The 56973-nt window shown below is 71.4% G+C and carries 49 protein-coding genes (2 of these 49 running past the window's edge); 23 read left to right on the top strand and 26 right to left on the bottom strand.

Going from position 1 to position 56973, the window contains the following annotated elements; genetic code table 11:
• Positions 1 to 630 carry the beginning of an FAD-dependent oxidoreductase gene (locus BHU15_RS06480; RefSeq protein ID WP_069626304.1) on the bottom strand. It extends 768 nt beyond the left edge of the window, so 630 of the gene's 1398 nt are visible here — the first part of the coding sequence; the start codon lies at positions 628 to 630; its stop codon lies beyond the left edge, outside the window.
• Between the two features lie 214 nt (positions 631 to 844).
• On the opposite strand from BHU15_RS06480, the gene BHU15_RS06475 reads away from it, so the two are divergent.
• Complete coding sequence (locus BHU15_RS06475) at positions 845 to 1582, top strand: DUF6214 family protein (RefSeq protein ID WP_247748665.1); 738 nt, start codon at positions 845 to 847, stop codon at positions 1580 to 1582.
• A gap of 41 nt (positions 1583 to 1623) precedes the next feature.
• Here BHU15_RS06475 and BHU15_RS06470 read toward each other — a convergent pair whose 3' ends face one another.
• Positions 1624 to 2259, bottom strand: coding sequence for a DUF305 domain-containing protein (locus BHU15_RS06470; protein ID WP_255293039.1), 636 nt, complete (start codon positions 2257 to 2259; stop codon positions 1624 to 1626).
• Positions 2260 to 2490: 231 nt separating this feature from the next.
• On the opposite strand from BHU15_RS06470, the gene BHU15_RS06465 reads away from it, so the two are divergent.
• Entirely contained in the window at positions 2491 to 3990 is a 1500-nt protein-coding gene (locus BHU15_RS06465) for an LVIVD repeat-containing protein (protein WP_069626277.1), read from the top strand.
• Between the two features lie 59 nt (positions 3991 to 4049).
• On the opposite strand, the gene BHU15_RS06460 is transcribed toward BHU15_RS06465, so the two are convergent.
• From BHU15_RS06460 to BHU15_RS06425, 8 genes are all read right to left on the bottom strand, one after another.
• Positions 4050 to 4670: a TetR/AcrR family transcriptional regulator gene (locus tag BHU15_RS06460; protein ID WP_069626276.1), complete on the bottom strand. Its 621-nt coding sequence runs from the start codon at positions 4668 to 4670 to the stop codon at positions 4050 to 4052.
• 178 nt (positions 4671 to 4848) lie between these two features.
• Positions 4849 to 5502, bottom strand: a complete 654-nt coding sequence (locus BHU15_RS06455; protein WP_069626275.1) for an allene oxide cyclase barrel-like domain-containing protein — start codon at positions 5500 to 5502, stop codon at positions 4849 to 4851.
• A gap of 150 nt (positions 5503 to 5652) precedes the next feature.
• Positions 5653 to 7515 (bottom strand): ABC transporter ATP-binding protein, encoded by a 1863-nt coding sequence (locus tag BHU15_RS06450; RefSeq protein ID WP_107422796.1) that lies wholly within the window; start codon positions 7513 to 7515, stop codon positions 5653 to 5655.
• Entirely contained in the window at positions 7502 to 8416 is a 915-nt protein-coding gene (locus tag BHU15_RS06445; protein WP_079127948.1) for an ABC transporter permease, read from the bottom strand. The genes BHU15_RS06450 and BHU15_RS06445 overlap by 14 nt, the downstream gene beginning before the upstream one ends.
• Positions 8413 to 9645, bottom strand: a complete 1233-nt coding sequence (locus BHU15_RS06440; protein WP_069626273.1) for an amidohydrolase family protein — start codon at positions 9643 to 9645, stop codon at positions 8413 to 8415. Before BHU15_RS06440 ends, BHU15_RS06445 begins: the two co-directional genes overlap by 4 nt.
• Positions 9642 to 10577: an ABC transporter permease gene (locus tag BHU15_RS06435; protein ID WP_069626272.1), complete on the bottom strand. Its 936-nt coding sequence runs from the start codon at positions 10575 to 10577 to the stop codon at positions 9642 to 9644. The genes BHU15_RS06440 and BHU15_RS06435 overlap by 4 nt, the downstream gene beginning before the upstream one ends.
• Positions 10574 to 11539: an ABC transporter substrate-binding protein gene (locus BHU15_RS06430; protein WP_079127947.1), complete on the bottom strand. Its 966-nt coding sequence runs from the start codon at positions 11537 to 11539 to the stop codon at positions 10574 to 10576. The genes BHU15_RS06435 and BHU15_RS06430 overlap by 4 nt, the downstream gene beginning before the upstream one ends.
• 25 nt (positions 11540 to 11564) lie before the next feature.
• Positions 11565 to 13064: an MFS transporter gene (locus BHU15_RS06425; RefSeq protein WP_023543418.1), complete on the bottom strand. Its 1500-nt coding sequence runs from the start codon at positions 13062 to 13064 to the stop codon at positions 11565 to 11567.
• A 126-nt stretch (positions 13065 to 13190) separates the two neighbouring features.
• Here BHU15_RS06425 and BHU15_RS06420 point away from each other — a divergent pair, with 126 nt between their 5' ends.
• From BHU15_RS06420 to BHU15_RS06405, 4 genes are all read left to right on the top strand, one after another.
• The gene (locus BHU15_RS06420) at positions 13191 to 13778 is read left to right on the top strand and encodes a TetR/AcrR family transcriptional regulator (RefSeq protein ID WP_023543419.1); all 588 of its coding nucleotides are present in this window, start codon (positions 13191 to 13193) and stop codon (positions 13776 to 13778) included.
• A gap of 176 nt (positions 13779 to 13954) precedes the next feature.
• A complete protein-coding gene (locus tag BHU15_RS06415; protein WP_031232430.1) occupies positions 13955 to 14716 on the top strand; it encodes an AfsR/SARP family transcriptional regulator in 762 nt (253 codons plus the stop codon).
• 402 nt (positions 14717 to 15118) lie between these two features.
• Positions 15119 to 17890 (top strand): AAA family ATPase, encoded by a 2772-nt coding sequence (locus BHU15_RS42010; protein ID WP_069626270.1) that lies wholly within the window; start codon positions 15119 to 15121, stop codon positions 17888 to 17890.
• Positions 17891 to 18038: 148 nt separating this feature from the next.
• Positions 18039 to 19166, top strand: a complete 1128-nt coding sequence (locus BHU15_RS06405; RefSeq protein ID WP_069626269.1) for an acyltransferase family protein — start codon at positions 18039 to 18041, stop codon at positions 19164 to 19166.
• An 82-nt stretch (positions 19167 to 19248) separates the two neighbouring features.
• Here BHU15_RS06405 and BHU15_RS06400 read toward each other — a convergent pair whose 3' ends face one another.
• The 6 genes from BHU15_RS06400 to BHU15_RS06375 form a co-directional block, all read right to left on the bottom strand.
• Entirely contained in the window at positions 19249 to 20598 is a 1350-nt protein-coding gene (locus tag BHU15_RS06400; RefSeq protein ID WP_069626268.1) for a M14 family metallopeptidase, read from the bottom strand.
• A 193-nt stretch (positions 20599 to 20791) separates the two neighbouring features.
• Positions 20792 to 21709: an LLM class flavin-dependent oxidoreductase gene (locus tag BHU15_RS06395; protein ID WP_069626267.1), complete on the bottom strand. Its 918-nt coding sequence runs from the start codon at positions 21707 to 21709 to the stop codon at positions 20792 to 20794.
• A gap of 123 nt (positions 21710 to 21832) precedes the next feature.
• On the bottom strand, positions 21833 to 22528 hold the full coding sequence (locus BHU15_RS06390; RefSeq protein WP_023543426.1) for an HAD family hydrolase: 696 nt from the start codon (positions 22526 to 22528) through the stop codon (positions 21833 to 21835).
• Positions 22529 to 22547: 19 nt separating this feature from the next.
• Entirely contained in the window at positions 22548 to 23252 is a 705-nt protein-coding gene (locus BHU15_RS06385) for a phosphatase PAP2 family protein (protein ID WP_079127945.1), read from the bottom strand.
• 52 nt (positions 23253 to 23304) lie between these two features.
• Positions 23305 to 24240 (bottom strand): M56 family metallopeptidase, encoded by a 936-nt coding sequence (locus BHU15_RS06380; RefSeq protein WP_069626266.1) that lies wholly within the window; start codon positions 24238 to 24240, stop codon positions 23305 to 23307.
• A gap of 132 nt (positions 24241 to 24372) precedes the next feature.
• Positions 24373 to 25053, bottom strand: coding sequence for a DUF5134 domain-containing protein (locus BHU15_RS06375; RefSeq protein ID WP_069626265.1), 681 nt, complete (start codon positions 25051 to 25053; stop codon positions 24373 to 24375).
• 380 nt (positions 25054 to 25433) lie between these two features.
• Between BHU15_RS06375 and BHU15_RS06370 the strand changes: the two genes are divergently transcribed.
• Positions 25434 to 26705 carry a glycoside hydrolase family 99 protein gene (locus BHU15_RS06370; protein WP_031232435.1) on the top strand — a complete coding sequence of 424 codons (1272 nt, stop codon included), beginning with the start codon at positions 25434 to 25436 and terminating at the stop codon, positions 26703 to 26705.
• Between the two features lie 97 nt (positions 26706 to 26802).
• On the opposite strand, the gene BHU15_RS38085 is transcribed toward BHU15_RS06370, so the two are convergent.
• From BHU15_RS38085 to BHU15_RS06345, 5 genes are all read right to left on the bottom strand, one after another.
• The gene (locus BHU15_RS38085; RefSeq protein ID WP_079127944.1) at positions 26803 to 29376 is read right to left on the bottom strand and encodes an ROK family protein; all 2574 of its coding nucleotides are present in this window, start codon (positions 29374 to 29376) and stop codon (positions 26803 to 26805) included.
• Complete coding sequence (locus BHU15_RS06360) at positions 29369 to 32575, bottom strand: alpha-mannosidase (protein ID WP_069626264.1); 3207 nt, start codon at positions 32573 to 32575, stop codon at positions 29369 to 29371. The genes BHU15_RS38085 and BHU15_RS06360 overlap by 8 nt, the downstream gene beginning before the upstream one ends.
• Before the next feature lie 256 nt (positions 32576 to 32831).
• Positions 32832 to 33542 carry a Gfo/Idh/MocA family protein gene (locus BHU15_RS39085; protein ID WP_069626263.1) on the bottom strand — a complete coding sequence of 237 codons (711 nt, stop codon included), beginning with the start codon at positions 33540 to 33542 and terminating at the stop codon, positions 32832 to 32834.
• Positions 33539 to 34825, bottom strand: coding sequence for an enolase C-terminal domain-like protein (locus BHU15_RS06350; protein WP_069626262.1), 1287 nt, complete (start codon positions 34823 to 34825; stop codon positions 33539 to 33541). The genes BHU15_RS39085 and BHU15_RS06350 overlap by 4 nt, the downstream gene beginning before the upstream one ends.
• 104 nt (positions 34826 to 34929) lie before the next feature.
• Entirely contained in the window at positions 34930 to 35715 is a 786-nt protein-coding gene (locus tag BHU15_RS06345) for an IclR family transcriptional regulator (RefSeq protein ID WP_069626300.1), read from the bottom strand.
• Between the two features lie 157 nt (positions 35716 to 35872).
• On the opposite strand from BHU15_RS06345, the gene BHU15_RS06340 reads away from it, so the two are divergent.
• The 5 genes from BHU15_RS06340 to BHU15_RS06320 all read left to right on the top strand — a co-directional run bounded on the left by BHU15_RS06340 (position 35873) and on the right by BHU15_RS06320 (position 40735).
• The gene (locus BHU15_RS06340) at positions 35873 to 37255 is read left to right on the top strand and encodes an ABC transporter substrate-binding protein (protein WP_079127941.1); all 1383 of its coding nucleotides are present in this window, start codon (positions 35873 to 35875) and stop codon (positions 37253 to 37255) included.
• On the top strand, positions 37252 to 38274 hold the full coding sequence (locus BHU15_RS06335) for a carbohydrate ABC transporter permease (RefSeq protein WP_023543437.1): 1023 nt from the start codon (positions 37252 to 37254) through the stop codon (positions 38272 to 38274). The genes BHU15_RS06340 and BHU15_RS06335 overlap by 4 nt, the downstream gene beginning before the upstream one ends.
• Positions 38271 to 39131 carry a carbohydrate ABC transporter permease gene (locus BHU15_RS06330; protein ID WP_069626261.1) on the top strand — a complete coding sequence of 287 codons (861 nt, stop codon included), beginning with the start codon at positions 38271 to 38273 and terminating at the stop codon, positions 39129 to 39131. The genes BHU15_RS06335 and BHU15_RS06330 overlap by 4 nt, the downstream gene beginning before the upstream one ends.
• Entirely contained in the window at positions 39131 to 40030 is a 900-nt protein-coding gene (locus BHU15_RS06325) for an NAD-dependent epimerase/dehydratase family protein (protein ID WP_023543439.1), read from the top strand. The genes BHU15_RS06330 and BHU15_RS06325 overlap by 1 nt, the downstream gene beginning before the upstream one ends.
• A 144-nt stretch (positions 40031 to 40174) precedes the next feature.
• Entirely contained in the window at positions 40175 to 40735 is a 561-nt protein-coding gene (locus tag BHU15_RS06320) for a GNAT family N-acetyltransferase (protein WP_069626260.1), read from the top strand.
• Here the strand turns inward: BHU15_RS06320 and BHU15_RS06315 are convergent.
• Positions 40710 to 41636, bottom strand: coding sequence for a helix-turn-helix transcriptional regulator (locus BHU15_RS06315; RefSeq protein ID WP_023543441.1), 927 nt, complete (start codon positions 41634 to 41636; stop codon positions 40710 to 40712). The two genes, BHU15_RS06320 and BHU15_RS06315, sit on opposite strands and share 26 nt — an antisense overlap.
• A 160-nt stretch (positions 41637 to 41796) precedes the next feature.
• Between BHU15_RS06315 and BHU15_RS06310 the strand changes: the two genes are divergently transcribed.
• Positions 41797 to 42717: an oxidoreductase gene (locus BHU15_RS06310; protein ID WP_069626259.1), complete on the top strand. Its 921-nt coding sequence runs from the start codon at positions 41797 to 41799 to the stop codon at positions 42715 to 42717.
• Between the two features lie 150 nt (positions 42718 to 42867).
• On the opposite strand, the gene BHU15_RS06305 is transcribed toward BHU15_RS06310, so the two are convergent.
• Entirely contained in the window at positions 42868 to 43551 is a 684-nt protein-coding gene (locus tag BHU15_RS06305; RefSeq protein WP_079127940.1) for a glycerophosphodiester phosphodiesterase, read from the bottom strand.
• 262 nt (positions 43552 to 43813) lie between these two features.
• On the opposite strand from BHU15_RS06305, the gene BHU15_RS06300 reads away from it, so the two are divergent.
• From BHU15_RS06300 to BHU15_RS06285, 4 genes are all read left to right on the top strand, one after another.
• Positions 43814 to 45211, top strand: coding sequence for a DUF6421 family protein (locus BHU15_RS06300; RefSeq protein WP_069626257.1), 1398 nt, complete (start codon positions 43814 to 43816; stop codon positions 45209 to 45211).
• A gap of 146 nt (positions 45212 to 45357) precedes the next feature.
• Positions 45358 to 46137 (top strand): SDR family NAD(P)-dependent oxidoreductase, encoded by a 780-nt coding sequence (locus tag BHU15_RS06295; protein ID WP_401920189.1) that lies wholly within the window; start codon positions 45358 to 45360, stop codon positions 46135 to 46137.
• On the top strand, positions 46134 to 47204 hold the full coding sequence (locus tag BHU15_RS06290; protein ID WP_069626256.1) for a threonine aldolase family protein: 1071 nt from the start codon (positions 46134 to 46136) through the stop codon (positions 47202 to 47204). The genes BHU15_RS06295 and BHU15_RS06290 overlap by 4 nt, the downstream gene beginning before the upstream one ends.
• An 85-nt stretch (positions 47205 to 47289) precedes the next feature.
• The gene (locus BHU15_RS06285) at positions 47290 to 47982 is read left to right on the top strand and encodes a B3/B4 domain-containing protein (RefSeq protein WP_069626255.1); all 693 of its coding nucleotides are present in this window, start codon (positions 47290 to 47292) and stop codon (positions 47980 to 47982) included.
• A 61-nt stretch (positions 47983 to 48043) separates the two neighbouring features.
• On the opposite strand, the gene BHU15_RS06280 is transcribed toward BHU15_RS06285, so the two are convergent.
• Complete coding sequence (locus BHU15_RS06280) at positions 48044 to 48766, bottom strand: lysophospholipid acyltransferase family protein (protein ID WP_023543448.1); 723 nt, start codon at positions 48764 to 48766, stop codon at positions 48044 to 48046.
• A 176-nt stretch (positions 48767 to 48942) separates the two neighbouring features.
• A complete protein-coding gene (locus tag BHU15_RS06275) occupies positions 48943 to 49359 on the bottom strand; it encodes a DUF4395 domain-containing protein (RefSeq protein ID WP_069626254.1) in 417 nt (138 codons plus the stop codon).
• A 74-nt stretch (positions 49360 to 49433) separates the two neighbouring features.
• Between BHU15_RS06275 and BHU15_RS06270 the strand changes: the two genes are divergently transcribed.
• The 4 genes from BHU15_RS06270 to BHU15_RS06255 all read left to right on the top strand — a co-directional run bounded on the left by BHU15_RS06270 (position 49434) and on the right by BHU15_RS06255 (position 53397).
• The gene (locus BHU15_RS06270; protein ID WP_069626253.1) at positions 49434 to 49874 is read left to right on the top strand and encodes a TlpA family protein disulfide reductase; all 441 of its coding nucleotides are present in this window, start codon (positions 49434 to 49436) and stop codon (positions 49872 to 49874) included.
• 216 nt (positions 49875 to 50090) lie between these two features.
• On the top strand, positions 50091 to 50885 hold the full coding sequence (locus tag BHU15_RS06265; RefSeq protein WP_078494437.1) for an electron transfer flavoprotein subunit beta/FixA family protein: 795 nt from the start codon (positions 50091 to 50093) through the stop codon (positions 50883 to 50885).
• A 73-nt stretch (positions 50886 to 50958) separates the two neighbouring features.
• Complete coding sequence (locus tag BHU15_RS06260) at positions 50959 to 51921, top strand: electron transfer flavoprotein subunit alpha/FixB family protein (RefSeq protein ID WP_023543452.1); 963 nt, start codon at positions 50959 to 50961, stop codon at positions 51919 to 51921.
• A 171-nt stretch (positions 51922 to 52092) separates the two neighbouring features.
• A complete protein-coding gene (locus BHU15_RS06255) occupies positions 52093 to 53397 on the top strand; it encodes a DUF6986 family protein (protein ID WP_069626252.1) in 1305 nt (434 codons plus the stop codon).
• A gap of 40 nt (positions 53398 to 53437) precedes the next feature.
• Here BHU15_RS06255 and BHU15_RS06250 read toward each other — a convergent pair whose 3' ends face one another.
• Positions 53438 to 54481 (bottom strand): LacI family DNA-binding transcriptional regulator, encoded by a 1044-nt coding sequence (locus tag BHU15_RS06250; protein WP_069626251.1) that lies wholly within the window; start codon positions 54479 to 54481, stop codon positions 53438 to 53440.
• 183 nt (positions 54482 to 54664) lie between these two features.
• Here BHU15_RS06250 and BHU15_RS06245 point away from each other — a divergent pair, with 183 nt between their 5' ends.
• On the top strand, positions 54665 to 55648 hold the full coding sequence (locus tag BHU15_RS06245) for an ROK family protein (protein ID WP_069626250.1): 984 nt from the start codon (positions 54665 to 54667) through the stop codon (positions 55646 to 55648).
• A gap of 251 nt (positions 55649 to 55899) precedes the next feature.
• A protein-coding gene (locus BHU15_RS06240; protein ID WP_079127939.1) for an ABC transporter substrate-binding protein crosses the window boundary here: on the top strand, positions 55900 to 56973 show its 5' portion. The gene runs 285 nt beyond the window's last position; 1074 of the gene's 1359 nt are visible here — the first part of the coding sequence; the start codon lies at positions 55900 to 55902; the stop codon falls past the right edge of the window.

Raw genomic sequence — 56973 nt, 5'->3', positions numbered from 1 at the left:
TTCACGCAGCTCCTTGGTGGTGAACTTCGCCTGCGAGGGACCACGCCTGCCGACCATGTGCACGTCCCGGACCGCGCTGCCGGCCAGCGCGCCGAGCGCCGGGTGCGGTACGTCCGTCGGCCGCAGGTCCTCCGCGCCACGCGCCAGGACGCGCGCCACGTCGACGGCGACGTTGCCCACGCCGATCACCACCACCGAGCGCGCGCCGAGCCCGAAGCCGGCGGGCGCGGCGTCGGGGTGCGCGCTGTACCAGGAGACGAAGTCGGTCGCCGAGTGGCTGCCCGCCAGGTCTTCGCCGGGGATGCCGAGCCGGCGGTCCCGGGCGGCGCCGACGCAGTACACGACCGCGTGGTAGAGCCCCAGCAGCCGCTCGGGCGTGAGGCCGTGCGCGCCGATCTCCACGTTGCCGAGGAACCGGACCCGGTCGTGCTCCAGCACCGAACGCAGCGTGTTCTGGAGGGACTTGATCTTCTCGTGGTCGGGCGCGACGCCGTAGCGCACCAGTCCGTACGGGCAGGGGAGCCGGTCCAGGACATCCACCAGGACGCCGGGGACCAGCGGCTGCCCGACGAGCGCCTGGGCGGTGTAGACCCCGCTGGGACCCGATCCGACGACGGCGATGCGCAGCACGGCGTACTCCTTCCGGCAGGAGGCTTCCAGCATCGCACCGGGGCGGGGGGCCGTGGAGTGCGCGACACCGTCGGCTCACGGGAGACGGCGCGGGAGACGGCGCGCGTGGGGGTACGGCAGTGCGCTGACCGAGTGCGATGCGCGGGGATGGCGGGTGTGCCACGGCGGCGGGGAAGAATTGCCTGATTAAGTGGTGAATGTGTCAGAACTTGAGATGACTTCCGCCGCTGAGCCCACGGCACCTGTCTGGCCCCGGTGGGAGGTGCAGGGGTATGGCACGGTCACCTGCGATTCGCCGCCGGGCGGCCGGTGCGAGCTGTCACCGGGGGAGCTGGTGCCGCCCTGGGTGGACATCCGGCTGACGTTCGCCGACGGGGCGCGTGTCGACGTACTCGCCGTGCTGCGGGACGGCGTGATCGCTGTCGAGGACGCGCAGGCCGATCCGCCGCTGCCGCTGGATGACCTGACCGAGCTGGGTGCCTGGATCGAGGCGCCGCTCGCGTACGCCTGCCGGGCGGTGGCGGGACAGCACCACGTGGAGCTGGGGCCGGTCACCGAGGACGACACGGCGGCGCCCGTTCCGCACAGCACGCAGGACGCGCAGGACATGGAGGGTATGGGGGCGGACGTGGCGGTGGCCGTCACGGAGGAGGGCGAGGGGTACGAGTACGAGGGCCGGCCCACCGAGTCGGCCGATGCCGCCGACCCGGCCGCACACCTGCTGGCGGACGAGCCCCCGCCCGCCGGCCGGCACCGCGCCGTCGACCCCGCGTCGTCCGACCACGCGGACCGGCGCGGCGTGGCGGCGACGTACCGCAGGGCGCAGCAGCTGGGCCAGGACCCGGTCCTCGCGGTGATGTGCGCGACGGGGTACGGGCGCCGCAAGTCGCTCGGGCTCATCGCGAGCGCCCGCGACGGGGGCTATCTGACGCCCCGTCACCGCCGCCGCTGAGCCTCCGGGGCCTGCCCTCGTGCAAGAGGCCCCGACGCGCGCTACAGCGAACGCATCCGGTTGATCTCGGACGTCTGCTGCGCGATCACGTCGCTGGCCATCTCTTCGAGTTGGACGTTGTTGCCGCCCGACAGCGCCTCGGTCGCCATCGTGACGGCGCCCTGGTGGTGCGTGACCATGAGGTTGATGAAGAGGTCGTCGAACGCCTTGCCCTTGGCGGCGCGCAGCTTCGCCAGCTGGGCTTCGGTGGCCATGCCAGGCATGTCCATCGAGCCGTGGTCGTGGCCGCCCTCCTTCTTCGCCTTCTCCTCGCCGCCGTTGATCTTCAGCCAGCCCTCCATCGCGCCGATCTCCGGCTTCTGCGACGCGGCGATGCGCTCGGCGAGCCGCTTGATCTGGCTGGACCCGGCGCGGTCGGGGGCGAGTTCGGTCATCACCAGCGCCTGGCTGTGGTGCTGGATCATCATCGTCGCGTAGCCGAAGTCGGAGGAGTTGGGGGTGTTGTCCGGTATCTCCTTCGCCGCCTCCTCCGGGGAGAGCGTCCTGGACTTCTCACCCGGTTTGCCGGGGGCGACGATCTGCCCCGTGGCGCCGCTCCTGGTCTCGCTCTTCTGCTCGTCGTCGCCCGAGTCGCAGGCTCCCAGGGCGAGTAGAGCGGCCAGGGCGGCAGCCGCCACCGCCGGCCGGAGGGCACGTGGACTCCTGGTCCGGATCAACACGGTGACCTCCTGAGGTACTTGACGTGTATCGGGCACGTTGTTAGGCCCTTTCCTAACACGCTTCCGGACACGAGTGATCAAAAACTTTCATTACATCTAGGTTGCCATCTGTTGAGATGTACATGTGAAGGACGATACTGCCGAGGTCCGTAAGCCGTTCAACTGGGAACGGATACAAGGGAGGACGCAGTGACTTCGTTGCACAACACCCGCGTGCGGCGTAGACGTCTGGGCGTGGCAGCAGCCGCTGCCGCCGGGCTCTTCGCCACACTGCTGGCCGCCGGACCGGCGGTCGCCACACCGGACCCCGGTACCAAGCCGGCCAAGGAGGAGACCTCCAAGAGCCAGCAGGCCGAGGCCCGGAAGGCCATCGAGAACAACGAGATACCCGGCATCGACGAGATCATCCACAGCGACAACATGTCGCACGTCGCGAACGTCCCCAAGGAGCACCTGAAGGGGACCAACTCGGACATTGCCTTCCAGGGCAAGTACGCCTTCTCGGGCAACTATGACGGTTTCCGGATCTTCGACATCAGCAAGCCGTCGAAGCCGAAGACCGTCGCGCAGGTCCTGTGCCCCGGCGGTCAGAACGACATATCCGTCTCGGGAGACCTGCTCTTCCTGTCGACGGACGCCTCGCGCAGCGACAACTCCTGCTCCAGCGTCTCGCAGCCGGCGACGGAGAAGTCCTCCTGGGAGGGCATGAAGATCTTCGACATCAGCGACAAGCGCAACCCGGAGTACGTCGCCGCTGTCGAGACCGCGTGCGGTTCGCACACGCACACGCTCGTGCCCGACCGTAAGAACGTGTACGTGTACGTCTCCTCGTACTCGCCCAGCACCGCGTTCCCGGACTGCCAGCCGCCGCACGACGGCATCAGCATCATCAAGGTGCCCCGCAAGGCGCCCGAGCAGTCGAAGATCGTCGACTTCCCGGTGCTGTTCCCGGACGGCGGCAACCCCGGCGCGCCCACCAACCCGGGCGTCTCGGCGACCAGCGGCTGCCACGACATCACGGTGCTGCCCTCCAAGGACGTCGCCGCCGGCGCGTGCATGGGTGACGGCATCCTGTTCGACATCAAGGACCCGGAGGCGCCGAGGATCATCGACCGCGTCCAGGACAACGTCAACTTCGCCTTCTGGCACTCCGCGACCTTCAACCAGAAGGCCAACAAGGTCGTCTTCACCGACGAGCTCGGCGGCGGCGGCGCGGCGACCTGCAACGAGGAGATCGGCCCCAAGCGCGGCGCCGACGGCATCTACGACATCGTCGGCAAGGGCGACAAGCGGAAGCTGGAGTTCAAGAGCTACTTCAAGATCGACCGTCCGCAGGCGGACGCCGAGGTGTGCGTGGCGCACAACGGCTCGCTGATCCCGGTCAAGGGCAAGGACATCATGGTCCAGGCCTGGTACCAGGGCGGCATCTCGGTCTGGGACTTCACCAACTCCTCGAAGCCCAAGGAGATCGGCTACTTCGAGCGTGGCCCGGTCACCCTCGACCAGGTCACCACGGCCGGTCCGTGGTCGGCGTACTACTACAACGGCTACATCTACTCGAACGACATCGCCAAGGGCCTGGACGTCATCAAGCTCGACGACCCCCGGACCAACGAGGCGAAGCGGGTGAAGATGGACGAGCTCAACGTCCAGACGCAGCCGGACTACTTCGAGGACTTCCGCAACTGACGTGCGCGGCCGGTCACTTCGGTGGCCGGCCGGACCGGCAGGAGCGTGAGGGCATCACGTCATGACGCGTTCCGCCGGGCGGGCTCCCCGCCCGGCGGAACGGCGTACGAGGTGTCCAGGCCGAACCGCTGGAACAGCTCGTCCCGCAGGCTCGTCAGCGGCATCCCCGCCCCCGGCAGCAGAATCGCGAACACCGCGCCCATCATCAGCGCGCGCAGCAGCGGATAGTCGCTGTCCACGTCGTCCGACCCGTACCGCACCATCGTCTCGCGCAGCAGCTCGGCGAGCCGCTGCTGCTCGGCGCACTGCACGAAGCCCTCGGCCTGGAGAATGCCCGCCATGTGCGCGCGCATCACCACCGGATGGTCGACCGTGAGACCGAGGACGGCGTCGATCGCGCGCGCGAGCAGCTCCCGCCCGTCGTCGGTACGCGGCTCACGCTCCAGGGCCGCCTGAAGCGTGCGGTGCATCAGCCGGTGCACGGCCGACTGGAACATGGGGCGCTTGCCGGGGAAGTAGTACGAGACCAGTCCGCGTGCCGCGCCCGCCCGGTCGGCGATGTCGGCCAGGGTCGTCCCGTCGAAACCGCGCTCGTCGACCAGGTCCACGGTCGCCTGCAGAAGCCGTTCGCGAGAACGCCGACGAAGTTCTTCATTGACCGATGCGCTTCGGGGGACCATGCTGGACTCCTGCGTTGACTGGCTCCTAGCCAGTATACTCGGCACGTCCCCGCGACCGGCCCCGTCGGGCCTGGTGAGGCGAGGGAGAGGGCTGTCTGTCTTGGGCGACGCGGGGGATCGTCCAAGACAGACAGCACGCTTGTGCCGCCCCCGGGTGAGCCGGTGCGCGGAGCCCGCCTCAGTCGCGGGCGAAGGCCGACCGCGCGGGTGGCTCCAGGTGACCCGAGTCGGTCTCCGGGTTCACGGCGGGGCAGATGAGCGAGCCCAGCAGTGCGAGCAGCCGGTCCAGGGCCTCGGGGGAGTCGACCGCGCCGTCCAGGCGCTTGGTGTCCGTCAGAAGCAGGTTGGAGTCGTAACGGGCGTGCGGCGCTTGCGGTGTGGGCCGGAAGGAGCGGATGCCCAGCCTGCCCGACTGGGCGCCGCCGGTGCCGATCACCGGGAAACGCTGCCACGCCCCGCCGATGATCGCCGTACCGTCCAGCCACCCGGCCGTTTCCGCCGTACCGTCGGGGAAGGTCAGCTTCTCGCGGTAGTACATCATCATGTGCCCGTCCCGGGACCGCTCGTACAGGATGCGGCCGGTGCCGTGCAGCGTCGCGACGTGCTCCCCCTCGGCCGTTTCGATGACGCTCTCGTAGGTGTCCCAGTCGCCGAGGCTGCGGCCGGGCGGGTCCACCTCGCGATAGTCGAGCGAGACGTGCTCGACCAGCCCCTCATGGACGAGGGCGGCGGCGCCCGGATCGTCGGCGGCCAGATTCACCAGGGCGGCGAAGTCGCCGAGGACTTCGGCGAGTTGGGCGGTGTTGTGGGGAAGGTCGAATGTGGTGTGCAACAGCGCTCCCGCGTGCTCGTCGGATCGGTGCGAAGCAGTGCCCTCACCACGGTGGCAGCCGCCGCTAAAGCCGGGCCAACGCCCGGCTGCGGGTGACCGGCCCGCCCCGGCGGCCGGTCACCCGGGAGCATGTCTCGCTTCAGCGGGCACTCACCGGGCGTGCGCACCTCTCGGTGGTGCCGTCCGCGGGCCCTCCGGCTCCGGCTCGGGCAGCCGGGGCAACGCGGAGAGCAGGGAGCGCGTGTACGGATGGGCCGGGCTGCCGAACACGTCGTCCACCCGGCCCGACTCCACCAGCTCACCCTCCCGCATGACCAGCACTCGGTCGGCGACGTGTCCCACCACACCGAGGTCGTGCGAGATGAACAGCAGGGCCACGCCCGTGCGTTGCTGCACGTCGCGGAAGAGGTCGAGGATCTGGCCCTGCACCGAGACGTCCAGCGCCGACACCGGCTCGTCGCAGACCAGGAGTTCGGGGTCGGTCGCCAGGGCGCGGGCGATCGCCACCCGCTGCCGCTGTCCGCCGGACAACTCGCCCGGCCGCCGGGTACGCAGGGCCGGATCCAGCCCCACCGACTCCAACAGCTCCCCGATCCGAGGCAGTTGGCGGCGGACCGTGCCACGGTCGGGGGTGCCGAACGCCTCGGCCACGACTCGCTCCACGGTGTAGCGCGGATCGAAGGAGCTGAGCGGATCCTGCTGCACATGCTGGAGCCGCCGCCGCGCCGCCCGCCTTGTCCGCTCGGGCACCCCCGACCACGGCTCGCCCCGCAGCCGCACCCAGCCCGCGTCCGGCTCCAGCAGGCCCAGCGCGAGCTGCGCCGTGGTCGTCTTGCCCGAGCCGGACTCGCCGACGACGGCGAGTGTCTCCCTGGCGTACAGCGAGAAGGACACGTCCCGCACCACGGTCCGTCGCGAATGCCCCGGCCCCGGAAAGGACTTGGTGAGCCCCTTCGCCTCAAGCAGCGGTGTTCCGGAGCTGACCGGCCGGGTGGGGGCGGCGGCGGTGTCCGCCGGGCGCGGCAGTGGCACCCCGAGCCGGCGGCAGAGCGCGCTGTGCCCGTCCGTCACCTCGTGCCGGGCCGGCTCGGAGGTGCGGCAGCCGTCCTCGACGAGCGGGCAGCGGTGCGCGAAGTCGCATCCGCCGGAGCGCTCAGGCTCCGTGCGTGCCACGGGGAGCGACAGCCGTGCCCCGCGCGGCCGGCGGGAAGGGACGGCGTCGAGCAGCGTACGGGTGTAGGGATGGGCCGGGTCGGTGAGCAGCTGAGCGGCCGGGCCCTCTTCGACGAAGCGGCCCCGGTACATCACCGCGATACGGTCCGCCAGCGAGCCGACGACCGCCAGGTCGTGGCTGATCAGCAGGATCGCCGTACCCGCCGCGCGCTGTGCGGCGAGCAGGTCGAGGATGCGCGCCTGCACCGTCACGTCGAGTGCCGTGGTCGGTTCGTCGGCGAGCAGCACCGGCGGGCCCGACACCAACGCTGCGGCGATCAGGGCACGTTGGCGCAGCCCGCCGGAGAGCTGGTGCGGATACTGCCGAGCCCGGATCCCGGGCTCGGGTACCTGTACGGCACGCAACTGCTCCAGCACCCGTTCGCGTACCGCCCGGCCGGCCGGCAGCAGCCGCCGGGGTCCGGAGTGCCACTGGTTGCGCAGCGGTTCCGCGATCTCCGCCCCCACCGTACGGAGCGGGTCGAGCGAGGTCATCGCGTCCTGGAGGACCATGCCCAGGCTCCGGCCGCGCAAGGCCCTCCAGTCCGGTCGGCCGCCGTTCACCAGGTCCTGTCCGGCCACGCGCAGCCGGTCGGCGGTGACGGTCGCGGTGGGCCCGGCCAGCCCCAGCAGCGCCCGCGCGGTGACGCTCTTGCCCGAGCCCGACTCGCCCACCACTGCGAGGCATTGGCCGGCCGCCAGCCGCAGGTCCACCCCGTCCACCGCGTGCACCGGGCCGTCGGCGCCGGGGAAGACGACGCGCAGCCCGGCCACGTCGAGCAGTGGTTCAGCGGTCTCCATCGCGGCTCCTGCCGTCGAAGCGGCGGCGCAGATCGGCGCCGACCACATTGAGTGTGATCACGCAGCAGGTGAGCGCGAGCCCGGGGAAGACGGTCAGCGCCCAGGCCGAGTCGAGGAAGTCGCGGCCCTCCGCGAGCATCGCGCCCCACTCGGCGGCCGGCGCCTCCGGGCCGAGCCCGAGGAAGCTCAAGGAGGAGCCCGCGATGATCGCCGTACCGATGTTGACCGTTGCCAGAACCAGCACCGGGGGCAGCGAGTTGGGCAGCAGATGGTCCCGGTGGACGGCGCCCGTCGGCCGCCCCAGCACCACAGCGGCCTGGACGAATCCCGATTCCCGCACCGCGAGCGCCTCGCCGCGCACGAGCCGGGCGAACCCCGGTGCGGTCGACAGTCCGATGGCGATCAGCGCGTTGCCGGTACCCGGGCCCAGGATCGCCACCACCAGCAGCGCCAGCAGCATGCCGGGGAAGGCGAGCAGCACATCCGTGACCCGCATGACCAGGCTGTCCACGGCCCGGCCGCCCAGGATCGCGAGCGAGCTGACGAAGGTGCCCAGCACCAGCGCCAGGGCGACCGAGCCGACCCCCAGCAGCAGGGTGAGCCGGGTGCCGTGCACCACCCGGCTGTAGATGTCGCGGCCCAACTGGTCGGTGCCGAACCAGTACGTGGCGTCCGGCGACCGCAGCGCGTGCACGACATCGACATGGTCCGGCGGTCGCCGCTCCAGTGCCTCGGGCCAGACGGCGGCCAGCACCAGCAGCGCCAGCACCCCCCAGGCGATGGCCAGTCCGGGCCGCAGCCGGCCGCGCGCGGAGAACCGCCGGGGGGAGAACCGCCGGGGGGAAAACCGCCGGGGGGAAAACCGCCGGGCGACGGTCGTGGGAACGGGGGCGGTCGTCATCGGATCACCCGCCCCGCGGGCAGATGCGGCCGGCCCTGGGCCACGACGAAGCGCGGGCGGCGCAGCACGGAGAGGTCGGTGTACGGATCGCCGTCCACGACCAGCAGATCGGCGTCCAGGCCGGGCGCGATCCGGCCCGTCCGGTCACTGAGGCCGAGCGCCGCCGCCGCGTTGACGGTCGCCGTCTCCAGCACGGCGGCCGTGCTCAGCCCGGCGTGCCCGAACCATTCCAGTCCCTCGCCGAAGCGGTCGAAACGGGAGCCGGGCATGCCCGCGTCGGTGCCCGCGATGAGGGAGACGCCCTGCCGGTGCAGCCGCAGGACGAGTTCGAGCACCCGGTCCACGACCTTCTTCATGGCCGAGCCCTGCCGGGTGTCGTACAGGGCGCCGCTCAGCGTCGGACAGACGGCGGTCCCGGACCGGGCCAGCAGGGGCGCCAGCTCCGCCGCCCGTGGGTCGGTCGCCGCGCCCTCGGAGGTCGCGAACGAACAGTGCTCCAGGGTGTCGACCCCGACGGACAGCGCGTCCTCGACGGCCTGCGTGCCGTGCGCGTGCACGGCGACCCGCCTCCCGAAGCGCCGGGCCTCCGCCACCGCGACCCCCAGCTCGGACCGGCTGAACTGGCTGCTCCAAGGCGGCGGCCCGCCCGGTGTGAAGGTGCCGCCGGACGCCATCACCTTCACCCAGGAGGCACCCGCCGCGAGATTCGCCCGTACCACCCGGCGTATCTCCTGCTCACTGTCCGCCTGCCCGCCCAGATACCAACAGTGCCCGCCGGTCACGGTCAGCGGTGCGCCGGAGGTCAGGAGCCGGGGGCCGGGCACCACCCGGGCCGCCACCGCCTCCCGAAGTACGGCGCCCAACTGGCCCCTGTCGCCCAGGTCCCGGGCCGTGGTGACCCCGGAGTCGAGCAACTGCCCGGCCCGCCCGGCCATCGCGAGCAGCAGCGTACGGTCGTCGGCGGCGTGCAGCGCGGACACCGGGTCCGGACTCGCGTCGAAGACCAGGTGCACATGGGTGTCGATCAGGCCGGGCAGCAGGACGGAGTCGGGGAAGGCGGTGACAAGCACGTCGTCGCCCGCCGCCGCGCACACCTCCCGGGCGGGTCCTGCCGCGGCGATCACACCGTCCCGTACCAACACCGCACCGTCGGGCACCGCCGCCTGGCCGGGCTCGGGCAGCAGCAGCCCGGCGGTGTAGACACGGGCGCCGCTGAGGTCTTCGGTCATGGCAGGGTGCTCCTCAGACGAGGGTCGATGATCCGGTAGACCACGTCGACCAGGATGTTGAGCAGACTGAACGCGGCTGCCGCGATCACGACGACCCCGGTCACCACGGGCAGGTCACGGCTGGTGATGGCGGCGGCGAGCACCCGTCCCAGCCCCGGCCGGGAGAAAACGGTCTCGATCACCACGGTGCCGCTGAGCAGCGCGCCGATCGTCCAGCCGGACAGCGTGGTCAGCGGCAGCAGTCCGTGCCGCAGCACATGCCGTACGCGCAGGGCCAGTTCACCCGTACCGCGCGCCCGCGCACTGAGCACGAACGGCTGATCGAGCGCCCGCTCCATCGCGTCGCGCAGGACCTGCGAGAAGGTGCCGACGATGCTGAGCGCCATCGTCACCGCGGGCAGCACCAGACTGGCCGCGCCCGTGTCACCGGCCGCCGGGAAGAACCGCAGCTGGAACGAGAAGAGCCCCAGCAGCAGCACACCCGTCCAGAAACCCGGCGCGGACACCGTCGTCAGCTCGAAGAGCGAGGCCGCCCTTACGGGCAGCCGCCGCCTGCCCGCCGTACTCACCGCCAGCAGCAGCGCCCCGGCCAGCCCCAGCGTGAACCCGGCCAGCGCCAGCTCCAGGGTGGGCCCCAACTGCTCTGCCAGCACCTGCCCGACGGGCTCCTGAAGCTGGTAGGAGTCCCCCAGGTCGCCGGTGCAGAGCCGGCCGATGAAGCGGGCGTAACGCACCGCGAGGGGCTGGTCGTACCCCAGGTCGGCGCGGACCTCGGCGACCACCTCGGGGGTGGCGGGGCTGGTGCCGAGCAGGGTACGTACCGGGTCGCCCGGGGTCAGCGCCATCCCGGCGAACGCCACCGTCGCCGCCCCCGCCACGACGAGCGCGGCCGACAGCAGGCGCCGGAGCAGCCAGCGCAGCACGCCACTCACGGTGCCTCCCGTTCGGCGCCGTTGAACAGGGGGTAGCCCGCCGCGTCGAAGGCCAGCCCGCGGACCCGGTCCGAGGCGCCGACGAGCGAGGTGGGCACGTACACCGGCATCACCAGTGCCTCGTCGATGACGCGCCGCTGGACGCGCGCGTAGGCATCGGCGCGGCGTCGCGGTGTCTGCTCCGCCGCCGCTCCGTCCAACAGCCGGTCCAGACCCGGGTCGTTCAGGCGGAAGACATTGCCGCCGCCGTTCGCCAGCGTCTCCTGGGAGCCGAGGAAGAAGCGTAGAATGTCCGGTTCGGGGCGGACGAAGCTGGTGCCGTACATGTCCAGCCCGCGCCCGGCCGATGTGCGTTCGATGAAGGTGCCGACGTCCAGCGGATACCAGCGCAGGTGAATACCGGACTTCTTCGCCTCGGCCTGGATGCCCTGCCCGAGAATGTCCGCCTTCGACTGGAGGCCGCTCGCGTACGGCCAGGAGAGGGTGAGCCGTTCGCCGTCCTTGGTGCGATAGCCCTCACCGTCCCGCCCGGTCCACCCGGCCTCGTCCAGCAACTCGGCCGCGCGCGCCCGGTCGACCGGCCAACTGCCCTCGACGGCGGGGGAGTAGTGGGGGGTGGCGGGCGTCAGCATGCCCCACGCCCGCGCGTAGAGCTTGAAGAAGACCACGTCCACGAGTTGGTTCAGATCGACACTGAGCATCAGCGCCTTGCGCAGCCGTACGTCGCGGAGCGGGCCGTTCTCCGTGTTGAACACCACCGAGTACGCCGCGCCCGGCGCCTGCACCTTCCACAGCCGCATGGTGTCGGTCGCCTCCACGGTGGCCGCCCTGGACGGCGGGACACTGCCGATGACATCCACCTGGCCGCTGGTCAGCGCGCCGAGGCGGGCTGCGTCCTCGTCGATGAACTCGATGACCAGCCCGTCGTAGCGGACCGGCCCCCGGGGCGGCGCGGGCCGGATCTCCCGCGCCGCCGCCGGCCCGGGGTCAGCCGGCGGCCGGGGCCGGGCGCTGGGCCCGTACCACGAACACCGCGACGACCAGCCCGATCACGGCGAAGACGGAGCCGAGTTGGAAGGCCCCGTTGATGCCCTCGGCGAGCGCGAACCGTTCGCCGTCGGCCTCGCCCATCCCGGTCGGCAGGTTCTCCTGCGCCGACCGCATCGCCCGGCCGTGCGCGGTGACGAGCAGCGCGAGGCCGAGCGAGCCGCCGACCGTCAGCATGGCCTGGAGCACCCCGGAGGCCGCGCCGGACTCCTCGGGGGCCGCCTCGGACATCACGATGAGGTTGTGGGAGACCAGTGCCAGCCCGGCGCCCAGCCCGAACAGCACCAGCGGGCCGAGCACATCGGTCAGATACTCGCTGTCGACGGAGAGCCGCGTCAGCCACACGGTGGCCACCCCGACGAGCACGACTCCACTGATGGCCACGGGTTTCGTGCCGAACCTGGGCAGGATCCTCGGTACGAACTGCGAGGACGCGAAGACCGCCGCCGCCATCGGCAGGAACGCCAGCCCGGTCACCAGCGGGCCGTAGTCGAGCACGCCCTGGAGGAACTGCACCAGGAAGAACCACATGCTCGTCAGCGTCGCGGCGATGAGCAGCAGATTGATGTACGCGCCCGCCCTCGTACGGCGGGTGAACAGCCGCAGCGGCATGATCGGCTGGTCCGCGCGCTTCTCGACGGCGATGAAGACCGCCATCAGCACCACGCCGACGGCGAACGAGACGAGGGCGAGCGTGTCGCCCCACGAGTGCTCGGAGACCCGGATGAAGCCGTAGACCAGGGCCGTCATACCGGCCGTCGAGGTCAGCGCGCCCGCGATGTCGAAGCGGCCGGGATTGCGCCCGGTCTCGTTGATGAAGCGCGGAGCCAGCGCCACGACGAGCGCACCGAAGGGGATGTTGATGAAGAGCACCCAGCGCCAGGAGAGCCCGGTGGTGAGGACGCCGCCGAGGACGAGGCCGAGCGCGAGACCCGAACCGGCGACCGTCGAGTAGATGGCGAAGGCCCGGTTACGGGCCTTGCCCTCCTCGAAGTTGGTGGCCAGCAGCGCGATTCCGGTGGGCGCCGCCAGTGCGGCACCGATGCCCTGGAGCGCACGGGCCACCACCAGGGTCTCCGCGGTCGGCGCCAGACCGCCCAGCGCGGAGGCGAGGGTGAAGAGCACCGTGCCGGCGATGAACACCTTGCGGTGACCGAGGATGTCGCCCGCCCGGCCGCCGAGCAGCAGCAGACCGCCGAAGGCAAGGAGGAAGGCGTTGATGACCCAGGAGAGACCGGTCCGGCTGAAGCCCAGGTCGTCCTGGACGGTGGGCAGTGCCACGTTCATGATCGTGGTGTCGAGTTGGAGCATGAACTCGCAGGACACGATGAGTGCGAGAGTGATGCCGGGGCTCCGGGTGAGCCGGGTGGGCGCGGGATTCTTTCCGGCGTCCCCCTCGTCCCCGTGGCCCAGGCTCTGCTGCCGTGAGGATTGCGACATGTGCCGTCTGTCTCTCTTCCGGTGGTGGGACAGTTTCGCGGCGCGCGAACGTGAAACGGAGAGAATCTCCGCTTGGGTCGATTACGATAGTGGAGACACTCTCCACTTTCAATGCGAGGAGCCCCGATGAGCCCAGCCACCCCCGCTGACCAGCGTCGGCCGCTGCGCGCCGACGCCCAGCGCAATTACGACCGGCTGCTGGCTGTCGCTCAGGAGGCCTTCCGGGAGCATGGTGCTGACGTACCGCTCGACGACATCGCCAAGCGGGCGGGCGTCGGCCCGGGGACTCTCTACCGGCACTTCCCGCACCGCGACGCGCTGCTCGCCGCCGTCATCCGGGACAGCATCGACTCGCTGCACGCCCGCGCCGAGGAGTTGCTCGTGGCCGCGCATCCGGATGCCGCGCTGCTCGACTGGCTGCGCGCCGCCGTCGCGCACGCCGGGGCGTACAGCGGTCTCGCGGCGTCGATGATGAGCAGCATGTACGACGAGGGCTCGCCGCTGCACTCCTCCTGCGCGCGGATGCATGAGGCCGGGGCCCGGCTGATGGCCCGGGCCCAGCGGGAGGGGAGTGCCCGCGCCGAGTTCGACGCCGCCGACCTCTTCCAGATGATCGCCGCCGTCGCCTGGGTGACCGAGCGGTCGGAGGATCGCGAGGGTGCCGCGGAACGGCTGCTTCCGGTGGTCACCAAGGGACTTCTGGCCGGCGGGTGACCGGCCCGCGGGGTCCTGAAGCCGCGCGAAAGCCGCACCGACGATCCGCTGAGGTGGCGCCAACTACGTAGTTTCTCCGATGCGAAAGAGCGTTCGCCTCTGTGACGATCCAGATGTCTGGCGGGCGCAACGGCGCGCACCGCGCCACCAGCATCCTGTGGGGAGACGGTGTGAGCGTGAGGTTCGAAATCCTGGGACGGTTGCGTGTGGTCGACGGCGACGGCAGCTCCACCCCGAGCGCGCACAAGGTCGGGATCCTGCTGACGGCCCTGCTCATCCGGGCCAACCAAGTCGTGTCCACCTCGCAGTTGATCGGCGAGATCTGGGGGCAGGACCCACCCCGGCGGGCGACGGCCGCATTGCACGTCTATGTGTCGCAACTGCGCAAGTTCCTCAAGCGGCCCGGCGAGGACGGGGTCATCGTGACCCGGCCCCCCGGCTACATGCTTCAGATCCCGTGCGGGGACCTGGATCTGAACACCTTCCGCCGGCTGCTCTATCAGGGCCGGAACCAGATCAGGGAGCAGCGCTACGGGGCGGCCGTCACCTCGCTCCAGACCGCCGCCGAGCTGGTGCGCGACGAGGAGATCGTCGGCAGCGGCCCCATCGTCGGCGGATTCACCAGCTGGCTCGCCGAAGTGCGCCTGGAGTGCGCCGAGATGAGAATCGAATCCAGTCTCGCGCTCGGCAGACACCGGGAGCTGGTCAGCGTGCTCCAGACGCTCATCAGCGAACACCCGCTGCACGAGGCCTTCTACCGGCAGTTGATGCTGGCGCTCTACCGCTCCGACCGGCGCGCCGACGCCCTTCAGGTGTACCAGGGAGTGCGAAGCATGCTCGACGCCGAACTCGCCCTGGAGCCCTGTGCGTCACTGAGGGATCTGCACCGGGCGATTCTGCTGGCCGACGAGCGGCTCCAGTTGAGGGCTGCCGGATAGTCGCCGGATGGCCGCCGGACGGGCGGTGCCGGGTGCGGCCGTAACGGCAGGAGGAGTTCCGTTTCTGTGGATTCCGTGTTCTCCCTCCAACGGACGGCCGCATTGGCACGCTCAACTCCTCCGGTTCTTTTCCGCAGAGTAAATTCGTAATGAAATTATGTCTGTCAATTCTCTGCTTTGTCGGGTGTGGTGGGATTGAGGACACGCGCCGGTCGCTGACTGCCGCGCAGGTGGCGGGGCGGGTGACGGGTAACCGGGCGCACTCGCCTTACGTTCGGATCGGGCAGCTCACTTTGCGCCAATCTATGGGGACGCAATGTGACGACAGCATGCGCCTTGTAGCATCCGAAAGCGCCGAACTTCGGTGTGCGGCAGCACTCGATCCGAGAGGCGCAGCCCGATATGAGCAATCCGAGCCACGAATCCGAGGCGCCGCTCAGGGAGGCGCGGAACGTCCGGTCGAATGAAGCGCGGAGACTGCGGGCCGCCCTGGCGCCCGGCGACGGCACACACATCCTCGAAATCGTCGGCGACCCCGGCGCTGGGAAGACCCATCTGCTGGACGGATTCGCGGAGGACGCCCGCAAGGACGGCTATCGCACCTTACGCGGCTTCGGCAGCGAGGCCGATCAGCGAACCCCTCTGCGCGCCCTCACCCGCGCCGTCGACGACCGGCTCGTACGCGACACCGCGCCCCGGCTGCCGCCCGCGCAGACCGAGACCGTCGAACGGATCTGGGCGGCTGCCGGTGCGGGGGACACCGAGGGGCTGCGAGCCGCCCTCGCACGGCACGACCCCGCCGCCAACCTGCTCGCCCTGCGTGCCCTGCTGGAGCGGCTCGCCCAGGACCGGCCCACCCTCCTGGTGCTGGACGACTTCCACTGGGCCGACCTCGACACGGCGGAGCTGGTCGACCACCTCATACGCCACCCCGTAGGCGCCCGCCTCGTGATCGTCCTGGCGCACCGCAACCGCCAGGCCACCGAATGGCTGCGCGGCACCGGGCTGCGAGCTACCCTCTTCCACGGCGTCCAGCGCGGCACCGTCGAACGCCTCGAACTGGACGCGCTCACCACCGAACAGTCCGCCGCCCTCCTCGGCCGCCCCGCCAACTCCCCAGCCCTGCGCGCCCTGCACCGCGACAGCCACGGCATTCCCCAGTACCTCCTCGCGCTCGCCCACCGCAAGGAGCGGGAGTTCCTGCTGGAATTGGTGCACGGCGAGATCCAGCCGCTCACCCGGGACGAGTTCGCCGTCGCCGAAGCCGGCTCCGTCGTGGGCCTGCGTTTCGACGTGGAAGCCCTCGCCGCCGTCAGCGGGCTCAGCCTCACCCGCGCCTGCACCGCCGCCGGCGGACTGCTGCGCCGCGACCTCTTCCGCCGGGTCGACTCCCTCGCCGTACTGGCCTTCCGGCACCCCCTCGTCGGTGACGCCATCTACGCCGGAGTGGATCCCTGCCAGCGCCGGACCGCTCATCGGCTCGCCCTGGCCCACCAGCCGAAGCTGGGCGGCCCGATGGCCGTACGCGCCCGGCACGTCGCCGCCTCACTGATCGTCCGCGACCCCGGTGACCTCACCATCCTCACGCGCGGCGCGGAGGAGATCCTCAGACAGGACCCCGAGACCGCCGTCGAGTGGCTCCAGGCGGCGCTGCGTTCCACCGAGGACCCGGCCGAGCGCAGCGAGGTACTGCTGCTGACCGCCCGCGCGCAGTGGTCCTGTGGCCGCCCGTACGAGGCCCGTGCGGCGATTCGTGCCGTGGCCGATCTCGGCGAACTGGCCCCCGCCCCGCGCCGCTGGCAGTCGGTGGCCTGGGGCGCTCTCCTCGACTGCCTCGCCGGGCGGACCGGCGAGGCGGTCGTCGCGCTGGAGAACGCCCTGGCCGACCCGGCCGCCGTGCCCGGACCCGAACGGTCCCGGCTGCTGATCTGGCAGAGCCTCGTCCTTCTCGCCGACGGCCAGGTCCCCTCCACCAAGAACCTCGAACACGCTCTGCGTACGGCCCAGTTGGCCGGCTGCGCGCGGGACACCGCCCTCGCCCTGGCCCTGCGTGCCCACCAGGCCGCCGCCGTCGCCGAGGTGGCAGCCGCCCGTGAGGCGCTGGACCGGGTGGCCGACGACAGCTGTCTGGCCGCCGACTGGGCACTGGGCGACGAGATCGTGCTGCTGACGCTCACCGGCAGCGCCGAACTGGACCTCGGCAACTTCTCGGCGGCCGACACCCAGTTCAGCCGCGCCGCCGATCTGGCCTGCGAGCAGAGCTTCACTGTGCTGCTGCCTCCGCTGCTGCTGGGCCGCGCCATGGTGCTCTACAGCACCGGGCGCCTGGAGGACGCGCGCAAGCTGGCCCTGCGGGCGGCCGAGACCGGCGAGCGGATGGAGACGGTGGGACAGGCCGCCCTGGCCCGCCTCCTCGCGCTCTGCTGCGGCATCCGACGGCGCCCGCAGGACGAGCGCGCCACCCACTGGCCGGAGTTGCGGGAGCGAATCGACGCGCTGCGCTTCGGGACCCTCCCGCACCGCGTCGGGACGGTGCTCGCCCTCGGCGCGGCGCTCGGCGACACCGCGGAGGCCAGTGCCCGTGCCGTGGAGGTGGTCGGCGCCGGCGGCGGCAGCAGACTGACCGAATTCCCGCCGCGACTACGGCTGGAGGCGTTCGAGCTGCTGGCCAGAGTCTCCGCCGCCGAACGGCAGCCCGCGCTGCTGCGCTGGGTGCGCGGCGCCGAGAAGGCCGCCCGCACGCTCGGCACCGGCTACGGCCGCGCCCGCGCGCAGTGCGCGCTCGGACACCAGCGGCGCGCCGAGGGCCGCGCCGCTGACGCGGCCCGGCTCTACGAGCACGCGGCCGAACTCTTCGCGGCCGACGGCGCCGCGGGCGCGCGCACCGGCATGACGTTGCTGTCCGCGCACTGTCTCTCCATGCGGGGCGAGCTGAGGGCGGAGGCCGAGGCGGCGACGGCCGAGAGACCGGCCCGCCAGGTGGATCTGCACCTCCTCACCGACCGGGAGCGCGAGGTCGCGGGGATCGCCGGGACGGGCGTACGGACGAAGGACATCGCCACGCGACTGCATCTGAGCCCGCGCACCGTCGACGCCCATCTGAACCGGATCTACCGGAAGTTGGAGGTCCGCTCGCGTACGGAGCTGGCCTGGCTGCTGGCCGACGCGGTCTGAGCGGCGAGGCAGCGGGCGAGGGGAGCGGGCAAGGGGAGCGGCCCGGTCCGGGGGGCCGGGGGAGCGGCTTTAGCGCCTGTACATCGCCGCGTTAGCCGCCCTCGCGAGAATGTCGTGGCCCCCCGGCACAGATCACCAGGAGGATCCCATGGCGACGCCCGCCGCCCGTTTGCCCTCGCTTACCGGCATGCGGTTCATGGCCGCGCTCATGGTGTTCTTCTGCCATGCCTACACCGAGGCCTACCCCAGCGGGGGCAGCCCCGAGATCTTCCGGCTCGCGGTCGGCATGGGCTGGCTGGGCGTCGGCTTCTTCTTCGTCCTCAGCGGCTTCGTGCTCACCTGGTCCGCGCGCGAGGACGATCCGCCGCGCCGCTTCTGGCGGCGGCGGGTCCTGAAGATTCTCCCCAACCACCTTGTCACCTGGGCCGTTTCCCTGGTGATCGTGGTGGCCGTGGCCGGGACGGTCTCCTGGAAGCAGGTCGTGCCCAGTCTCCTCCTCGTCCAGGGCGCGCTGCCCAGCCTGGACTTCCTCGCGGTCAACGTGCCCAGTTGGTCGCTCGGCTGCGAACTCTTCTTCTATCTGTGCTTCCCGTGGCTGCACCGGCAGTTGCGGAAGATCCGCGACGAACTGCTGTGGCGCTGGATCGCCGGGGTCACTCTCGCGATCGTCGCGATCCCCTTCCTGGCCGAAGCGCTGCTGTCGGCAGGACCACGGGCGCCGGGGATGTCCATGTCCACCTGGCAGAACTGGTTCGTCTACCCCTTCCCGCCGGTACGCACCCTGGACTTCGTCCTCGGCATGCTCGTCGCCCGCTTCGTCATGTCCGGCCGACGGCTGCCCCTGGGTCTCCTCGGCGCCGGCGCGCTCTTCGTCGGCTCGATCGGCGTTCAGTTCCTGCTGACCCCGACCGTCTACGGCATGGCCGCGCCGACCGCGCTCCCGCTGGCCCTGCTCATCGCCGCCGCCGCCCGCACCGACGCACTGGGGCTGCCCTCGCCCTGGCGCGGTCGCACTCTCGTCCGGCTCGGTGAGATCTCCTTCGCCTTCTACATGGTCCACTACCTGGTGCTGCACTTCGGCAGGTCGGTCCCGGGCGTGGAGGTCTTCGCCGACAGCGCGGGCGAAGGTGTGCTCGCCGCGCTGTTCTTCGTCGTCTCCCTGCTGCTGGCCTGGCTGCTGTACGCCACGGTGGAGACGCCCGCCATGCGTCGCTGGAGCCGCCCCCGCGCGGCCAGGATCCCGAAACCCGCGCCGGTGCCGGAACCGCGTCCCTGACCCGGGACGCACGGAGACAGCGGACGGCCGTGGCCCGAATCGCGGGCCACGGCCGTCTGTCACTCGGTGCGAGCACGCCGGCTCACGCGCAGTACTGCGACTCCTTGCCGATGGAGCGGTACATGCAGTCGGCGTTCTCCAGCAGTTGGAGGACCGCGTCGCGGTTGCGGTCCGTCTCGCGTTCGATGACCTCGTCGGGAGGATAGAAGCCACCGCCGCCGGCGCTGCCCGGGTACATCTCGAAGGTGTACGCGAAGACCTTCTGGTTACCCCACAGCCAGTCGTCGATCGACCCGTCCGTGATGTAGAGGTCGCTCGCCTGCTCGGCGGTGTAACCGTTGCTCGCGGCCATCTTCCCGCCGACCGCGGCGAAGGCGTTCCGGTCGTCCAGGGTCATGCCGGGAGCCGTGTCGGCCTTCGTGTAGCCGTACGGCCACAGCACCAGCTCGCTGTACGTGTGGAAGTCGATCGCCGCCTTGAGCTGCTGCTTGCCGCCGACGACCCGGCTGCGCGCGAAGTCCGCGACCACCTTGACCTCCGGCGCGGACTCGGCGCGCGGGCCGCGGTACGTCTCCGAGCCGGGGGTGGTGGAGGAGCCGCCGCAGCAGCCCCACTGGAAGGCCCAGTTGCGGTTCAGGTCCGTACCGACCCTCGTGGAGCCGGAGTTGGGCTGGCGGTTCAGTCGCCAGCTGCGGTACGAACCGGTGGCGATGTCGTACTCGCCGCCGTCCGGGTTGACGTCCGGGACGATCCAGATCTCCCGGCTGTTCACGGCGTTGGTGACCCGCGGGTCGGTGCCGTAGTCGTCACCCAGTTCACGGATCAGATACAGCGCCATCTCGACGGTGAGATGCTCCCGGGCGTGCTGGTGGTGCGTGAAGAGCACCTCGGGCTCGGCCTCGTCCGTCGCCACGTTGTCGCTGATCTTGACCGCGATGATGTCGCGGCCCTCGTAGCTCTTGCCGATGACACGCTTGCTGATCAGATTCGGGTGGGCGGCGATCCGCTGGTTGATCTCGGCGTTCATCTCGGCGTAGTTGTGATAGCGCGAGTCGGCCGAGGGGAAGTCGAGCGGCTGGGCGGCTCTGCCGTTGTTCCTGGCGGGCGGCGCGGGCAGGATGTCGAGCTGATGGCCGAGTGCGCGCAGCCGGTTCGCCTGGGAGTCGGTGGCGCTGACGACCGTCGAGTCGGCGTCCGCCTCGTCCACCGAGACGCCGGTGGCGGCGAGCGCGGTACGGGAAACGGCGTCGGCCGCGCCGGGTATCTCGTACTGCCGGATCCGTTCCTCCACGGCGGCTCCGGGCGCGGCCTCCGAGGCCGGGGGCGGGGACGGAGGCGCGGCCTCCGCCGTGAACGGGACGGCCACGGCGAGCGCCAGCATCACCGCGAGTGCGGCGGCCTTCGATCTGTGCTCGCGTATGCGAAGTCGCATGTTGTCTCCTGGATGGGGAGCGGTGTGGGGGGTTCAGCCGCGCCGGGTCAGTGGGCGGCCAGGTCCTGTTCACCGGACAGGACCTGGTTGTTGGCGCACATCGTGACGGGATGGCATGGTCAGGTCAAGTAACCAAGTTCGGCCATCCCGCCGACACCCCCGAGCCCCCGCCGTGGCGCGCCGCCCCGCCGGCTCAGCCGGCCAGCAGCGTGGCCGTCCGCGCCAGCAGCTCATGACCCGTGCGCCACCCCGCCACCGAACCACCGCTCAGCACGATCCGGTCGGCGCCCGCCTCGACGTACGCGGCCAGCCGCTCCGCCGCCTCCTCGGGCGTCCCCACGATCCCCACGTCCGCCGCGTGGCCGGGATCGACCTCGTACGCGTCGACGACCATCCGGACCAGGGCGTCCCGCGCGGCGGCCACCTCCCCGGCGGGAACGTCGAGTTGGATCGGCACGGCCACGGTGACGGGCGGGACGGGGCGGCCCGCCTCGTCCGCGTACCGCCGCAACCGCCGTACCCCGTCGGCGACTTGGGCCGGTGAGATCACGGCGGGGAACCAGCCCGCGCCGAACTCCACCGCCCGCCGAAGCACCGCGTCCTCCAGCCCGCCGGCGACCAGCAGCGGGGGAGCGGCGGCGGTGGGCGCGAGCGTGATCTCGACGCCCCCCGGAGTGAACCGGGTCGGCTCGCCCCCGACCAGCCCGGGCAGCAGCCGCAGCGCCTCCTCCGTACGGGCCTCGGCGTCCGCGCGCCGTACGCCCAGCGCGTCCCACGCGGGCGCGTCGCGCAGCCCGCCGTGCCAGCGCTCCCACGCGCCACGGCCGTCCCCGACGCCCACGAGCAGCCGCCCCCGCGACACGTACTGGAGCGAGGCCACCTCCTTCGCGAGCAGCGGGAGCGGCCGTACGGCGGCGAGCAGTACGCCGTACCCGACGCGCACCCGCTCTGTGACGGCCGCCGCCGTCGCCAGCACCACCTCCGGGGCGAGCGACGCGTACCGCCCCGCGAGGTGGTCCCAGCACCAGACCGATTCGAAGCCCAGGCGCTCGGCGTCGCGCGCGCTGTCCGCGATCTCGTCGGTCCCGAGAAAGATGCCGATGTCAGTCATGTCCGAGGTCCCCGATCCGTAGCCGGCTGTTCTCCCTGCCGACCACGAGGCAACAACGTCAACCTCGCTTGAGGTCAACAGCCGCCGGACCGAGGGACCCTGAACGACAGGACGAGGGCCTGCTCAGCGGGTGAGGGCGAGCACCGGGCGCAGACCCGCCGGGCGTTCCTCCACCGGCAGATGGTCCACGAAGTGGACGGCGCAGCCCAGTTCGGACGCCCCGCCGTCCGCCGTCCGGTCGTCCCCGACCATCAGCACGTCGCGCGGATCCTGTCCGACGGCCTCACACGCCGCGCCGAACAGCCTCGGATCCGGTTTCTGGATGCCGTGCTCGTACGACAGCACATAGGCGTCCACGAACTCGTCCACGCCGTGCGCGCGGAATACCGGGCGCAGATCCCAGCCGATGTTGCTGATCACACCGACGCCGATGCCCTCGCGCTTCAGCGTGCCGAGCACCTCCGCCGTGTCGGCGTACGGCCGCCAGGCGTCCGGGGTGCGATGGCGCTCGTAGAGCGCGTCGTACAGCCGGGGATCGGGGAGCGCCACCTGCCGGGCCAGACCCGTGTACGCGGCCCTGTGCCGCTCCGCGCTCTCGTCGCGCGTGGCCCACAGCCCGGCCAGGTCCGGCGGGAGCTGCTGCGGCGTCGGCCCGCCGGGCAGAGCCCCCGCGACGGCCAGTTGGACCGCGTACCGCCGGACCTCCTCGGGCGGCACGGGCACACTCAACTCGTCGAGCACGGCCCGGAGCCAGGAACCGGCCGATTCGATACGGAACAGGGTCCCTGAGAAGTCGAAAAGCACACCCTTGATCTTCATGACCCCGATCCTTGCCGGGTCACCGCCACCGGGACAAGGCCCGTCCTTCGTACGTGGCGATCGACAGGGCCACAAGACACGCCCCGAACAGCCAGCCGGCCACCACGTCCGAACTCCAGTGCACCCCCAGCCAGAGGCGGGTGAACCCGACACCGATCACCGAGACGACCCCCACCACCAGCAGGACCCGCCACAGCGGGCCGCCCAGTCCGTGCCGGCGCAGCACCCACAGGAGCATGCCGATGGTGACGGTCGCGGTCATCGCGTGGCCCGAGGGGAAAGCGGCGTAGTGCGCCGAGTCGACCGGGTCCGGCCAGCTGGGGCGCTGGCGCCCGACGGCGGACTTCACGCCCTGCGAGATCAGGGCGCCCACCAGGCTCGTCAGGGCGACCCAGCAGGCGAGAAGCCGTGCGCCGCGGAACCACAGGACGAAGAAGGCGACGGCCGTCAGGAGCCGCATCGTCCAGGGGTCCCACACCCAGTCGGTGAGGATCCGGTTCGCGTGGGTCAGACCCCGGTCCGCCACCGCCTGCCGGTGCAGGTCGACGGCGATGCTCCGGTCCAGGGAAAGCAGCGGACCCCACTTGGCGGCGACGAGCGCCAGCAGCACCACGGAGGCCACGCCCAGCACCACACCGACGCGGACCGGCGTCACGCCCCCCGACGGCCCGGACGGCGACGGCGAGACCGGCGATGACGGCGGGGGGACCGCGGGGGATTGCATGCGCTGATCCTTAACGTCGAAGGGGCCACAACTGTCGGAGGGCCCCGCCAAGTTAACCCAGCGTGCGTAGTGCCGGGATGAAGGCCACCACGAGCGGCACGGCGGGCACCAGCGCCGCCGCCGCCGTCAGCCGCAGCCTGCGGCCCGCCGTGAGCCGGGGGAGCGGCGTCAGCAGCCGGTCGACCCGGCGCGGCAGTTCGCCGTCCGGGGCCGGGCAGGGGCCGAACACCCCACGGTCCTCGTTCAGTTCGACCAGGGCGAGCGCGATCGTCAGCCGGCCGAACCGGCGCGAGGCCACATCGTCGGCGGCCAGCTCCACCAGACGGTGCATCTCGGCCTGGAACGCGGCGAAGACCGGCACCTGCGGGAAACCGTTGGCCAACGCCGACGAGCAGTGCAGCAGCCAGTCGTGCCGCGCCCGGGCGTGGCCCTGCTCGTGGGCCAGTACGGCGTCGAGCTGGCGGCCCCCCAGCCGCCGCAGGGCGGCCGTGGTGATGACGAGCTGCGGTGCCGCGCCCGGCAGCCACCAGGCGCCCGGACGCTCGCCCTCCAGGACGACCAGCGGGCCGCCGCCGGACTCCTCGCCGGGCAACAGCGGGGAACGGACGAGCAGTTCCCTGCGGCGCTGCTTGCGGCGCGTGTGGGCCCGGTGGATCTCGCGCGTGAGCATCGCGCCCGTCCACACACCGCCGGCCGCCAGGAGTACGGCCAGCATCGCCGACCACGGACGGTGCGCGCCGAGCGCGTACGCCTCGACGACCCTGCTCGGGGCCGGGGCGAAGACATGTCCCCGTACGGCCACCCAGGCCGCAGCCGCGCTGAAGGTCATGGCGAGGGCGAAGCACAGCAGTACGGCGGCCACCACGCACTGCCACACCCAGAGCGCCACCACGGGCTCGCGCTCGGGCCATTCGGCGCGGGCCAGCAGCCGTGGGGCGGCCACGGCGGCCAGCGCGGCGAGCGTCAGCAGCACGAGGGAGACCATCATGGTCGTCAGTTTATGAGGGCGGGGCCGCTCAGGGGGCCGGGCGCGGGCGCCAAGTGACGCAGGACACGGTCGTCGGTCGTGTCGGCGTCTCTTGTGCGTCCGTCCGCCGGTCTCGTGTGCCGGTCTCCTACGTCAGAGCGTGAGCAGCATCGCCAGCATGGCGATACCCATGGAGAGCCGGCAGGCCAGCGCCATCTCGGGCCTGCCCTCCGGGGCGCCGGCGTCCGGCACCACCACCGGCACCGCTTCCGTCACCGTCCCCGCGGCCGGCCCTGCCGTCCGGCCGGTGTCCGGAGGCACCGTGCCCGCGAGCTCCGGGCCGGTGCGCCCGTGGGACGCGGTCACGGTCACGGTCTGCAACGGGAGCAGCCGCGCGCCCGTCCACAGCACGAACCCCGCGTAGTAGATCAGCAGCACGCCCGTGGCCAGCGGTGTCCCGCCCGCGTCGCCCGTGCCCTGGGTGCCGTGCCCGTCATGCGCGGCGCCGGGGAGCAGGGCCATCGCCACCGACATGTAGACCATGGCGAGCATGCCGACGAGATGGTGCAGATGGTGCGACGACCTGCGGGCCGGGCCCAGGGTGCGCAGCGCGGCGACCCCGAAGACCGCCGCGTACAACAGCCAGACCCAGCGCGGCGGTGTGACCACCGCGGCGGGCACGGCCATCGCCGCCATCCCGAATCCCATCAGGGCCTCGCCGCCCGCCGTGCCGCGTCCCGCGCCCGGGGCGCCGCGCAGCCGCAGCAGACAGTAGGTCCCGGCCGCCGCGCAGAGCGCCACGACCAGCCAGCCGGCAGTTGCCGGTCCGTGCACCGCGCACCTTCCCCTCGCCTTGCTCCATCGATGTCCACACAAACGGTGTCAACGGTGAAATGCCCCAGTCGTTCGAGGCGCATGCGAGCGCAGAGAGACACGGGGGGAGCGCACTGGGGGGACACGGCCCCCGATCGCGCCGCGCGGAAAGTGCGTGCTTTTCGCATTCCGCTGGAAACGGAAAACGTAAATAAAATAGGCTGACACTTTCTCTTGATTGGTCTGGACAAAGCCTTGCGCGGGCCTTGTCGTGGCCGTCCGAAAGCGGTTACTTTTCGATGGTGCGCCACGGAGGCGGGCGGGCTGCCGCCGCCTGTAATTCCCCCCACCCCCGTGGATCCGCGTAATTCAGGCAGATTTCTAGTGGGAGGAAATACTCCGTGAGTATTTCAAGACGCGCCGTGATCGCATCGGCGCTGGCCGGCACAGCAGCCGCCGGTGGTGTCCTCGGCAGTCAGCAGGCGGGCGCCGCCCCCGCCCCGCGAAGCAGGGCCGCCGCGGCACCCGCCGCGAGTCCGCCCGGCGATGTCGTCGGCAAGATCAGCGTCGGATATCAGGGCTGGTTCGCCGCCAAGGGCGACGGCTCCCCGATCGACCGGTGGTGGCACTGGAGCCAGGACTCCGGCCAGCCGCCGTCACTCACCAACAACACCATCAAGTCGTGGCCGGATATGCGGGAGTACACCCGTTCATTCCCCACCGCGTACCCGAATCTGAACAACGGCCAGCCGGCCGCGCTGTTCTCCTCGCACGACCAGCAGACCGTCGACACCCACTTCAGATGGATGCGCGAGAACAACTGCGACACCGCCGCGCTCCAGCGCTTCAACCCCGTCGGCGGCGAAGGCCCGATGCGGGACGCGATGGCGGTCAAGGTACGCCGGTCGGCCGAGGCGAACGGCCGGAAGTTCTACATCATGTACGACGTCACCGACTGGCGCGCCATGCAGTCCGAGATCAAGGCGGACTGGACGAACAAGATGAAGGCGTACACGTCGTCGAGCATGTACGCCAGGCAGAACGGCAAGCCGGTCGTCTGCATCTGGGGCTTCGGCTTCGCCGACGACAAGCGCCCGTTCGCGCCCCCCGAGTGTCTGGACGTCATCAACTGGTTCAAGGGACAGGGCTGTTACGTCATCGGCGGGGTGCCGACCCACTGGCGCAACGGCAACAGCGACTCCAGGCCCGGCTTCTCCGGCGTCTATCACGCGTTCAACATGATCTCGCCGTGGATGGTCGGGCGGATGGGCAACGTCACCCAGGCCGACCAGTTCTACCGGGACGTTAACACCCCCGACAAGGCGGACTGCGACGCCAGTGGCATCGACTACCAGCCCTGTGTGATGCCGGGAGACCTCCAGTCCAGGCATCGCGCGCACGGCGACTTCATGTGGCGGCAGTTCTACAACATGTGCCGGCTGAACGTCGCGGGGATCTACATCTCCATGTTCGACGAGTACAACGAGGGCAATCAGATCGCCAAGACCGCGGAGAACGGCTCGCAGGTGCCGTCCGGTTCCGGCATCTGGGCGCTCGACGAGGACGGCACGGCCTGCTCGTCGGACTACTACCTGCGGCTCACCGGTGACGGCGGGCGGATGCTGAAGAAGCAGATCGGGCTGACCGCGACGCGGCCGACGCCGCCGAGGTGACTCCTCGCCCGATGTGAGGACGTGCGGGCCGTACGGGATCTCCCGGCGGCCCGCACGTCGCGTTCGTCATGTTGGGCGTGGTGTGTGTTCCACGTGGTCAGCCCGTGGGCAGGTGGCGCGCCCGCGTCTCCCGCCCCCGCAGCCTCGGCGTGAACGTCGCATGGAAGATCGTGGACGCGGCCCCCACGGCGGCGGCCCCCGCGCTCAGCACGGACGGCTCCACCTCGACCCGGCGCAGCCGCCGGGCGGTCGGGAACTCGTTGACCGTACGGGCGATCTCGGCCAGGTAGAAGTCCGCGACGTCGTCCGTGAAGAACGGCCCGCCGAGGACGATCAGATCGATGTCCAGCAGGTCGATCAGCCCCAGCGCGCCCCGCCCGACCGCCTGCGCCACCTCGCGCACGGCCGCGGCCGCCGCCCTGTCGCCCGCTGCCGCCGCCCGGCCCACCGCCAGATACGCGGCGGTGCTCCCGCCCGTCGTGGCCACCGGGCGCAGGCCGCCGCGCGCCGCCAGGTCGGGCACCGAGACCGGCGGATTGCACTCGGGCAGGATCTCGGGCCGGCCGTCCTTGTCCACCCGCCCCAGCGCGATGGCGCAGAGCTGTCCGAACTCGCCCGCGTTCGCGCTGACGCCCCGGTAGATGTCCCCGTTCAGATAGAGACCGGTGCCCACGCCCGTACCGAGATAGAGGTACGCGAAGTCCCTGGCCCGCCGGTCGCGGCCGATCCAGCGCTCGCCGGCCGCCGCGGCGGTCGAGTCCTTCTCCATGATGACCGGGCACGGGAAGTGGTCCTTGAGGAGATAGAGCAGCGGAAGATCGCCCCAGGCCGACATCAGGGGCGGTCCGAGTACGGTCCCGGACGCGATGTCCACCGGCCCCGGCACCGCGACGCCGATGCCGAGGAACCCGTCGGGCCGTACGGCTCCGCCCGCCTCGGCCAGCGTCTCGCGGCCCAGCGCGGCCACCCGCTCCACGAACTCGGCCGGGTCGGTGTCCGCGCTGACGGACCGCGTGCGGGTGCACACGATCGCGCCGTCGAGGTCGATCACGACCGCCGTCAGCAGTTCGGGATCGATATGGATCCCGAGCGCGTGCGCGGCGGCGCCGCGCAGCCGTACCGGCGTACGCGGCTTGCCCGAGGTGGCGCGCAGTTGCGCGTCCTCGATCAGGATGCCCCGGTCGAGCAGGGACCGGGCGATGCGGGACACCGACTGCTGGGTGAGTCCGGTGCGATGGGCGATCTCGCCGCGCGTGATGGTGCCGGAGAGCCGGACGGTCTCGATGACCACGCACTCGTTGAACGACCCCAGGTCGATCTGGTTGACGCCGCTCCAGGTGTGCCCGCGCGCGGAGCCGACCTTCGCGCTCTCGGCCCCGAGATGCCCCGCGACGTTCTCGCGCAGCCAGCGCACGGTGTGCTGCGGGTCGTCGGGGCGCCCCGCCGCGTACCGCTCCAACTCGGCGGCCAGATCGAGATAGACGCGCCGCGACGACTCCGGATGACTGGTGCTGTCGAGCGCGATCATGGCCCGCAGGAAGGTGCGCCAGGTCGAGCGCGCGGGAATGTGATGACACGTCACGGTACCCGTGGTGCCGGGTGGTTGGGGCGTGTCGGTGGCCGGTGCGGGAGCACCGTCGGACGCGTCGTCCCACAACGTGACGGCGTGCAGGGCGAGATCGGGATGCCGCCGGCTCGCCTGCGCGAGATACCCGGCCAACGCCCGGTCGGACGCGCCGACATCGGCGCTTCGCGCCCGGGAGTCCACGTCGGGTGGCGCGGGCCGTGTGCCCGCGACGCGCCGGCTGTCGGAGCCGGGGCCCGAACTGTCCGCCGGGACCTGCCCGGGATCGGCGCCGAAGGCACCGGTCGTGCCCACGGCGTGGGCAGGGTCCCGGTGCGGTTCGCCGGGCGTGGACCCGTCGGCCCAGCCGCCCGCCGCTCCGGCGGAGCCGGGGGCGACGGCCGTCGTGCGGCCCTGCCGCCGGCTCGCCGCGTGATCCGTCCCCGCGCCGGCCCCGGGACCCTCGGCCGGCCCGGCCCCGTCGCGGCGTGTCGATGCCAGTGCCGATGCCGATGCCAGTGCCGCGTCCAGTGAGCGGTCGAGGCCCGCCAGGACGTCCGCGCCTATCACCGTGCCGGACGTCGCCGGCGGGCTCGGGACCAGTCGGGTGCCTGCCAGCAGGACGCCGCGCAGGCCGTCCACGTACAGGCCCATCACCCAGACATCGGCCCCCGGCAGCGGTGGTCGCGTCGGGACCGACGGGGACACCGGCTCGTCCGGGACCAGGCGCCAGCGGCGGCGGATGCCGGCGACCGTGGCGTGCGAGAGGCCCAACTCCCTTGCCACCGCCCGCGAAGCGCCGCTGCCGCCGGGGGCCAGCAGCGTACGCGTGACGACCTCGGCCTCGTCGACCGTCGCCGGTCTGCCGGTGCGCGGCCGGTGTTCGAGCCCGTCGATGCCCGCGCTCGTCCAGCGCTGCCGCCAACTGCCGACGGTCTGCCGCGACACCCCGAGCCGCCGCGAGATCTCCGCGTCGCGCAGCCCGTCGGCCGCCAGCAGCACGACACCGGCGCGGGTGGCCAGCGCACCGCCCTCGTCGGCCCAGCGGCGCAGCACGGCGCGGAGTTCGGGGGAGAGCGTGCCGTCGCCCGGTCGGGTGTCAGACACCCGGGACCTCCTCCGGGCCCGCCCCGCGCACCAGCCGCAGCGTCAGGATCTGGCAGGGCCGCAGCGTCAGCGCCACGGACCGGCCGGTGTGCGCGCGCACGGTGAGCGTGTCCTCCAGGAGGTCCGTCTCGCGCACGGCGGTGACGGGGAATCCGGCGGTCAGCGTCGTACGGGCCCGGCCGCCGCGCGACTCGTACAGCCGCACCACCACATCGCCCGACCGGTCGTCGGCGAGCTTCACCGCCTCGACCACCACGGCCGGGTCGTCCACGCTCACCAGCGGCTCCACCGGCCCGGCCGCCGGCCCCGCACGCAGCGGGAGGTTGAGGGCGTAACCCTCCGAGATCGCGTCGGCGACATCGGCGCCGGGGCGCAGCGTGTGCCGGAAGTGCTGCGGCCCGCGGTCGGCGTGCGGGTCGGGGCTGTGCGCGGCACGCAGCAGCGACAGCCGTACGAGCGTGGTGGTCCCGCGGTCCGCGCGGGTGAGGCGCGAGACGTCGTAGCCGTACGACGCGTCCGAGGCGAGCGCCACGCCCCAGCCGTGCTCGCCGACCTGGATCCAGCGATGCGCCCACTGCTCGTAACGGGCCGCGTCCCGGCCGGTGTTCTCGTGCGTGGGGCGCTCGGCATGGCCGTACTGGATCTCGGCGCGGCTGTTCTCGGCGTGTACGTCCAGCGGCCAGGCGGCCTTGAGCAGTGTGTCCTGTTCGCGCCAGTCGACGTCGGTGTCGATGTTCAGCGCACGGCTGCCCGCCGTCAGCGTCAGCCACTGCGTGATGGTGGACCTGCCGGTGCCGCGCTCCACCCGTATCCGCGCCAACAGCGGTCCGCTGTCGGTCACTTCGACCGACGACGCGACGTCCAGATCGCGGTGCGTGCCACCGTGCGCGTCGCGTCGCGGTGCGTCGAGCCCGGTCGCGCTCCACAACGCCGGGTCGTCCCGGTGCAGTTGGAGCAGATTCCCCGCCCCGCCGGGCGCGATGGCCTCGCGGTCCACCGTCAGGTCGAGCGCGGAGCGTACGAGCCCCGCCGCGTCGATGTGGATCCGCAGCAGTCCGTTGTCCAGCAGGTGCCCGCCGCCGAGCGCGGGATCGGCGGCGGTGACGGACACCGGCGCCGTGCCGCCGAGCGGCAGTCCGGCCGGGCCCCGGCCGAGCGCGGGTGCCTCGGCAAGCACGGCGAGCCGTCCGTCGGACAGCGGCTGGCCCGCGTCCGCCACGCCCGCTCCGGTCGGCCCGTCCTGGTCGAGCACGACCACCTCGCGGCGGGCGCGCGGACCGGCGTTGAGGACCGTCACCCCGTCCGGGCCGCCCGCCGCCCGCCGGATCAGGCCCTCCAGCCTGCGGTGGACCGTGCGGTACGCCTGCTCGGCCTCCTCGTGCACCCAGGCGATGGCGCCGCCCGACAGGATGTCCCGGCTCTGGTGGAGCAGGACGCGCTTCCACAAGGCGTCCAGTTCCTCGTACGGGTAGGGCACCCCGTCCCGTACGGCCGCCGTCGCCGACCACAACTCGGCCTCGCGCAGCAGGGATTCGCTTCGGCGGTTGCCGCGCTTCGTGCGGGCCTGGCTCGTGTACGAGCCGTGGTGCGTCCGCGTGGACAGCTCGCCGCGCCACACCGGGGCGTGCGGGTACTCCGCCAGCGCGTCCCGGAAGAAGTGCGCGGGGTGCTGGATCCCGACGCGGGGCGAACCCTCCAGGTCGGCCAGTCTGCGGGCGCGTTCCAGCGTCTCGCGGGTGGGTCCCGCGCCTTCGTCGTCCGCGCCCTCGCCGGCAGCGTCGTCGTGGTCCGTGCCGTGGTGGTCCGTGCCGTCGGGCGCACCCGGCCGCCGGCCGAAGGGCATCAGCGAGCGGCTGCCGCCGCCCTTGTCCGCGTACGCCGCGACCGCGTCCGCCAACTCGGGCCCCGTGAGCGCCGCGTGGTGCGGACCGGCGGGCGGGCAGTGCGTGAAGATCCGGCTGCCGTCGGGGCCCTCCCACCAGAACGTGTGGTGCGGAAGGGAGTCGGTGTCGTGTTCGGCGGGCGTGTGGCCGAGGAGCCAGCGTGCCCCCGCCAGCACGGCGAGTTGCGGCAGGGCGGCGCTCATGCCGCCGGGTCCCGGCAGCCAGACGCCGTCGCAGTCCACGCCCAGCTCTTCGCGGTAGAAGCGCCGTCCGAGCGCGAACTGCCGTGCCAGCGACTCCCCGCCGGGCAGATTCGCGTCCGGCTCCACCCACATGCCGCCCACGGGCGCCCAGTTGCCCCGCGCGACGGCCTTGCGTATCCGCTCGAACACATGCGGGTGCTGGTCCTTCATCCAGGCGTGCCGCTGCGCCTGCGGCGCCGCGAACACCAACTCCGGATACTCCTCGCTGAGCGCCGCCATGCTGCTGAAGGCGCGGGCACTCGCGCGGACGCTCTCGCGCATCGGCCGCAGCCGGGCGGAGCCGGAGCGCGCGTGCCCGACGGCGGCGACGGTGTGCGCGGACTCGTACGCCCGGCGGGCCAGCACCGGTGCCAGGACGTCCCGCGCGCCGGCGGCCGTCCCCGGGATGTCACGGGGGTCGACGGCGGCGACGGCCCGGTCCAGTGCCCGCAGGATCTCGTGGCGGCGCGGCAGCTCGGCGGGCAGCGCGCGCATCAAGCTGTGCAGGACATCGATGTCATGGATGAGCTGCCAGATGTTCTCGTCGCGTACGGCGAGATCCGCGCGGAGCAACTGGTGGAGAGGTTCGTCGCCGGCGGTCACCGGGTCGCCGAAGTGCGCCCCCGCCCCGGTGGCCGCGTCGATCAACGGATTGGCCGCCGCCTCCACGAGCAGCCGTACGGGCTCGCCGCCCCGCGCCTGCGCCGCGACGGTCACGGCCTGGTCGTGCGGGTACAGGCCCTGGAGCGGCGTGCCGTGCTCGTCGTGGACCAGCCCCTCGGCCCGGCCGCCGCCGAGGTCGATCACGGCCTCCACCCGGCGGCCCGCCCAGCGCTCGGGCACCTCGGCGGTGAAGCGGAACCAGCTGGTCGACCACGGGCCGCCGCCCCACCTCTCGCCGACGACGAACGGCGCGTACCCGGCACGGAGCGCCACGTCGACGGGCACCGGCTCGCCCGGGATGTGCCAGGCCCCGACCTCCATCGGGAGCCGCGCGGTGTACAGCGCGGGGCGCAGCCGATGATCGAGGAAATGGGCTGTTCGCGCCTCTCCGGACTTCCTTCGGTCATGCATGGGCGGCCCTTCCTGTCCTGCCGGTAACCGCCATGTAAAACCAAGAGTGTTATCAAGTCAACGCCTGTTCCGATTACTTCTGCATTCCTGGTGGTAGGGGCTTCGTGATTGAATTGTCAGCCGAATTCCCGCCCGTAAAGTTCCCCTCCTGGACATTAATTGGCCTGACGAATCGGGGAGTGAAGAACGGCAGGAAGGCCGCCGCCTTCCTGCCGTTCGTGTGGGGGGTGGGGGCGCTCGGGGCCCCGCGCCGGGGCTACGGCCGTACGGCCTCCGGCCTCGCGCGATCGCCGCGCACCGGCAGCCAGACGCCGTCGCGTGCCGCGTCGGGCAGTGTCAGCATCACGTCGAGAACATGGCGGGCGAGTTCGCCCGGCGCCCGCCCGTCGCTCCGGCAGCCGCCCGAGGCGCGCGACACCGGAAGCGGCTCCCACGTGCCACCGGCCCGGTGCAGTTCCACCGGCCCGTCGGAGCCGTCGGGGTCGGGCAGGGAGAGTGAGCCCTCGGTGCCGTGCACCTCGATGTGCGGCAGCCGCCCCTCGCGGTCGCCCGAGTTGATGACGAGCGTCGTCAGCGCGCCGCCCTCGTGTTCCAGGAGTCCGGTGACCTGGGTGTCCGCCCCTGCCTCGAAGCGTTCGCCGGCCCTCGGTGGGGGCGGGGTCGCGGCGACCCAGCTGACCGGCCCGAGCAGATGGACGAGCGCGGAGATGTGATGAGGGCCGGTGTCGAAGAGCGGCCCGCCGCCGGGCCGGTCGTACAACTCGGAGGCGGGACAAGGGCGTTCCGGCCCGGGGGCGGTGATGAACGCGCAGGCGGCGACCGGGACGCCGATGAGCCCGTCGTCCACCGCCCGGCGCGCGGTCCGCACACCCGTACCCAGCACGGTGTCGCCGACGACCGGGCCGCCCCTCGGGCCCGCGAGCCCGGAGCCGGGACCGGACGGCGCGTCCGACGGAGTGGCTGTCATGGTCGTTGCACGCTCCCGTCCGTGTTGCGCAGCAGGGCCCAGCGGTCGTGTTCCAGCGGCTCGGGCACCGGATGTCTGCGCGCCGCCGCCTCGTCGAAGTCGACACCGTGACCGGGGGCCTCGTGCGGGGACAGCGCGCCGTCGTGCGCGACGACCGTACCGGGGAAGACGTCGAGCACGGCGGGCTTGAACACGGCAGCTTCCTGCACGCCGAAGGCGTGGCTGCTGATGTTCATGGCGAGCGTGGCGGCCTGCGCGACGGGGCTGACGTCGGCGGGACCGTGCGGCGCGAGCCGTACGCCGCGCAACTCGCAGTAGGCGGCGAGCTTGCGGGCCGGGGTGAGGCCGCCCAGCGTCGGGACCCGGATCCGGGCGAAGTCGATGTCGGGTCCATCGAGCAGTGGCAGGAACTGGCCGACGTCGTGGAAGAGTTCACCCACGGCCAGTGGTACGGGGGAGGCGGCGCGCAGGGCCGCGAAGTGGCGCGCGTCCTCCGGGGCGAGCAGATCCTCCACGAAGTACAGCCCGGCGTCCTCGACCCGGCGCAGGAAGTCCCGCGCCTGCCGGGGGTCGAGCCGCTCGTGCGCGTCGTGCAGCAACTCGACCTCGTCGCCCACCCGTTCGCGTACGGCGGTCAGGACGCGCGGCACGGTCCGTACGTACGCGGCGGAGTCCCACGGCACCGAGCGGGTGCGCAGCGCGTGGGCGTCGGTGGCGGCCGTGGCGGCGGTGCCGTAGGTGTCGGAGCCGGGCACGGACGCCTGGACCCGGACATGGCGGTAGCCGCGCTCCCGCGCCGCCACGACCTTGTCTGCGATCTCGTCGGCGCCGGCGCCGCTGACATGGGTGTAGGCCTCGGCGTGGGTACGGACCCGGCCGCCGAACAGCGAGTACAGCGGTGCGCCGAGGCGCTTGGCCTTGAGGTCCCACAGGGCGACGTCGATCCCGCCGAGCGCGTTGCCGGTCACCGAACCGCCCCTCCAGTAGGCGCTGTTGAGGAGCAGCCGGTGGATGTCGTCGATGTCGTCGGGATCGCGCCCGATCAGCATCGGGGCCAGATAGTCGTCCAGCACGGACCGTACGGCGAGGGTGCGCTGCGGGTCGCTGGCGCAGCCGAGACCGTAGAGCCCCGGTTCGTTGGTCTCGACGCGGACGACGAGGTGGGGGCAGCCGTGCGGGGCGGTGAGGAAGGTGGAGACGGCCGTGATGCGGATCTTCGCACCGCGTTCCTCGACCCAGGGAGCGGGGGCGAGGATGTCGGAGCGGGCATCAGGCTGAGCCATTCGAACTCCAGCGTACAGATAGCAGGATGATGTACTGCTATCCGAACGTAGAGAGAGCGCTCTTAATTTGTCAATGACTCTACCAAATATGGGTCGAGCAGTCTTCAGTGCTGCCCGAGCCGTTTGAGGAGTGTCCCCAGCGCGTGCGCGGCCTCCGTGACGGCCCCGGCGATCTCCCGCACCCGGGCGTCGTCCATCCGGCTCTTGGGGGCGGAGCAGCTGATGGCGTCGCCGGCGCCGTGACCGGTGCCCAGCGCCACGGCCACACAGCGGATGTCCACGGAGTTCTCGCCGTCGTCCATCGCCCAGCCCTGGAGCCTGGCCTCGGCGAGCTGGCGGATCAGCTCGTCGGGGTCGGTCACGGTGTCGGGGGTGAGCCGGGCCAGCGGCCAGTCCAGCCGGCGCTGCACCTCGGCCGCGTCGTACTGCGACAGCATCGCCTTGCCGAGGGCCGTCGCGTGCGCCGGCAGTCGGCGGCCCACCGCCGAGTACATCCGCAGCGCGTGCCGTGACTCGCGTTTGGCCAGGTAGACGACGTCGGTCCCGTCCAGCCTGCCCAGGTGTACCGACTCGCCGGTCTCCTCGGCGAGCGCGTCCAGGACCGGCCCGGCGAGGCTCGCGACGTCGTCGCCCTCCAGATAGGCGGTGCCCGTCAGCAGGGCCTTGAGGCCGAGGCTGTAGCGGGTGCCCGAGGCGTCCAGGTCGACCCAGCGCCGCGCCTCCATCGTCCGCAGGATCGCGTGCAGGCTGCTTTTCGGCACCGCCATCGCGCTCGCCATCTCGGCGAGCGAGAGCCGGGCGCCCTCGGTGCCGAGCAGTTCGAGCACCTCCAGCACCCGCGCCGCCGACTTGACCTCATCGGGCTTACGCCCTCGCGCTGCCGCTGCCACCGATTCCACGGAACCTCCGCTCCCAGCACCGGCGCCCCTCGGCGAACCGGTCAGCACGATTCTCGACGTGCGTCTTGACGCTATATCACCGCAACCATAAGTTCAGTCACTCCAACGTCATTCGGTTATCTGAACGGTTGAATCCTAGGTAGGGGCCATGCGCATACCATTCGCGCGGAATGTCCGGCTCGTGGCTCTGGCCGCGACCACCGCGCTCACACTGACCACCCTCTCCGCCTGCGGCGGATCGTCCGACTCGGGCAGCGACTCCGACTCACTGGAGATGTGGACGTTCAAGCAGTCCCACGTCGGCGCCCTGCGCGCGGCGGCGGAGGAGTTCAAGAAGGAAACCGGCATCACGGTCACGATCGAGGCGTACACACCCGACGACGCCTACACCACCAAGGTGCAGAGCTCGGCCAAGACCGGCAACCTCCCCGACGTCCTCGAAGTCCACTCCGACGGTGAGGACTTCGTCCTCGGCGCGGCCGGTGTCGCCGCCGACCTCCAGGACCAGATCCCGGACTCCTGGAGCGGCCGTTTCCAGGAGGCGATCAAGGGCTCGGGCACCGTCACCGCGCAGAAGTTCAAGGAATCGCAGGCCAAGGACTCCACCTTCAAGGGGGTCGAGCAGGGCCAGCGGTTCAGCGTCCCCCTGAGCGCGGGCACCTTCGGCATCGTCTACGCCAACAAGCAGAAGCTGGCCGACGCCGGGATCACCAAGGCCCCCGCCACCTGGGAGGAGTTCCTCGCGGCGCTGGAGGCCACCCACCACAAGGACCCCAAGACCGGGGGCGTCAGCCTCGGCCTCAAGGTCAAGTCCACCGGACTCACCTGGGTCCTCCAGCCCATGGCCTACGCGCAGTTGGGCAAGGAGGCCTACAGCGACCTGTGGGGCAAGGACAAGGCGGGCGACTTCAGCTCGCCCAACGGCACCAAGGTCCTGTCCATGTACGACGAGATCACCCCGTACTGGATGCCCGGCAGCCAGACCCTCACCATCGACGAGGCCGACCAGGCCTTCGCCCAGGGCAAGTCGGCCTTCGCCGTCGGCGGCACCTTCACCCTCGCCTTCCTCCAGCAGAACGGCATGAAGGCCGACGACGTACTCGCCTTCGGGATGCCCGCCCCCAAGGACGGTGCCATCCCCCAGCGCGCGCTCGGCCCGATCGCGCTGACCGGACTGAGCCTCACGGCCACCAGCGAACAGCCCGAGAACGCCAAGAAGTGGATGGAGTTCCTCTCCGGCACCGACGTCGCGGCCAACTTCGCCAAGGAGTCGGCCGACCTGCCCGCCACCGAGCTGGGCGCCGACTCCGCCAAGGTCCTCGGCCCCGCCCTCACCTCGATGATGGAGAGCTTCCAGGGCACGCCCGAGACCACGTACGACCCGAGCCTCAACGACTTCCGCCCGCCGGGCTACGACCAGGACCGGGCCGGCGAGATCCTCGCCGACCTCACCCCGCTGGGGAAGGACAGCCCGACCGGGACCGGCGACAAGCTCAGCAAGCTCAACAGCAACTACTGGGCGACCCAGTGACCACAGCACCTCGAACCACCGCACACGGGGAGGCCGGGGGCGACGGCGCGAGCCGTACGCCCCCGGCCGGGGGACGCGCCGCCAAGTCCGGCCGCGCGTCCGGCGGGCGGCCACCACGCCGCCGGTTCGGGACCGAGGCCGTCACCGGCTATCTCTTCGTGGCCCCCGCCGTGGTCCTGTTCGCCGTCATGGGCCTCTACACCATCGGCTACGGCTTCCTGCTGAGCTTCGCGTCCTGGAACGGCTTCATGCCGCACTGGACCTGGGTCGGCCTGGACAACTACGCCGACCTCCTGTGGCGCAGCCCCATCTACGCGCCACGGGTGCGCAGCGCGGGACTGAACACGCTCTGGGTCATGATCTCCGTACCGCTGCTGACGGTCCTGGTGTCGTTTCCGCTGGCCATCCTGCTGGGCCAGGCCCGCCGGATGCAGTCCATCCTCCGGTCGGTCTTCTTCCTGCCGTACGTGACCAGCGGTATCGCCGTATTCTTCGCCTGGCAGTACATCCTCCAGCCGGACGGCGCCGTCAACCTGCTGCTCGACCAGCTCGGGCTCGGCTCGCTCCAGCAGCCGCAGGGCTGGCTCGGCAACCCCGACACCGCCCTGCCCACCATGATCGTGGTGACCGTGTGGGGCCATGTGCCCGTCGCGATGCTGCTGTATCTGACAGGTCTTCAGACCATCGACCGCAGCCTGCTGGAGGCCGCCGAACTCGACGGCGCCGGCTGGTGGCGTACCAACCTGTCCGTCGTCTGGCCGCTGCTGCGCCCGATCACGGCGATCGTCGTCCTGCTCAACCTGCGGGACTCGCTCCAGGGCTTCCAGACCTTCCTGGTGATGACGAACGGCGGCCCCGGCGACCACACCAACGTGCTCGGCCTGGAGGCGTACAGCCTCGCCTTCCTCAAACAGCTGCGGCCCACTCTCGGCCTCGCGAGCGCGCTCGGCTGGCTGCTGTTCGCCGCCGCCCTGGTACTGGCCCTGATCAATCTGCGAGCGCTGCGGAGCAAGACATGACGTCCATCCCCCTGGCCGGCCGCCCCGACAAGCGCACCCGCCGGATCCTCGCCCGTACCGTCGTCGGTCTGCTGCTCGCCGGATACGCGCTCATCAGCGTCTATCCGTTCCTCTGGATGATCTCCGCCGCGTTCAAGGACCAGCTGGAGGTGGTCAGCGGCGGTCATCTGATCCCGAAGAACCCCACCCTCGACACCCTGATCGACACCTGGAACAAGCTCCACTTCTTCGACTTCTTCCTCAACAGCCTGCTGGTGACGCTCTACACGGTGGTCCTCACCCTGGTCGTCTACGCGGCGGCCGGCTACGCCTTCGCCGTGCTGCGCTTCCCCGGACGCGCCTTCCTCTCACGGATGTTCGTCGCACTGCTCTTCGTGCCCGGCGTGACGGTGATGCTGCCGATCGTGCTGCTGGAGAACGAGATGGGCATCCTCGGGACGCACTGGGGACTGGTGCTGCCGTTCGTCAACGGCGGCGCCCCGCTGTCGATCCTGCTGATGACCGGCGCGTTCAACGCCATACCGGCCGAACTGCGCGACTCCGCGCGGGTCGACGGCGCGGGCGAGTTCCGGATCTTCCTCAACATCTATCTGCCCCTGGCCCAACCCGCCCTGATCACGGTCGCGTTGCTCACCGCGATCCCGACCTGGAACGAGTATCTGCTCACCCGTGTCTCACTCAACGACCAGTCGACCTTCACGCTCCCGCTCGGCCTCCAGACCCTCGCGGCCGAGAACGTCCCCCACTACAACAACCTGATGGCCGGAGCCCTCATCGTGGTCATCCCCGTCGTCCTGCTCTTCGTCTGTCTCCAGCGCTACTTCGTCAACGGCCTCGTCGGGGCGGTGAAGGGCTGATGCGCGTCCTGGTCACCGGCGCCGCCGGACACATCGGCGGCCATGTCATCGACGACCTGCTGGCCCACGGCCACCGGATCGTCGCCACCGACCTCGTCCCCCTCGACGACCCGCGCCTCGACCGCGTCCACACCGGCGATCTCAGCGATCCCGCACTGGTGCGCGACGCCATGGCGGGCGCCGAGGCCGTCGTCCATCTGGGCGCCATCCCGCACCCCAACTCCCCTGACGACAGCGCCCTGTTCGCCGCCAACTGCCTGACCGCGCACCGGGTCCTGGACGAGGCGGGCCGTACCGGCGTACGCCGCGTCGTCGCCGCCTCCAGCCTGGCCGCGGTGGGACTCGCCTGGTCGCCCCGGCCGCAGTCGCCGCGCTACGTACCCGTGGACGAGGAACACCCCACGCTCGTCCAGGATCCGTACGGCCTCTCCAAAGTCGTGCTGGAGGAGACGGCCCGCGCCACACACCGGCGCCACGGCACCGACATCGTCTGCATGCGGTTCCCGTTCACCGGCACGGGCGAGCGGCTGGCCGCCCAACTCGCCGCCGTACGCGACGATCCGGGCGGGCACCGGATGGACCTGTGGGGGTGGCTCGACACGAGGGACGCCGCCAGGGCCGTCCGGTACGCGCTCACCGCCGAGCTGACGGGCTGTCATGTCCTCAATGTGGCCGCGGACGACACGTCGTCACCCGTGCCGACGGCCCAACTCCTCGAAGAACACCACCCGGGCGTGCCGTACTTCACCGAACTGACCGGCCACACCTCGCTGTTCGACACCTCCGCCTGCGCGCGGCTGCTGGGCTTCGCGCCGAAGCACTCCAGGAGCGCGCCGGACACGGCGGACCGGACGGACGAGGACACCGGCGAGGAGGCCGACGCCGTAAGGGAGACGTGATCACACGGGGCGGCCACGGGGGCGGGACTCCGGCGCGGGGTACGGCTCCGCCGCCCCGTACCCCACCGATCCGCGCCGCCGGGACGTGGGGCTAGGCTCGGGCGTGCCGCCCGCCCACGGCGGAGAATTCGGAGAACGCGCACCATGGACACCACCCCGCGCCCCGCTCCCGGTCAGCTCACCTACCGGGACGCCGCCGCAGCAGACGTCAAGCAGCTCGTCGCGCTCATCGAGTCCGCCTACCGCGGCGAGAGCGCCCGCGCGACGTGGACCTCCGAGGCCGATCTGCTGGAAGGCCAGCGCACCGACGAGCAGGGCGTGCTCGATGTGATCGAGGCCGACGGCAGCCGGCTCCTGATGGTCGAGTCGGACGGCGAGCTGGTCGCCTGCTGCCAGCTGGAACACCGCGGCCCCGCCGCGTACTTCGGCATGTTCGCCGTCGACCCCGGGGCACAGGGCGGCGGCCTCGGCAAGCGCGTCATCGCCGAGGCCGAGCGCCTCGCCCGCGCCGAGTGGGGCGTCGGCGAGATGCACATGACCGTGATCGTCCAGCGCGCGGACCTGATCGCCTGGTACGAGCGCCGCGGCTACCGCCGTACGGGACAGCTCACGCCCTTCCCGTACGGCGACGAGCGCTTCGGCATCCCGCAGCGCGACGACCTGGCGTTCGAGCTGCTGGTCAAGCCGCTGGACCAGGCCGGCTGACACCCTCGGCCGGCCGCGCCCCTTCCTCCTGACGAGGGCGGTGGGGGCCCGTCCGGGCGGCACGCAGCGACGCGAGCAGCTGGAGCCGTTCGGCGTCCGGTGAGCCGGGCTCGGCGGTGTAGACGAACATGACCGGGCCGGGACTGCCGGGGAGCGGGTAGGTGCCCCACTCGACGGTGATCTCCCCGACCTGCGGATGCCGGAACAGCTTCGTCCCCTGCACCGTCTCCCGCACCTCGTGCCGGGCCCAGAGCCGGCGGAAGTCCGCGCTGCGGATGCTGAGTTCGCCGATGAGCGTGCTGGCACGCGGATGTGTCGGGTCGGTGACGACCGAGGTGCGCAGCATGCCGATGTACTGGAGCGCGGTGGCCTCCCAGTCGGGGCAGCGCATCCGGGTCTCGGGATCGTGGAACAGCGAGGTGAGCATGTTCCGGTGCTCCGGCGGCTGCTGGTTCGGATCGCCGAACAGCTCTTCGGCGAGCGTGTTCCACGCGAGCAGGTCGAGATGCCGGCCGAGCACCACCGCTGGCGTGTTCATGGAGGCCAGCAGCTGTTGGGTGCCCTTCGGCACACGTTCGGGGGTGCGGCGTCTGCGGACACGCTGCGGCCGGCGCGCCGCCTGGGCGAGGGCGAAGAGGTGCCGGCGTTCGTCGTCGTCGAGGTTCAGCGCGGTGGCGAGGTCGTCGAGGACGTTGTCCGAGGGGCGTACCTCACGGCCCTGCTCCATGCGCTGGTAGTAGTCGGTGCTCAGCCCGGCCAGCAGCGCGATCTCCTCGCGTCTGAGTCCGGTGACCTTGCGCCGGGGGCCCGGCTCCAGCCCGACGTCCTCGGGGCGCAGCAGGCCGCGCCGGGCGCGCAGGAAGTCACCGAGCTCACGGGCGAACGAGTGATCGGGGGCCATATGGACAGTCTGCGGGTCCCGCATGGCCCGAAGGTAGGTCTGTCACTCCTAGGGAGAGGAGTACGACCGGGGATCGCCGGTCCCTTCCTACCGTTGTCGCCGAGCAGCCGTGCACACCACTCCTCATCCCGTGCACGCCCTTTTCCCAGGAGCGTCGGCCATGACCGAATGGACTGAACGTGACATCCCCGACCAGAGCGGTCGGGTCGCCGTCGTGACCGGCGGCAACTCCGGACTGGGCCTTGTCACCGCGACCGAACTCGCCCGGGGCGGGGCGCACGTCGTGATGGCCGTACGCAACACCGTCGCGGGAGAGCGGGCGGTGGCGGACATCCGGCGGTCCTTGCCGAACGCCGCGATCGAGGCACGGCAACTCGACCTCGCCTCGCTTCAGTCCGTACGCGCCTTCGCCAAGGGCATGGGTGACGACTTCCCGGCGATCGACATCCTGGTCAACAACGCCGGTGTACTTCACCTGGGTTCACCCCGCACCACCGAGGACGGGTTCGAGGCCCACTTCGGTGTCAACATGCTGGGCCACTTCGCGCTCACCGGCCTGCTGCTCGGCACCCTCGGCCCGGCGGCCGGCACGCGCGTGGTCAGCATCAGCTCCACCGCCCACCGGGGCGCCCATCTCGACTTCGACGATCTGATGTCGCGCGGTGACTTCAAACCCCGCCGCGCGTACGCCCGTTCCAAGCTGGCGTGCACCCTGTACGGCTTCGAACTCCACCGCCGATTGGAGAGGGACGGCTCACCCGTCGCCAGCGTCGTCGCCCATCCCGGGATCTGCCGCACCAACCTCAGCCCTCGGGCGTTCGAGGAGGCGGACCCGGTCTCGCGGGCCATCGACCGGGCGACACAGCTGATGTTCGCGCCGGTGCAAGCGGGCGCGCGGTCGCAACTGCACGCTGCGACCGCGCCCGGTGTACGCGGCGGCCAGTTCTACGGCCCCTCGGGCTTCAAGGAGTTCCGCGGCCCGGTCGCCCTGACGCGGCCCAATCCGGAGGCGGCCGATCCCGCGTACGGGAAGAAGCTGTGGACCGCCGCCGAGGCTCTGACCGGCGTCAGCTACCTATGACCGCCGGGACGCCGGACCTGTGTGCCAGCCCCCCCGGCACGGCCGAGAGGTCCGGTGTCCCGGCTCCATCCCGCTGTCCCGGCCCCGCCCGCCACGCGGGCAGGCCAGACCGGTCAGGGCTGCCGCGCCGGTCGGGTCGGCCGGGCCCGCTCAGGCCGTGAAGCGGCCGGTGCGGCGGATCTCCGGGAAGTCGGTGGTCGCGCCCTCCAGGCCCAGCGCCCGGACCAGCCGCAACTGGTCCGGGGTGTTCACCACCCACCCGATGACCCCGAGCCCCGCCGCGTGCGCGCGCTCGACGACCTCCAGCGTCAGACGCCGGATGTTCAGCGCGAGCGAGTCCGCGCCGACCGCGACCGCCCGGTCCACGATGTCGCCGCCCCAGCGGCTGGCGATCAGCACCGTCCGTACGCCGGGCACCAGGGCGGAGATCTCGGCGACGGCCTCGTCGTGGAACGAGGACACCTCCACCCGCCCCACCAGCTTCCGCCGGTGCATGACCTCGGCCAGCGCGCGCGCCGCCGCCACATCCTTGATCTCCGCCTGGAGCGGCGCGCCCACCGCGTCCAGGACCTCCTCGAAGACCGGCACGCGCTCGCCCGCTCCCGCGTCCAGCTCCCGCAGCTCGGCGAGGGTCCGGTCGGCGATCGGGCCCGTCCCGTCCGTCGTGCGGTCCAGCTCGGCGTCGTGCATGACGACGAGGGCGCCGTCCTTGCTCAGATGAAGGTCGAGTTCGATGGCGTCCATACCGGCCCGCTCGGCGTGCAGGAAGGAGCGCAGGGTGTTCTCGGGTTCGACACCCATCACTCCACGATGACCGATGGTGAGGAAAGTCAAGGCTGACTCGCTTCCGTCGTCGGCGGCTCCCGCGCGGCGCTGGCGCCCCGCGCGGCACGGCGGCAGCCTAACGGCCACCACCCGGGTCTGGACCCGTGTCGTACCCGTACAGGCCGGGGCCTGTCGTCCACAGCGTGTACGGCAGGAAAAACGCCCGTAAACCCAAAGCGAGGCAGGATAATTTGTCTTAGTCCCTCTTGTACGGGAGAATCGGAGACCGATACGGTGCTTTGACGCCAGCTTCTCCCGTGGAGGACGTGACATGACGGAAATTCTTGTGCAGGACCGACCTGGAGGGCGCGCGGCCGACGACCAGAAGGTGGTCGAGCACCCCGCGTGGACCGAGCTCAAGAACGCCGTCGAGGAGATCCGTCCCTGGCAGTCCAAGGACGGCTCCATAGATTTCGACTCCGAGGACGTGCCCGCGCGCACCTTCGCCGAGGTCACGCTGGACCGGGTGATCGCCGCCGTCGAGCAGCTGTCACCCCTGCTTCCGCACGACGCCGCCTACCACGCGGCGCTCGTCTCGGACCTCCGTAAATGGGCCGACAGCGCCTTCGACGTACCCGACTTCCTGGACTCGCTGCTGGCCTTCCGGCCCGCGGCCGACCGCGTGGACCGGCTCCAGCACCTGGTCGTCTTCCCCATGTACACGCAGAACGGCAACCCGGACCGCAACCTCGAAGCGGTCGTCCTGCGCATGGTCTGGCCCGAGTGGCTCGCCGAGCTGGAGCGCACCCGCTACGACAACCCGCTGTTCTGCGGCATCACCTTCGAGGACTTCACCTCCGGTTACGACACCAACTCCGCGGTCCTCTTCCCCGAGACGATCGCCGTCCGGCAGGCCCCCGAGCGCTTCAGCTGGGGCGGTATCTTCTGCGACCGCGAGGCCGCCCGCTTCCGCCGGGTCACCGAGGCCGCCGTCGGCATTCTTGGCGTCGAACTCCCCGACGACATCAGCGAGATGGTCCGCGACCAGGACCGCTGCCAGCAGGCGTTCGTGCTCTGGGACATGATCCACGACCGCACCCACAGCCATGGCGACCTGCCGTTCGACCCCTTCATGATCAAGCAGCGGCAGCCGTTCTGGATGTACGGCCTGGAGGAGCTGCGCTGCGACCTCACCGCCTTCCGGGAGGCCGTGAAGCTGGACGCCGACGGCGTCACGCAGGGCCGCGACGTCCAGTACGCGGTGCTCTTCGACCGGATGTTCCGCTTCCCCGTCACCGGCGCCCGTGAGCGCAACTACGACGGCCTCGGCGGCCAGCTCCTCTTCTCGTACCTCCACAAGCACGACGTCGTGCGCTGGACCGACAACACCCTTCGCATCGACTGGGACCGCGCCCCGCAGGTCACCCAGCAGCTGCTCGGCGAGATCGAGGACCTCTACCGGGCCGGCATCGACCGCCCGAAACTGGTCCACTGGTTCGCCGCCTACGACCTCGTCTCCACCTATCTGGCCCCGCACCCCGGATCGCGCTGGGCCAAGGGCCCGGACGCCCTCGACCTGGATCAGCCGCCGCGCAAGCTCGTGGACGACGTGCTTCCGGACGAGTTTCCGCTCAGCATGTTCTACGAGGCACTGGCCAAGAAGCTCAAGAAGGTGATCGCCTCGACCCGGGGCATCACCGCGACGAGCCCGGAGCAGCAGGCCGCGTGAGCGCGCGCACCGGCGCGCACACGCACGGCACGTACGACACGCACACGCACGGCACGTACGACACGCACACGCACGGCACGTACGACACGCACGACAGGCACGACACGCATCAGACGCACGACACGGACGAAGCGGGGGACACCGGGATGACGGAGAAGACGACCATGAGCACAGGCACCGGAGCGGGCGGCGCACTGGACGGGGCCGTTGTCGCGGTCGCCGGAGCGGGCGGCCCCGCCGGGCGGGCCACCCTGCTGCGCCTGGCCTCGGCCGGTGCGACGGTCGTCGCCGCCGACGCGGACGCGGCGAGCCTCACCGAGGCCGTCGACGCCACGCGCCGCGCCCACCCGGGCGCCACCGTCACCGGTGAGACCGTCGACCTTCTCGACCTGAGCGCCACCCGCGCGTGGGCGGCCAAGACCGAGAAGGGCGCGGGCCGGGTCGACGGCCTCGTCCACCTGGTGGGCGGCTGGCGGGGCGGCAAGACCTTCGCCGACACCGACCTCGCCGACTGGGACCTGCTGGAGAAGCTGCTGATCCGCACCGTCCAGAGCACCTCCCTCGCCTTCCACGAGGCTCTGCTGCGCGGCGACCGGGGCCGTTACGTGCTGGTCAGCGCCGCCGGCGCGAGCAAGCCCACGGCGGGCAACGCCGCCTACGCCGCGGCCAAGGCGGCTGCCGAGGCCTGGACGCTGGCCCTGGGCGACGACTTCCGCAAGGCCGGGGGCGACGAGGGGCCGCGCGCGGCGGCTGCGATCCTGGTCATCAAGGCACTGGTGCACGACGCCATGCGCGCCGAGCGCCCGAATGCGAAGTTCGCGGGCTTCACGGACGCCGGAGAGCTGGCCGACGCCATCGCCGGAGTCTGGGACCGGCCCGCCGGTGAAGTGAACGGAAAGCGTCTGTGGCTGACCCCCGAGTCATGAGGTCCCGTACGACGGCCGCGCGAGCGCACCACGACCCCGCCACGCGCGGCTTCGCCAGCGACAACTACGCGGGCGCGCACCCCGAGGTGCTGGCCGCGCTCGCCGTCGCCAACGGCGGCCACCAGGTCGCGTACGGCGAGGACGAGTACACCGACCACCTCCAGCGCGTCATGCACGGCCACTTCGGGCCCACCGCGAAGGCATTCCCGGTCTTCAACGGCACCGGGGCGAACGTCGTCGCGCTCCAGGCGATGACCGACCGCTGGGGCGCCGTGATCAGCGCCGAGACCGCGCACATCAACGTGGACGAGGGCGGGGCGCCCGAGAAGGTCGGCGGCATCAAACTGCTGAGCGTGCCGACCCCGGACGGCAAACTCACGCCGGAGCTGGTCGACCGGCAGGCCTGGGGCTACGAGGACGAGCACCGCGCCATGCCGCAGGTCGTGTCGATCACCCAGAACACCGAACTGGGCACCGTCTACACCCCGGACGAGATCCGCGCGCTCTGCGAGCACGCCCACGAGCGGGGCATGAAGGTCCATCTCGACGGGGCCCGGATATCCAACGCCGCGGCCTCGCTCGACGTACCGATGCGCACCTTCACCAACACCGTGGGCGTGGACGTGCTGAGCTACGGCGCCACGAAGAACGGCGCGATCTTCGGTGAGGCCGTCGTCGTGATCGACCCGGACGCGGTCCGCGCGATGAAGCGGCTGCGCAAACTGTCGATGCAGCTCAGCTCCAAGATGCGCTTCGTCTCCGTGCAGTTGGAGGCGCTGCTGGCGGGCGACCTGTGGCTGCGCAACGCGCGGCACAGCAACGCCATGGCGCAGCGGCTCGCCGACGGGGTACGCGCGGTCGACGGCGTCGAGATCCTGCACCCCGTCCAGGCCAACGCCGTCTTCGCGCGACTGCCGCACGACGTGAGCGTGCGTCTGCAGAAGCGGTTCCGCTTCTACTTCTGGGACGAGGCGGCCGGCGACGTGCGCTGGATGTGCGCCTTCGACACCACCGAGGACGACGTCGACGCGTTCGTCCAGGCGCTCAAGGAAGAAATGGCCAGATAACGCCCCGGTACTGGCGGTGCATTACAGTGGACCTCTCGGTGTGCTGTGATGCACCGCTTCCGTACGTCCCGAGGCAAGGCAGACGATGACCCTGACACTCGCCGTGTCGGACGAGGTGCGCACCCTCGTCCCCGGCTTCACCCCGCTCGCCGTCGAGGCCCACGGGCTGGTGAACGGCCCCAGCGACGAGGCCGGTTCGGCGCTGCTCGACGAAGCGGCCCGGCGGCTCGCCGCCCGTCTCGACGGGCGCGCCCCGCACGAGGACCCGCACATGGCCGCCTGGCGCGCGGCGTACACGGCCTTCGGCAGCAAGCCGTCGCGTACCCGAAACTCCGCCGAGGCGCTGGCCAGGCGCGCGCTCGCCGACGGCGGTCTGCCCCGGATCAATCTGCTGGTCGACCTCTACAACGCGATCAGCGTGGCCTATCTGATCCCCGTCGGCGGCGAGGACACCGACCGCGTCACGGGCACCATGCGGCTCGTACGGGCCACCGGCGACGAGCCGTTCCACACCGCCGCGGGCGGCGAGAGCGCCGTCGAGCACCCGGACGCGGGCGAGGTCGTGTGGCGTGACGACGAAGGCGTCACCTGCCGGCGCTGGAACTGGCGCCAGGGCGTACGCACCCGGCTCACCGAGGAGTCGGTGAACGCCGTCTTCCTGCTGGAGAGCCTGCCGCCGATGACCGGCACGGAACTCGACGCGGCGGGCACCGAACTCGCCGAGCGGCTGGAGAAGTTGAGCCCCGGGGCGCGCATCACCGTACGCCCCGCCCTTTGACCGTACGCGTCAACGGACCGGCGGTGACGCGTCGTGCCGTCGTCCGCCGGGGCCGCGCGGCTCAGCGGGCCTCGCGGACCTCGGCCGGCGTCGGAGCCGTACCACCCAGGTGCGCCGGTACCCACCAGGTGTCGTTCGCGTCCTTGGGTCGTACCGGATAGGCGCGCTGCGCGGCTTCGAGCAGTTCCTGCACCCGCTCGCGCAGCCGCCGGGTGATCGCGCCCGCGTACTGGTCGGCCGGGGCCTCCATGGGCTCACCGACGCGCATCGTCACCGGGATGTGGCTGCGCCGGAAGTTGCGCGGGCGGCCCTTGGTCCACAGCCGCTGCGTGCCCCACAACGCCATCGGGATCAGCGGCACCCCGGCCTCCTGAGCCAGGCGCGCCGCGCCCGACTTGAAGGACTTGAGCGTGAAGGACTGCGAGATGGTCGCCTCGGGGAACACCCCGATGATCTCGCCGGCGCGCAGCGAGTCCAGCGCGTGCGAGTAGGCGGTCTCGCCCTTGTCGCGGTCCACCGGGATGTGCTTCATGCCGCGCATCAGCGGCCCCGAGACCTTGTGCCGGAAGACGGAGTCCTTCGCCATGAAGCGGACGAGACGCTTCTGGGGGAGCGCGGTGAGCCCGGTGAAGATGAAGTCCAGATAGCTGATGTGGTTGCTGACGAGCACGGCACCGCCGGTACGCGGGATGTTCTCGGAGCCCTGAGTCTCGATCTTGAGGTCCAGCGCCTTGAACATCGTGCGGGCGGCGCCGACGACCGGCCGGTAGACGAGCTCTGCCATCTGGAGGAGACCCTTCTGTTCCCGGGGAGGGTTCTCCCGACGGAAGTTACGCAGCCGTAGGTTTTCGGCATTGGGCAGATCGTGCCCCAAACGACGCCTTGTGGCCAGTCCTGCCGACGGCGCGGAGCGAGATTCTCATCACGTCATTCCCGGGTGATCAGGGCGTTTGCCGCAGCTCAGCGCCGCGCGCCGGTCGTTCGGCGCAGCAGGAGGTACATCTCGCAGCCGAGGCAGTAGCCGAACGCGGCGTTGAGGAACGCGGCGGCCAGCGCGCACGCCGTCGCGGCGAGAGCGAGCCACGTGGGCCCCCACAGATGGCCGGCCAGGCCGACCACCGCGAAGACCAGGCCGACCGCCTGCGCGAAACGCGGCGGCTCGGGGGACTCGAACTCCGTGGGCGGTCCTATCCGGGGCCGTACGACGGTGCGGAACAGCCATCCGTACGGAGAGCGCCCGGCACCGGCCAGCGCGCCCACCGCGAAGACGAGGGCCTGCCAGCCGAGGAGCGCGCCGCTGCCGGTGACCAGGACGGCGGCCAGGACGGCGGTGGTGACGGCGGCGCCGAAGCGGGGGCCTCTGACATCAATGTTCATGGGGCCAGCATCGCCCAGGCCGGCCGGACGACGGCCGCGGAATATTTTGCGGTCGTGTGAACGCTGCACCGGGGATGACGACGACAGGACTCGTGGTGTGTGTGGCGGTGCTCGCGGCGGCGAGCCTCTTCGGTGTGCTGCACCGCCGCGTGAACGGGAGGCTCAGGGTGCGCGGGCGCGACGGTGAAAGGCGGCTCGGCGCGGCCGAGTTGGGCGTGGAGTTGGGGGAGCGGGCGACGCTCGTCCAGTTCTCCAGCGCGTTCTGCCAGCCCTGCCGCGCCACCAGGCGCACGCTCGCCGAGGTGACCGGCATGGTCGACGGCGTGGCCCATGTGGAGCTCGACGCCGAGGAGCGTCTGGAGCTGGTGCGCGAGCTGGGCATTCTCAAGACGCCCACGGTGCTCGTCCTCGACGCCGCGGGCCGGATCGTCCGCAGGGCGGCCGGGGCACCGCGCAAGGCCGATGTGATCGCCGCACTGGGTGTGGCCGTCTCCGGCGCGACACCCGGCAGTTGAGGGCACCCGGCCGGGAGTTCCCGGCCGTCGGGCCGACGGGGCGTTGGGAACGTCACAGTTCACGGTGGTTGCCCAGCGGGCACGAGATCGATGTACTGGCGAGTAATATTATGGTCGGTGCGCGGGTCGACCTGACCGGAAAACCCCCCGTCAGGCGCCTATGCTGCGAGCAACAAGGCAGCAGCCCAGAAATGACGACGCAGTAGGAGAGCCGGCGTGAGCTTGAGGATCGTTGTCTGTGTGAAGTACGTGCCCGACGCCTCGGGTGACCGGCATTTCGCCGATGACCTGACGCTGGACCGTGACGATGTGGACGGTCTGCTGTCGGAGCTGGACGAGTACGCGGTCGAGCAGGCGCTACAGATCGCGGGGGACTACGACGGTGACGGTGACGCGGAGGTCACCGTTCTGACCGTCGGCCCCGAGGACGCGAAGGACGCGCTGCGCAAGGCGCTGTCGATGGGCGCGGACAAGGCGGTCCACGTCGAGGACGACGATCTGCACGGCACGGACGCGCTGGGCACCTCGCTGGTCCTGGCGAAGGCCGTCGAGAAGACCGGCTACGACCTGGTGATCTGCGGCATGGCCTCCACCGACGGCACGATGGGCGTCCTGCCCGCGATGCTCTCGGAGCGCCTGGGCGTCCCGCAGGTGACGCTGCTGTCCGAGGTGTCGGTCGAGGGCGGCACCGTCAAGGGCCGTCGCGACGGCGACGCGGCGACCGAGCAGCTCGAAGCGTCCCTGCCGGCCGTCGTCTCGGTGACGGACCAGTCGGGCGAGGCCCGCTACCCCTCGTTCAAGGGGATCATGGCGGCGAAGAAGAAGCCGGTGGAGTCCCTGGACCTGGGGGACCTGGACATCGAGGCCGGCGACGTCGGTCTCGAAGGCGCGTGGACGCTCGTCGAGTCGGCCACGGAGCGCCCGGCCCGTACGGCGGGCACGATCGTCAACGACGAGGGCAAGGGCGGCGACCAGCTGGCCGAGTATCTCGTCAGCCAGAAGTTCATCTGACGGGTGCGGCCCACCGCCCCCGAAGCCGGTCCCGGTTCCTTCACGCACTCGCATTCGCAGGAGAACACATCCCATGGCTGAAGTCCTCGTCTACGTCGATCATCTGGACGGTGCCGTCCGCAAGCCCACCCTGGAGCTGCTGACGCTGGCCCGCCGCCTCGGCGACCCGGTCGCCGTCGCGCTGGGCGCGGGCGCCGCGGACACCGCCGCCACGCTGGCGGAGCACGGCGCGGTGAAGGTGCTGACCGCCGACGCCCCCGAGTTCGCCGACTACCTCGTCGTCCCGAAGGTCGACGCCCTCCAGGCCGCGTACGACGCCGTCTCGCCGGTCGCCGTACTGGTCCCGTCGTCCGCCGAGGGCAAGGAGATCGCCGCCCGCCTCGCGGTGCGCATCGGCTCCGGTCTGATCACCGACGCGATCGACCTGACGGCCGACGCCAAGGGCCCGGTGGCGACGCAGTCGGTGTTCGCCGCCGCGTACACCACCAACTCCCGTATCACCCAGGGCACTCCGGTCATCACCGTCAAGCCCAACTCGGCACCCGTCGAGCCGGCCGCGGTCGCGGGCTCCGTCGAGGAACTGGCGGTCACCTTCGGGTCCGCGGCCACCGGCACCAAGGTCGTCGCCCGCACCCCGCGCGAGTCGACCGGGCGCCCGGAGCTGACCGAGGCCGCGATCGTCGTCTCGGGCGGACGCGGCGTCAACGGCGCCGAGAACTTCGCGATCATCGAGGCGCTCGCCGACTCCCTCGGCGCGGCCGTGGGCGCCTCGCGCGCCGCCGTCGACGCCGGCTGGTACCCGCACTCCAACCAGGTCGGCCAGACCGGCAAGTCGGTCTCCCCGCAGCTGTACATCGCCTCCGGCATCTCCGGCGCGATCCAGCACCGGGCGGGCATGCAGACCTCGAAGACGATCGTCGCGGTCAACAAGGACGCCGAGGCGCCCATCTTCGACCTCGTGGACTACGGCATCGTCGGCGACCTCTTCCAGGTCGTCCCGCAGCTCACCGAGGCCATCAAGGCGCGCAAGGGCTGAGCCGGCGACAACTCGCAGGGGCCGCGCGGCAGTACACGCCGCGCGGCCCCTGCGTGCTTGCGCGCTCGCTTCCCGGTGCGCTTCGGGCGACCATTGACGGAGCCGTGATCACACGATTAACTTCACCATGCGGATGGCGTATTCCATATAGTGGAAAGTGGAGGCGTGGAAATGGGGCAGGGGCAGCAGGAGAAGGTGGCGACGAGCCTCGCTGACGAGGTCGGGGCGGACATCAGTGGCTCGCTCGCGCCGATCGACGCGGAACTCGCCCGCCGGTACCCGGGAGACCCCGGCACCCGCCAGCCCGTCCACACCGTCTACGTCCCCGCCGATGCCTTCGACGCGGGCACCGTCCGCTCCTGGGGCGACCAGGCACTCGCCGCCCTCGACGAACACGCCCCCGACGCCGCCTCCCTGGCGCGTGCCCTCGGCCTCTCCGAGGCGCTGGCCGGCCCGGTGTACGAGCGGGTGCGGGCCAAGCTGGAGCGCGAGCCCGTCGAAGATCTGCGCGTCGACTTCGAGGACGGCTACGGCGCGCACTCCGACGAGGAGGAGGACATCGCCGCCGCGCGGGCCGCGCGTCTGGTCCACGAGGCGTACGCCGACGGCACCGCCGCCCCGTACACGGGCATCCGGATGAAGTGCCTGGAGGCCCCCGTACGGGACCGGGCCATCCGGACCCTCGACATCTTCCTCAGCGGACTCATGGAGGCGGGCGGCCTCCCCGAAGGGCTCGTCCTCACCCTGCCGAAGGTCACCTATCCCGAACAGGTCACCGCGATGGTGCGCCTGGCCGAGGAGTTCGAGAAGGCGCGCGGCCTGGCGCACGGCAGGATCGGCTTCGAGATCCAGATCGAGACCAGCCAGTCCATCCTCGCCGCCGACGGCACCGCCACCGTGGCCCGGATGATCGGCGCGGCCGACGGCCGCGCCACCGGACTGCACTACGGCACCTTCGACTACAGCGCCTGTGTCGGCGTCAGCGCCGCCTACCAGTCCAGCGACCACCCGGCCGCGGACCACGCCAAGGCCGTCATGCAGGTCGCCGCCGCCGGCACCGGCGTACGCGTCTCGGACGGCTCGACCAACGTCCTGCCCGTCGGCCCCACCAGCCAGGTCCACGAGGCGTGGCGGCTGCACTACGGGCTCACCCGCCGCGCCCTGGCCCGCGCCTACTACCAGGGCTGGGACATGCATCCCGGCCATCTGCCCACGCGCTACGCGGCCGTCTACACCTTCTACCGCGAGGGACTTGAGCCCGCCGCCGCGCGACTCGCGGCGTACGTGGCGAAGTCCGGCGGCGACGTGATGGACGAGCCCGCCACCGCCAAGGCGCTCAGCGGCCATCTGCTGCGCGGACTCGACTGCGGGGCGCTGGACGCCGACGAGGTCACCAGGCTCACCGGACTCACCCGCGCCGACCTGGAGGGCTTCGCGGCCCCGCGCCGCGCGGCGCTCACGGTCGCGGCGCCGTAGCCCGGCGACGACCGGCGGCGACGACCGGCCGCCGCCGGGCCTACCGGTCCGCCGGCGGCGGCAGTTCGCCCGAGCCGCGCGCGATCAGCCGGGTCGGCAGCACCACCTGGCTGGGCGCGTCGGCCGCCCCGTCCAGCCGGCGGAACAGCCGCTCCGCCGCCGTACGCCCCAGGGTGGCCGCGTCCTGCGCGATGACCGTGACGCCGGGATCCAGCAGGTCCGCCAACTCGATGTCATCGAAGCCGACGAGGGCGACGGGCCGGTCGTGCGCGGCCAGTGCCCGTACGACCGTCACGGTCACCCGGTTGTTGCCGGTGAGGATCGCCGTGACCGGCTCCGGGGCACCGAGCATCGTGACGACGGCCTCGTGGACCCGCTCGGGCTCGGTCGTACCCAGCGAAACCCAGGAGTCGTCCACCGGCAGACCGGCCTCGGCCATCGCCGCGCGATAGCCGCCGAGGCGCTCCACCGCCGTATGGATCCGGGGCTGGTCACCGATGAACCCGATCCGCCGGTGGCCGTGCGCGACGAGATGCGCGGTGCCGCCCCGCGCGCCGCCGAAGCTGTCGGACAGGACGGCGTCCGCGTCGATCTGCCCGGCCGGGCGGTCGACGAAGACCGTCGCGACCCCGGCCTTGATCTCCGGTTCCAGATAGCGGTGGTCGTGACCGGCGGGAATGATGATCAGGCCGTCCACCCGGCGCGCGCACAGCGCGAGCACCAACTCCTGTTCACGGTCCGGGTCCTCGGCGCTCGACCCGTTGATCAGCAGCGCGCCGTGGGCACGCGCGACCTCTTCGATCGCGCGGTTCAGCGGACCGTAGAACGGGTCGGCGAGGTCTTCGAGCACCAGACCGATGCTGGCGGTACGGCCCTTGCGCAGGACCCGCGCCGAGTCGTTGCGGCGGAAGCCCAGCGCGTCGATGGCCTCCTGCACGCGCCGCTCGGTGTCCGGCGTGACGCCAGGCTCCGCGTTGACGACTCGGGACACCGTCTTGAGCCCGACACCGGCACGCGCTGCCACGTCTTTCATGGTGGGCCGATTACCGTAGCGGGGCTCATGGTGACGGGTGGTGTCGGCCACAGTGCGCTGTCCTGTCGTCGTTCGGTGGTTGTTCGGTTGTCATGCGAGGCTGTGGCGTTGAGCATAGGCCCTGGACAACGTTGTCAGGTGAATGGAGACTGTTCCACGAACCCGCAGGTCCTACGCGCGTCCGCGCCAACCCCCGCCCGCGGGGTCCTCTCGTCCACTGGAGATCCGACACTGATGCATACCGACCTCGTAGCCGCTCTCGACATCGGCGGCACCAAGATCGCCGGCGCGTTGGTGGACGGCGGCGGGAGGATACTCGTACGGGCCCGTCGGCCGACCCCGGCGACCGAGGACGGCGAGTCGGTGATGCGCGCGGTCACGGAGGTCTTCGAGGAGCTGGGCGCGTCGCCGCTGTGGGCGGGCGCGACGGCCGTCGGTATCGGCAGCGCGGGCCCCGTGGACGCGGCGGCCGGCACCGTCAGCCCGGTGAACGTTCCCGGCTGGCGCGGGTTCCCGCTGGTGGAGCGGGTCAGGCTGGCCACCGGCGGACTGCCGGTGACGCTCGTGGGCGACGGCGTCGCCATAACGGCTGCCGAACACTGGCAGGGCGCGGCGCGCGGCTACGACAACGCGCTGTGCATGGTGGTCTCCACCGGCGTCGGCGGCGGACTGGTTCTCGGCGGCAAGCTGCACCCCGGACCGTCGGGGAACGCCGGCCACATCGGGCACATCAGCGTGGATCTCGACGGCGATCTCTGCCCGTGCGGCGGACGCGGCTGCGTCGAGCGCATCGCCAGCGGCCCCAACATCGCCCGCCGGGCGCTGGAGGGCGGCTGGCGCCCCGGCCCGGACGGTGACACCTCGGCCGCGGCCGTCGCCGCCGCAGCCCGCGCCGGCGACGTGGTCGCCATCGCCTCGTTCGAGCGCGCCGCGCAGGCGCTGGCCGCGGGGATCGCCGCGACGGCCACGCTCGTGGAGATCGGGATCGCGGTCGTCGGCGGGGGAGTGGCGAACGCGGGCGACGTCCTCTTCGTGCCGCTGCGCCGCGCGCTGCGCGAGTACGCGACGCTGTCGTTCGTCCGGAACCTCACCGTGGCACCGGCGTCGACGGGGACGAACGCGGGTCTGGTGGGCGCGGCGGCGGCGGCCACGCTGGGGCGCGGGCCGGCCGCCGCGGCCCACGACAACCCGGCGCTGACCGCTCCGACCAGCCTGTGACGGCCCACCACCGGCCGTGACTCGCTCTGCCCGAAGGGGATATGACGCGCCGTCATATCCCCTTCGGCGTATCCGACTTCACCCGTGTGTCTTTGCGCGCGTTTGCGGTGAAGGCTGTTCGGCTCTGTTGGGTGAGAGCCGGTAACGGTTGTTCGGTTTCCCGTCAGAACCCTTGACGGCTCCCTCTCAGGGGAGTGAGATCCCAACCCTCGCGTTCGGTTGTGTTGGGTCGCACCCCTGAGGAGGGGGACATGTCTCAGTCTCCGTTCAACGGTTCGGCGGTACCGGCGAGTCTGTCCGGCCACCGGATCTCCCGGCGAAATCTTCTGCGTGGTGCGGCGGCCGGGGCGGGTGCGATCGCACTGCCGTCGCTGCTCGCCGCGTGCGGCGGCGGCCCCGGCGGTGACGGAAAGACCGTCACGATGGGCTCGAACGCCTCGGACCCGGTTCCCAAGAAGGCGTTCGCCCAGGCCTTCGCGGCGTACGAGAAACAGTCCGAGGAGAAGCGGACCGTCGACGTCAACACCGTCGACCACAACAGCTTCCAGGAGAACATCAGCCGGTATCTCCAGAGCAAGCCGGACGACGTCTTCATGTGGTTCGCCGGCTTCCGGATGCAGTTCTTCGCCGAGAAGGGGCTGCTGCACGACATCAGCGACCTCTGGGGCGACTACACCGGCTTCTCCGCCGCGCTCAAGGCCCAGTCGACCGGCTCCGACGGCAAGCAGTACCTCACGCCGTACTACTACTATCCGTGGGCGGTCTTCCACCGGAAGAGCGTCTTCGCGAAGTACGGGTACGAGGCGCCGCGCACCCTGGACGAGTATCTGGCGCTCGCCAGGCGGATGAAGAAGGACAAGCTGACCCCGATCGCGTTCGGCGACAAGGACGGCTGGCCCGCGATGGGCACCTTCGACTACCTCAACATGCGCACCAACGGCTACGAGTTCCACAAGTCGCTGATGGCCGGTGAGGAAGCCTGGACCGACCGGCGCGTCAAGGACGTCTTCGACACCTGGCGCGGCATGCTCCCGTACTGCCAGCAGGGCGCCAACGGCCGTACCTGGCAGGAGGCGGCGTCCTCCCTCCAGAAGGGCGAGAGCGGGATGGCCGTCTTCGGACTCCCGCACCCCGGCCAGCAGTTCGCCGAGGACGAGCAGGACGACATCGACTTCTTCGCCTTCCCCGAGATCGACCCGGCGCACGGCCAGGACGCGGTCGAGGCGCCCATCGACGGATTCCTGCTGGCGAAGAACTCCAAGAGCCTGAAGAACGACAGCACGATGGAGAGCGCCAGGGACCTGCTGTCCTGGCTGGCCACCGGC

The sequence above is a fragment of the Streptomyces niveus genome (assembly GCF_001723055.1).
Lineage (GTDB): Bacteria > Actinomycetota > Actinomycetes > Streptomycetales > Streptomycetaceae > Streptomyces > Streptomyces niveus.
The sequence above is the reverse complement of the archived record's forward strand: the minus strand, read 5'-3'. Positions and strand labels throughout refer to the sequence as shown.

What these genes read in the sequence shown, in the direction of transcription:
- BHU15_RS06245 (WP_069626250.1), top strand. Translation starts at nt 54,665, where the DNA reads ATGCATACCGACCTCGTAGCCGCTCTCGACATCGGCGGCACCAAGATC.
- BHU15_RS06405 (WP_069626269.1), top strand. Translation starts at nt 18,039, where the DNA reads ATGGCGACGCCCGCCGCCCGTTTGCCCTCGCTTACCGGCATGCGGTTC.
- BHU15_RS06475 (WP_247748665.1), top strand. Translation starts at nt 845, where the DNA reads ATGACTTCCGCCGCTGAGCCCACGGCACCTGTCTGGCCCCGGTGGGAG.
- BHU15_RS06340 (WP_079127941.1), top strand. Translation starts at nt 35,873, where the DNA reads ATGCGCATACCATTCGCGCGGAATGTCCGGCTCGTGGCTCTGGCCGCG.
- BHU15_RS39085 (WP_069626263.1), bottom strand. Translation starts at nt 33,542, where the DNA reads ATGACAGCCACTCCGTCGGACGCGCCGTCCGGTCCCGGCTCCGGGCTC.
- BHU15_RS06255 (WP_069626252.1), top strand. Translation starts at nt 52,093, where the DNA reads ATGGGGCAGGGGCAGCAGGAGAAGGTGGCGACGAGCCTCGCTGACGAG.
- BHU15_RS06360 (WP_069626264.1), bottom strand. Translation starts at nt 32,575, where the DNA reads ATGCATGACCGAAGGAAGTCCGGAGAGGCGCGAACAGCCCATTTCCTC.
- BHU15_RS06390 (WP_023543426.1), bottom strand. Translation starts at nt 22,528, where the DNA reads ATGAAGATCAAGGGTGTGCTTTTCGACTTCTCAGGGACCCTGTTCCGT.
- BHU15_RS06290 (WP_069626256.1), top strand. Translation starts at nt 46,134, where the DNA reads ATGAGGTCCCGTACGACGGCCGCGCGAGCGCACCACGACCCCGCCACG.
- BHU15_RS06315 (WP_023543441.1), bottom strand. Translation starts at nt 41,636, where the DNA reads ATGGCCCCCGATCACTCGTTCGCCCGTGAGCTCGGTGACTTCCTGCGC.
- BHU15_RS06425 (WP_023543418.1), bottom strand. Translation starts at nt 13,064, where the DNA reads ATGTCGCAATCCTCACGGCAGCAGAGCCTGGGCCACGGGGACGAGGGG.
- BHU15_RS06385 (WP_079127945.1), bottom strand. Translation starts at nt 23,252, where the DNA reads ATGCAATCCCCCGCGGTCCCCCCGCCGTCATCGCCGGTCTCGCCGTCG.
- BHU15_RS06445 (WP_079127948.1), bottom strand. Translation starts at nt 8,416, where the DNA reads ATGACGACCGCCCCCGTTCCCACGACCGTCGCCCGGCGGTTTTCCCCC.
- BHU15_RS06260 (WP_023543452.1), top strand. Translation starts at nt 50,959, where the DNA reads ATGGCTGAAGTCCTCGTCTACGTCGATCATCTGGACGGTGCCGTCCGC.
- BHU15_RS06270 (WP_069626253.1), top strand. Translation starts at nt 49,434, where the DNA reads ATGACGACGACAGGACTCGTGGTGTGTGTGGCGGTGCTCGCGGCGGCG.
- BHU15_RS06275 (WP_069626254.1), bottom strand. Translation starts at nt 49,359, where the DNA reads ATGAACATTGATGTCAGAGGCCCCCGCTTCGGCGCCGCCGTCACCACC.
- BHU15_RS06295 (WP_401920189.1), top strand. Translation starts at nt 45,358, where the DNA reads ATGACGGAGAAGACGACCATGAGCACAGGCACCGGAGCGGGCGGCGCA.
- BHU15_RS06320 (WP_069626260.1), top strand. Translation starts at nt 40,175, where the DNA reads ATGGACACCACCCCGCGCCCCGCTCCCGGTCAGCTCACCTACCGGGAC.
- BHU15_RS06350 (WP_069626262.1), bottom strand. Translation starts at nt 34,825, where the DNA reads ATGGCTCAGCCTGATGCCCGCTCCGACATCCTCGCCCCCGCTCCCTGG.
- BHU15_RS42010 (WP_069626270.1), top strand. Translation starts at nt 15,119, where the DNA reads ATGAGCAATCCGAGCCACGAATCCGAGGCGCCGCTCAGGGAGGCGCGG.
- BHU15_RS06380 (WP_069626266.1), bottom strand. Translation starts at nt 24,240, where the DNA reads ATGATGGTCTCCCTCGTGCTGCTGACGCTCGCCGCGCTGGCCGCCGTG.
- BHU15_RS06440 (WP_069626273.1), bottom strand. Translation starts at nt 9,645, where the DNA reads ATGACCGAAGACCTCAGCGGCGCCCGTGTCTACACCGCCGGGCTGCTG.
- BHU15_RS06420 (WP_023543419.1), top strand. Translation starts at nt 13,191, where the DNA reads ATGAGCCCAGCCACCCCCGCTGACCAGCGTCGGCCGCTGCGCGCCGAC.
- BHU15_RS06460 (WP_069626276.1), bottom strand. Translation starts at nt 4,670, where the DNA reads ATGGTCCCCCGAAGCGCATCGGTCAATGAAGAACTTCGTCGGCGTTCT.
- BHU15_RS06450 (WP_107422796.1), bottom strand. Translation starts at nt 7,515, where the DNA reads ATGGAGACCGCTGAACCACTGCTCGACGTGGCCGGGCTGCGCGTCGTC.
- BHU15_RS06400 (WP_069626268.1), bottom strand. Translation starts at nt 20,598, where the DNA reads ATGCGACTTCGCATACGCGAGCACAGATCGAAGGCCGCCGCACTCGCG.
- BHU15_RS06395 (WP_069626267.1), bottom strand. Translation starts at nt 21,709, where the DNA reads ATGACTGACATCGGCATCTTTCTCGGGACCGACGAGATCGCGGACAGC.
- BHU15_RS06310 (WP_069626259.1), top strand. Translation starts at nt 41,797, where the DNA reads ATGACCGAATGGACTGAACGTGACATCCCCGACCAGAGCGGTCGGGTC.
- BHU15_RS06285 (WP_069626255.1), top strand. Translation starts at nt 47,290, where the DNA reads ATGACCCTGACACTCGCCGTGTCGGACGAGGTGCGCACCCTCGTCCCC.
- BHU15_RS06325 (WP_023543439.1), top strand. Translation starts at nt 39,131, where the DNA reads ATGCGCGTCCTGGTCACCGGCGCCGCCGGACACATCGGCGGCCATGTC.
- BHU15_RS06330 (WP_069626261.1), top strand. Translation starts at nt 38,271, where the DNA reads ATGACGTCCATCCCCCTGGCCGGCCGCCCCGACAAGCGCACCCGCCGG.
- BHU15_RS06280 (WP_023543448.1), bottom strand. Translation starts at nt 48,766, where the DNA reads ATGGCAGAGCTCGTCTACCGGCCGGTCGTCGGCGCCGCCCGCACGATG.
- BHU15_RS06300 (WP_069626257.1), top strand. Translation starts at nt 43,814, where the DNA reads ATGACGGAAATTCTTGTGCAGGACCGACCTGGAGGGCGCGCGGCCGAC.